Below are 57,671 nucleotides of genomic sequence, written 5' to 3' on the forward strand. Positions count from 1 at the left end.
GTTCGCTTTGATGCTGCCTTCTTGAAAAGTTTCATTTTCACCGCCGATTACGACTACTACAAATACACCGACAAGGCCGAGACCGTAGATAACTCTTGGAGTTTTCTTAAGGCCGATCTTACCTATCAAAAGAAAGATAGCCGTTGGGAGTTTGGCGTAAAAGGTACCAACTTACTCAATACGGGTTCATTGAACCAAAACAGTACCAACGAGCTCTATTTTACCAATCAACGGTATTTTGTACAACCGCGGTATGTTCTGTTTACCGTGAAGTACGATCTGTAAGGTGACAAGGCTATGGAAAATGTTAAACCTGAACTAAAAACCGGAAGGGGTTTTTCAAGAATGGGGAATTGCGTACTTTTGCGACCGTTAACCTCGGAGGAAAAATTTGACTGATTGCAACCTCGGTAAAAAATGCTAAAGCAGTAGTGCTCCTAGCTTTTACCTTTCAGTCTCTTCTAGCTTCGATTTTTAGTAGTATTATGGCATATTTGTTTACCTCGGAATCGGTAAGTGAAGGACATCCGGATAAGATCGCTGATCAAATTTCCGACGCTCTTTTGGATAATTTCTTGGCCTTTGACCCAGATAGCAAGGTAGCTTGTGAAACTTTGGTAACCACCGGACAGGTAGTATTGGCAGGAGAGGTTAAGAGCCACACCTATGTAGATTTGCAGCAGATCGCACGTCAGGTAATCAATGATATTGGGTATACCAAAGGGGCTTACCAGTTCAGTGGCGATTCTTGTGGGGTTATTTCTTTGATACACGAACAGTCGCAAGATATCAATCAAGGGGTAGATCGGGCTTCAAAGGAAGAGCAAGGTGCTGGTGATCAAGGGATGATGTTCGGTTATGCCTCTAAGGAGACCGCCAATTATATGCCTTTGGCCCTCGATATATCGCATAAAATCTTGCAGACTTTGGCTGAGTTGCGTCGCGAAGGCAAAGAAATAGCTTATCTAAGACCCGATGCCAAGGCCCAGGTAACCATCGAATATTCCGATGAAAATGTGCCCCAACGTATAGATACCATTGTGGTTTCTACCCAGCACGATGAATTTTTGGACGATGACGATGCCATGTTGGCCCAGATCAAACAAGATATCATTGCCATTCTAATGCCTAGGGTAATCGCCCAGTTACCTGCCGATATCCAGAAACTTTTCAATGATGCGATTACCTATCATATCAACCCGACTGGAAAATTCGTAATCGGCGGCCCACATGGCGATACCGGACTTACCGGAAGAAAGATTATCGTGGACACCTATGGGGGTAAAGGTGCCCATGGAGGTGGGGCCTTTAGTGGTAAAGATCCAAGTAAGGTAGATCGTTCGGCGGCTTATGCGGCCCGCCATGCGGCCAAAAACCTGGTTGCTGCGGGTGTAGCCGATGAGATTTTGGTGCAGGTGAGCTATGCCATTGGCGTAGTGGAACCGACCTCTATTTTCGTAGATACCTATGGTACGGCCAAGGTAGGGTTAAGTGATGGTGAAATCGCCGAAAAAGTGGCCAGACTGTTCGATATGAAACCTTATGCCATTGAATCGCGCCTAAAACTAAGGAACCCAATTTATAAAGAAACCGCCGCTTACGGCCATATGGGTCGTTCGCCCAGAACCGTGACCAAAGTGTTCGAATCGCCTTATAATGGAAAGGTAGAAAAAGAAGTAGAGTTGTTTACTTGGGAAAAATTGGACCAGGTAGATGCCGTTAAATCGGCTTTCGGACTTTAATTCAAGTCAGCGGCCTCCGAACTATTTAGTTTAGATACGTCAATGATTAAACCGTTATTCTTTTGGGTAACGGCATATACGAATTTTTCGCCCCATTTAATTTCGGGTGCCTTGTAAGACGAACGGGAATACACAGTCTGTGAAGACGATTCCTCAAAGGCCTTCATGCTCACCAAGAATTCCGCTTCTTTCTGCTCTAGTTGGGCTGCCGTTAACCCGTACAACGGACTGTTTTCGGCTATGGGATGTACAATCGTCCACATATAGGGCATATAGGCTACCTTATTGCGTTCGAGTTCTAGGGCGTGGAAATCGCGTAAATCGGAATTATCACGTTTCATAGCCAAGGTCAGTTGCACCTCAAGTTCCAAGAGTTGGTTTTGTTTTGGGTTTACCACCCGGAACATAAATCCGTTAATGTCTTGGTACGGACAGATTACCGCATTTTCACTATACCGGATCATGGTATTGGGTCTAGAAAAACGTCCGTATAATAAACCGGTGGCCAAGGCAAAGCCTAATAGCCCTAACATAGATTCGATGGCGGCAATGGTGTTGGCGAGGTTCCCTAAGGGAGCTACACGGCCATAGCCTAAGGTAGTGATGGTCTGGGCGCTAAAGAAAAAGGCTTCAATAAAGCCTTCCGTAGGCGTGTTGGGGGTTATTCCGGTCAAATTTTCGACCCCGATCAGGGTATATGCGGTGGCAAATAGGATATTGATAATAAAGTATCCCATTAGAATAAACCCTAAAAAGTGCGTCCAGGGCATGGTAATTAGGGCATGGAAAAAATTCAATCGCTCAAAAAAGGGAACCCCGACCTTCTTTACATTGAACGAACCATCTTTGTTTATTGCCCTATACCCACCTATGTCTTCCTTGGTGCCTAAACCGAGGTCATTGAATAAGTTGCGTTTACGTTTTGCCATTTTGTTACATGTGAGTAAGAAAGCTAATTTATAAATCTTGGTTCAAATCACTAGGGTAGTGGTGTTAAGTGTCTGGTAAAGAGTTGGTATTTTGTGGTTTAACAAAAAATACGTAATTTTGATTAATGGTAACCGCAAAATTGAGGTTATGAGAAAAAAGAAACAAAATGGGCCTGCAAATTCGGGCGGCCTTAAAAAGAAGAGTGTAGCAAGGTATTCCCCTAAAAAAGAAGCCGAGGCCCAGGTAAGTGAATCGGCGGTACAATACGAACATCCCCAAGGTCCATTGCATATGGTAGTAGACGATCAAATACAAGAACAAGAATTGGTGCTTAGTACGCCTACCCGTATTAGGCCCATAACCGTTTTGGGCCTTTTAGAAGATCAAAGGTTAGATCATAACTATGTATCTTCTTTAAATACACTATCGCAACGTACTCAAAGCGAATTGGCCCAAATGCTCAATATAACCGAAAATACCTACAGGGGTTACCTTAAAGATCTAAGCAAGGCCAAAACCGATACCAAAGAACAAATTATTATGTTGGTCTCCTTATTTAAGCATGGCATTGCTGTTTTCGATACCATTCAAGCCTTTAACGATTGGTTAGATACCGAAAACCCATTTTTCGATTTTAGAACACCTCTCGGTTTTCTCAATACCAATTCGGGGGTGCATTATATAGATAACCGTTTAACTGCCATGGAGTACGGCGATAATGTGTAATTTATGCACGTTTACAGAATAGCCGAGGAAAAATATGCCTACAAATTAACGGCTTCGGGGGCCCCAAATCGGTGGAACCGGCAAGACCAATTCGTGTTGTATTGTGGGGCGCATCGTTCCCTATCGGCCTTGGAGCTGATTGTGCATAGGGCCAACAAAAGAAAGGATACTTATAAAACCATGGTCATTTCCTTGGCTCAAGACCCTATACTATTTACGACCTTAGAAAGGAAACAGTTGCCTCATAATTGGCGTTCTTTTTTGGCGGAAGAACAGTTAAGGGAATTGGGTAGTGTCTGGTACCGCGATCAAAAGACACCCATTTTGAGGGTTCCCTCCATAATCATTCCTCAGGAGTACAATTATGTTTTGAATACGGCTCACCCATTGTTTCCTGAGGTGGTGGAATTGACCGAGGTGGAAAACTTTTTCTGGTATAAACGGTTGTAGGCGAGAACTTGTTTAGTAACACATACATCGGCAGTCTTTAAACTTTCCTTTTGCCCCGATCCATCGCACCGCCTCAATATTGGCCCAAATTATACGGATTTTTGAATTACCCGACCAAAACACTAGGAAATCGTGAAATTTTTCAAAATCATTAGGTTTTTCCATTTTTCTGCCATTATATTTGTCCCACGAAGTTCAAACACGTATTGAATTGTTATCAAGAAAGGTGGAGGGAATAGACCCTATGAAACCTTAGCAACCCTTGGGCACCCCTGTTTATCAGGGAACCAAGAAGGTGCTACATTCTATCCTGTTTTAGTTGGGAATAGATAACGCAACGAAAACGACCTCGGTCGTTGGGTTCACTTTCTTTATAACTTTTTGATTTTACCTGTCTAGGCAGGGTTTGACTTTTTATCTATTAATCATTTTTAAAAAGCAAAATCATGAGTACTCAAAAATTCGCCACCAACGCCTTACATGCCGGACACGATACCACACAGACCAGTGGTACCCGAGCTGTACCTATTTACCAATCTACCTCCTACGTTTTTAATGATACCGATCATGCCGCGAATCTGTTTTCCTTGGCAGAACTTGGTTTTATCTATACCCGTTTAAACAACCCCACCAATCAAATTCTTCAAGAACGTTTGGCTGCCATTGAAGGCGGTGTTGGTGCCGTGGTATTTGCTTCAGGGACCTCGGCCATTTCCACTGGTTTATTGACCTTGTTAAAGGCAGGTGACCATATCGTGGCCTCTAGTAGTTTGTATGGGGGTACTTATAACCTTTTAAATGTTACCTTGCCTCGTTTGGGTATTACAACCACTTTCGTAGATGCCTCGGATCCCGCTAACTTCGGTAAAGCGGTACAAGACAATACCCGAGCCTTTTTCGTAGAATCTTTGGGTAATCCAAAATTGGATGTCTTGGATCTAAAAGGAATTTCTAAGGAAGCCCAAACGGCCAAAGTGCCTTTTATCGTAGATAATACCGTGGCAACCCCAGGACTGTTGAACCCAATTGAGCATGGGGCCAATTTGGTCATCCATTCTTTGACCAAGTATATCGGAGGTCAGGGGAATTCTTTGGGAGGGGCCATTATCGATGCCGGAACCTTTGATTGGGCCAATGGAAATTTCCCTGAATTTACCGAACCTTCTGCCGGATATCATGGTCTAGTGTATCATGAAGCCTTAGGTGCCGCTGCCTTTACCTTTAAATTGATTTTGGAAGGCCTACGCGATTTCGGGGGCGCCTTAAGCCCGTTCAATGCTTTTCAGATTTTACAAGGATTGGAAACTTTACCGGTTCGTATTAAACAGCATAGTGAAAATGCCTTAGCCCTGGCCCAATGGCTAGAAAGTAGGGATGAGGTAGCTTGGGTAAACTATCCGGGGCTTACCAGCAGTAAATACCATGAACTGGCCCAAGAATATTTGCCAAAAGGGCAAAGTGGTATCGTAACCTTTGGTGCCAAAGGTGGTTTTGAAGCGGCCAAACAATTGACCGATGCTACCAAAGTATTCTCACTACTGGCCAATATCGGCGATACCAAATCTTTGATAATCCATCCGGCCAGTACTACCCACCAACAATTGACCGAAGACGAACAGGCCGGTGCTGGGGTTACCCAAGACCTTATCCGTTTATCGGTAGGTCTCGAAGATGTAAACGATCTTATTGCCGACCTGGAGCAGGCGTTTGCCTCAGTGGGTCAATAAGAGCCTAAATTGTTATCATTCCCGCTAGACAGGATCAATTCCTACTAGCGGGAACTTTAGAATTTATAGAATACAGAATCTCGTTGCTCGAGTAAAACGAATCCATAGTGTTACATAAAATCAATTTACCGAATTTTAAGACTTCAACTGGGCATACCCAAGACATTCAATTGTCGTATGAACTTTTTGGGCAGCCCTTACACGAGGCACCGATTGTTTTGGTGAACCATGCCCTTACAGGAAATTCGAATGTGGCCGGTAAAAATGGCTGGTGGAATTCCCTTATAGGGGATGGAAAATGCATAGATACGGAACGGTATACCGTGCTGTCTTTCAATGTGCCCGGTAATGGGTACGACGGATTCGTTATCGATAATTACAAAGATTTTATCGCACAAGATGTCGCACGTATTTTTTTATGGGGCCTTCAGGAACTAAAGGTAAATCGTTTGTTCGCCATGATCGGGGGTTCTATGGGAGGTGGAATTGCTTGGGAAATGGCCGTTTTGGACCCCAAACTTACCGAGCATTTGATTCCTGTGGCCTCTGATTGGAAATCTACCGATTGGTTGATAGCCAACTGTCAGATCCAAGAGCAGTTTTTGGTGAATTCCAAACAACCGGTGCACGATGCCCGTATGCATGCCATGTTGTGCTATCGTACCCCAGAGTCTTTTTCGGCCCGTTTTCAACGAACCACCAACGAAGAGCAGCAGGTTTTTAACGTAGAGAGCTGGTTGCTGCACCATGGTAAAAAATTACAGGAGCGTTTTCAGCTATCGGCCTATAAACTCATGAACCAGATTTTAAAGACCATCGATGTGAGTAGGGATGGTCTCGATGGGTTTAAGGCTTTGGAAAATAGTGATACCAATATTCATATCATCGGGGTAGATTCCGACCTGTTCTTTACCGCGGCCGAAAACAGGGCTACATTTAAACAATTGGCCCAAGCTAAGGGTAATGTTACCTATGGCGAGGTGCATTCCCCGCATGGACACGATGCCTTTTTGATCGAATACGACCAAATGGAGCAGTTGTTGCGTAAAGTTTTCCAATCTGGCGTGTTGGCGCCCAAGGTGTTGAAATTCGGAGGGAAATCCCTGGGCAACGGAAACGGTCTACCCAGAGTACTTGATATTATTCAAGAACAGTATGGCGCGCATCCCGAATTGGTGGTCGTTTGTTCGGCGCGCGGAAAAGCTACCGACCAATTGGAAAGTCTGTTGGAGACCGCTGCTTCAGGTCGGGATTTTCAATCGGAGCTGGAGGGTTTTATAACCTATCAACAAGAAGGCACCCGTATACAGTTGCAGGAAGAAAAACAAGCCTTGGGAGAATTGTTGAAGGGAATCGCCATATTACGCGATTATTCCGAAAAGAATAAAGATCAGGTATTGGCCTTTGGGGAGTTGATCTCCGTAAAAACCGTGGTGGCCGAACTGGAAAATAGGGGAGTACCGGCCTTTGCCGTAGATTCTAGGGAACTCTTACTTACCGATTCCTCTTTCGGAAATGCCCAATTATTGGAAGAAGAGTCACGGGAAAAAGTACAGGCATTTTTTGCTAGCGCTCCGGTTGGTGTGGCCGTAGTGACCGGATTTATTTCGGCCAATTCGGCCGGGCAGACTACAACATTAGGGCGGAACGGATCGAACTATTCGGCAGCCTTGTTCGCCAACTTTCTTGATGCTTCCGAATTGCGCAATTATACGCACGTCGATGGGATTTTTACGGCCGACCCTTCCTTGGTGCCCGAAGCCCGTAAAATAGAAAAACTCTCTTTTGCCGAGGCGAACGAATTGGCCAATTTTGGAGCGAATATCCTTCATGCCAAAACCATTTTACCGCTCATAGAAAAGAACATTCCGCTGCGAATCCTCAATACCTTTAATTCAGATAATGAGGGTACCTTGATCAGTGCCGAGTCGCCCAAAGGGGGTATTCGATCGCTATCCGTTTTAGAGCATGTGGCCTTGGTAAACCTAGAGGGCCGCGGACTTTTGGGTAAGGTTGGGGTAGATGCCCGGATTTTTAAGGCCTTGGGGCAAGCCGGTATTTCGGTGAGTATTATTTCCCAAGGTTCGTCGGAACGTGGTATTGGATTGGTCGTTGATGCCCAACGGGCCGATGATGCCAAAAAAGCGCTGAACGAAGAGTTTCGTTTCGATTTCCAAACCCAAGATATGAATGCCATAACGGTGTTACGCGATGTATCGGTTATCTCTGTGGTGGGACAAGATTTGAGCACTTTCCATCAGCCGTATAATGCTTTGGTAAAGAACCAAATCGTGCCTTTATTGTTCAATAATACCGTTAGTGGGCGTAATATTAGTTTGGTTATTCGAAAAGGCCAGCTGCATAAAGCCTTGAACGTTATGCACGGGCAAATTTTCGGAATCAGTACCAAAATTAATATCGCGGTATTTGGACATGGTAATGTGGGCGGAACCCTAATTGATCAAATATTGGATTCTTCGGCCAGTATTTTGGAGCGCAAGGGAATACAGCTTCAAGTGTTTGCCGTAGCCAATTCGCGAAAGGTGGTTCTAGATGCCCATGGGGTAAATGCCCAATGGCGTGCCCAACTCGAATCCGATGGGGTGGTCTATACTTTGGATGATATCATCGCTTTTGCCGATACCCATCATTTAGAGAACCTAATTGCTGTAGATAATACCGCCAGCGGGGATTTTGTGGCCCATTATCCTAGATTGGTGGCCCACGGTTTTGACCTGGTATCGTCCAATAAAATAGCCAATACCTTACCGATTTCAGATTATCGTGCATTGCGCGATGTGTTGGCCAAAAATCAAAAAAACTACTTATACGAGACCAATGTGGGGGCCGGCCTCCCCTTGATCGATACCATAAAATTATTGCATTTATCGGGTGAGAACATTACCCGTATACGAGGGGTGTTCTCCGGATCTTTGAGCTATATTTTCAACACCTATTCAGAGCGCAATACCCCGTTTTCCGAAGTACTTAAAACTGCTATGGATTCCGGTTTTACCGAACCCGATCCCCGAGAAGATTTATGTGGCAATGATGTAGGTAGAAAGTTGCTGATCTTGGCCCGCGAATTGGATTTAGAGAACGAGTTTAGTGATGTGGCCATAGAAAATTTGGTGCCAGAGGGATTGCGGGATTTGGATAAAATCGAATTTTTGAACGCTTTAGGGCAATTGGACAGTCATTTTGAATCGGTGAAATCGAAGCAGGAAAGCGGCCATGTACTGCGATATGTGGGTGATTTACATGGCGATTTGCAACAAGACAAGGGTATTTTGGAAGTGAAACTAGTGTCGGTGCCCAAAGAAAGCGCTTTGGGTCAGGTAAAAGGGCCCGACTCTATAATTGAAATTTATACGGAATCTTATGGTGATCAACCCTTGGTGATTCAAGGTGCTGGTGCCGGTGCAGCTGTTACAGCCAGAGGGGTTTTCGGCGATATTCTCAGAATTGCCGAAAAAGGATAATTAAGAATAACTGTGGGTAGTCGTCAACTACCCCGGTAACGGAATTGACATGGAAAAGGATAAAGATTTTGGGTTTGAAACCCGCGCCATACGTACACAGACCGAGCGAAGCCAGTTTTTGGAACACTCGACACCTATGTACATGACCTCTAGTTTTGTTTTTGAGGATGCCGAGGATATGCGCGCCTCTTTTGCCGAGGAAAAAGAACGCAATATTTATTCGCGCTATGCCAATCCGAATAGCTCTGAATTTATCGATAAGGTTTGCCAAATGGAAGGGGCCGAGGCCGGTTTCGCCTTTGCTTCGGGCATGGCAGCCGTGTTCTCTACCTTTGCCGCCTTGTTGGATAGTGGCGACCATATCGTAGCCTCGCGCTCGGTTTTTGGATCTACCTATAGCCTGTTCCAGAACTTTTTCCCGAAATGGAATATAGCTACCAGTTTGTTCGAGGTGGGCGAGGAGGCCCAGGTTGAGGCAATGATTACCGAAAAGACCAAGATCTTGTATGTAGAATCACCTACCAATCCGGGGGTTGATATTGTAGATATGGCGTTTTTGGGTGACTTGGCGAAAAAACACGGACTCATTTTTATCGTAGACAATTGCTTTGCCACACCTTACTTGCAACAACCCATAAAATTTGGGGCGCATTTGGTTATCCATTCCGGCACCAAACTTATGGATGGGCAGGGCCGTGTTTTAGGCGGAATTACCGTGGGTAGTGCCAAACTGATAGATAAGGTATACCGATTCTCCCGGATTACTGGGCCCGCACTATCGCCTTTTAACGCTTGGGTATTGAGCAAAAGCTTGGAAACCTTGGCGCTTCGAGTAGATCGCCATTGTGAAAATGCCTTGCAAGTGGCCAAATATCTAGAAGGACATCCGAAAGTAAACTGGGTAAAATATCCGTTTTTAAAATCACATCCACGTTACGAATTGGCCAAAAAACAAATGAAGGCAGGCGGCTGTGTTGTGGCTTTTGAGGTAAAAGGTGGTTTGGAGGCAGGCCAACGCTTTTTCGATGCCATAAAACTCTTGTCGCTTTCGGCCAATTTGGGCGACTCGCGCTCTATTGTTACCCATCCGGCCAGTACCACCCATAGCAAGGTAAGTGCCGAAGATCGCGCTTCGGTAGGTATAACCGATGGTAGCGTGCGTATTTCGGTTGGCTTGGAACATATAGACGATATTATAACCGACATTGCCCAAGCCTTGGAGGCTATAACATAAAAAAAACGCCCCGAAAAACGGAGCGTTTTAAATATGGTAAATCGCCATGGGCTATTGTACCCGTGTAAACACGAAGTATTGATCGGCCTCTAAGGTGGCACTATATTCTAAAATATCGGCTTCTTCCGAAAATGATTGTTTAAGTCGTAGCTCCGTATCATTTAAAGTAACGATTTCAAAAACCGTTTCTTCCGATTCTTGCGAAACGGTCAGCATATTTCCGTTTTTGCTCCATTTACCTTCCAATTCACTGGCATTAATAGTAGTTTCAACCGGTTCGGCGTCAGGTAAACCATCAACAGATGCTACCGTTACGTAGCTGCCTTCCCCTGTTACCATGTTTGGGTTTTCCCCTATGTCGATTCTAAGATCATAGTCTTTTCCGGTAATACTCATTGGAAAGTTAACCGGTATGTTTAAAATGGTAGTGCTAAAGCTTCCGTCTTCCGAATAGAATTCGGTAAGGTTCCAAGAGCCTGCCAGAGTGGCGCTCCCATCTATAGTGCCATCGTCATTATCGTCACTTGAACAAGAGGTAATGAAAAGGGTGATAATCAAAGTGGGAAGCAAAAAAAATCGTTTCATAATGTTGTTGTTTGTTGTTTTCGGCCCTTGAAAACCAAAGTCGTGCCAAAATCATCAATTTTCAATAAATAGTTAAGCGTCTAACAGTTTCTTAATGCAGATTTCATAAACATAGTACCGCCAAAAAATAACGTAAAACCATTACAATTAGTGCACTTCGCTTGTTTTTAACCTCAATTTCAGATTATATTAGGCCCATGCTTTCCAAAAAAACCAAATACGGACTTAAGGCCTTGACCTTTTTGGCCAAGAGGGATGATAAATCTCCTGTACAGATTTCTGAAATAGCCGAGCAAGAAAATATTTCACAGAAGTTCTTGGAGAGCATTTTACTTACCCTAAGAAAAAATGGTTTCCTAGGCTCTAAAAAGGGTAAAGGCGGTGGCTATTATTTGATCAAAGAGCCGCAAGAGATTTCGATGACCCAAGTAATGCGGGTTCTGGAAGGACCCATTGCCATGGTGCCTTGTGTTAGCCTTAATTTTTATGAGAAATGCGACGATTGCCCCGATGAAAATACCTGTGGGGTTAATAAATTGATGCTGCAGGTGCGCGACAGTGCCTTGGAAATCTACAGGAACAATACCCTGGCCGATTTAATTTAGCTTTTTCTTCTCCCAACAATCAATTTCCGAAATATTTCTACGCCAGTATAGGTAGATTTATCTAGCGGATATTTAGATATTACATATTAGAAGTGCCCGAAAATAAAGGGGTGATCCTGATAGCTATCGGGACATTTTTGCTCTTTCGTTTAAAGCCATCAAGCATCGGATGGCTTTGATTCCATATTTAAAATCGTTACAAATCTTTTTTTAACGTTGCCTTAATAGTGTGGGTTACAAATCTTCGTTTATATTTGCATACTCTATTAAATCTATAGGATAATAGAAATTATGATAATTGACCAGTTTTTCCCAGCTCGGAAACTATCCGAAAAAACCGAACTAAGTCCGGGTGCTTCCGAGACCAAAAGGCGTAGTTTGGTGAAAGCCTTAAGTTGGCGTGTTTTGGGTACTTTGGATACCGTGGTTATCTCGTGGATCATTACCGGAACCTTGGCGGTCGCCTTTTCTATCGGCTTGATAGAATTGTTTACCAAAATGGGTCTCTTTTTTGTGCACGAACGCTTATGGAATCGAATTTCGTGGGGAAAACGCAATGTATAACGTATGGAACCTACCCAGATAAACCAATGGAACCAAGAGTTGGCCGGGGCCACTCCCGAACAGATTATTGCCAAGGCCTTAGGTGTGGCCCAGGCGCCTTTGGTCACTACCAACTTTAGACCGTATGAAGTGGCCATATTGCATGCCGTAAATCGTATGGATCCCAGTATAAAAGTAATTTGGTGCGATACCGGCTATAATACGCCCCAAACGTATAAACATGCACAATATCTAATCGAACAGCTGCGATTACAGGTGCACACCTATGTACCCCAACAGACCGTAGCATACCGAAACGTGGTTTTGGGTATACCCGAAATAGATAGCCCAGCGCATGTGTTGTTTACCGATCAAGTAAAGCTGGAGCCTTTTCGAAGGGCCATGGCTGAGCATACCCCCGATGTATGGTTTACCAATCTGAGAAAAGGACAAACCGCCCTGCGCGATAGTTTGGATATTTTTAGTTTGGGAAAAGATGGGGTGCTCAAAGTGAGTCCGTTTTATCATTGGAGCGATACCGATCTCGATCTGTATTTGGAGCAACATCAATTGCCTAACGAACACAAATATTACGACCCAACAAAAGCCTTGGCGAATAGGGAATGTGGTTTACATACTTAATCAAAGACCTGGTTTATGAATTTAGTTGAAACACCCATAGTGAGCGATACCCAACCTAACCCATTGCACGGAATTTTGGACCGAGTACCTACCAATGCCCTCGAAAGTGAGGCCATCTATATTATTCGTGAGGTAGCTGCCCAGTTCGAAAATCCGGTATTGCTCTTTTCTGGCGGAAAAGATTCCATAACCTTGGTTCGCTTGGCCCAAAAGGCCTTTTATCCGGCCAAGATCCCTTTTCCGCTAATGCATATAGATACCGGTCATAATTTTCCGGAGACCATTGCCTTTCGCGATAAATTGGTAGCCGAGTTAGGAGTGAAGTTGATTGTGCGCTATGTACAAGATTCCATAGATCAAGGTAAAGTACAGGAAGAAAGTGGCAAATATGCCAGTAGAAACAGTCTACAGACCACTACTTTGCTCGATGCCATAGAGGAGTTTAAATTCGATGCCTGTATCGGTGGGGCTAGGCGCGATGAAGAAAAAGCCCGGGCCAAAGAACGTATCTTCTCGGTACGGGACGATTTTGGCCAATGGGACGAGCGTAACCAACGTCCAGAGCTTTTCGATCTCCTAAACGGTGATATCGAGATTGGTCAGAACGTTAGGGTGTTTCCGATTAGTAATTGGACCGAGTTGGATGTCTGGTCCTATATCCATGAAGAACAAATCGAGATCCCATCGATTTATTTTGCCCATAAAAGAAAAACCTTTTTACGCGATGGACTCATTTGGTCTGCCGAAGATGAGGTGGTTTTTCGTGCCGAGGATGAAGAAGTGCAAGAGCGTATGGTACGATTTAGGACCGTTGGCGATATGAGCTGTACCGCAGCAGTAGAATCCGATGCCGATACCTTGGAAAGGGTAGTGGCCGAAATCAGGCAATCGCGCATCTCGGAACGCGGGGCCCGAATCGATGATAAACGCTCGGAGGCCGCCATGGAAAAACGGAAACAACAAGGGTATTTTTAAGTCGAAAGTCAAAAGTCGAGTGTGGGGAATAGAATTGTTCCTAAAATAAAACAGATAGCGACGAATAGTGTAGTAGCATATGGAAGTATTAAAATTAGCAACGGCCGGAAGTGTAGATGATGGAAAAAGCACCCTGATCGGGCGTTTATTGTACGATACACAATCCCTGACCGACGATAAGTTGGAGGCCATTCGTAAAACCAGTGAGCAACGCGGTTACGATTATCTCGATTTTTCTTTGGCAACCGATGGATTGGTGGCCGAACGGGAGCAGGGCATAACCATAGATGTGGCCCATATCTATTTTTCTACCCCAAGTAGATCGTATATTATTGCCGATACCCCTGGTCATGTAGAGTATACCCGTAACATGGTAACCGGGGCCTCGAATGCCAAAGCGGCCATTGTGCTTATAGATGCGCGAAAAGGGGTGGTAGAACAGACCTACCGTCATTTCTTTATCAATGCCTTATTGCGTGTAAAAGATGTGGTTGTGGCTGTGAACAAAATGGATTTGGTCGATTTTGACCAACAGGCCTTTGAAAACATCAAAAGCACTTTTCAAGAACTCGTAAACAAACATGGTTTCGAAGGACAACGAATCACTTTTATTCCCATAAGTGCCCTTCGTGGCGATAATGTGGTGGAAAGAAGTACTGAAATGCCGTGGTACCAAGGGCCAAGTATATTGGATTTGTTGGAAGACATTCCGGTAGTACAGAACGACGATGCGGCCCAATTCCGTTTTCCGGTACAAACCGTTATACGGCCCAAAACCGATGGTTATCACGATTTTAGGGGCTATGCCGGTAAAGTATATGGTAGTGCTATTGCCGTAGGCGATGCCATTAGTGTTTTACCTTGGGGGACCACATCAAAAGTCAAGGCGATCCATTATTACGATTCCCAATATAATGAAGCGGCCGTAGGCAGTTCGGTAACCTTGGAACTGGAAGACGATATCAATATTGCCCGTGGAGATATGTTGGTAAAACTGGGTGAGGCCCCAGCTCAAGAAAAGCGATTGAAAGCAACCGTTTGTTGGATGGACCGTAACCCTTTACGTAGTGGGTCTAAATACTTGGTGCAACATAATACCAGTAAGATTTTGGCAAAAATTGGGTCGGTAGATACCGTTTTGGCAACCGATTTTTCTGAAAACAGCTCGGCCGACGGCTTGAATCTAAACCAAATCGGGGAGGTGTCCTTACAATTGGCCAAGCCTGTCTTTGCCGATAGTTACGCCCAAAACAAACACAATGGGTCCTTCATTTTGATCGATCCACAAACCCATACCACTGCAGGTGTAGGTTTCGTCCAATAAATTTTATGAAGAAGGGATGGTTATCAGGTCTTTTCTTCTGTTTTAAAAGTCTAGTAAAACCATAGGAAATATAGGAAATGAAGAGTTTTAGATCGGAAATAGAAAATCCAGTAGTGGAAAAAGACATACTGGAACTCGAAGCCAAGATCCGTCAGTTCAAAGAGGGAAATGTCGATGAAGAAAAATTCCGTTCCCTACGTTTGGCACGAGGGGTTTACGGTCAGCGTCAGCCGGGGGTTCAGATGATTCGGATCAAATTGCCCTATGGTAAGGTCAGGGCCCATCAGTTGCGGCGTATCTGCGATGTTTCCGAAGAGTATTCCACCGGGAGGCTGCATATCACCACTCGACAAGATATTCAGATCCATTATGTAGATCTCGAGCGTACGCCAGAGCTATGGGCGCAATTGGAACGCGACGAGGTGACCCTGCGCGAAGCTTGTGGGAATACGGTGCGTAACGTTACCGCTAGTGAAACAGCCGGTATTGATCCAGAAGAACCTTTTAATGTGTCACCCTATGCCCAAGGGGTTTTCGAGTATTTTTTGCGTAACCCCGTCGGACAGGAATTGGGAAGAAAATTCAAAGTCTCGTTTTCGGGTACCGATGCCGATACCGGACTCTCCTATATGCACGATTTAGGTTTTATCGCCAAATTAGAAAATGGTATTGAAGGTTTTCGGGTAATGCTGGCCGGAGGTTTGGGCTCGCAACCCCGACACGCCGATCTACTGTACGAATTTTTACCGGCCGATGAGATTGTTCCGTTGATGGAGGCCATTATCCGTGTATTTGATCGTTATGGCGAACGCAAGAGTAGGGCCAAGGCTCGCCTTAAGTTTTTATTGAAGGATATCGGTCTTGAGCGTTTTAAAGAATTGGTGGCCCAAGAAAGGGTAGCCGTGCCCCACAAAACCTATCCTTTTGAAGTAGATCTTTATCCGAGTACCATTCCTACGACCCAAAAGGCACCTTTTGCCGCAATTACCGATAAAGCGGCTTTTGAGCTTTGGAAAAAGACGAATATCGTGCCCCAAAAACAGCCAGATTTTGTGGCCATTGGGGTCAAAGTACATTTGGGGGATTTCCATACCCCGGTAGCCCGTAAGTTGGCCGATTTGGTCGACACCTATGCCGCTGGCGAAATTCGATTGACCTTACGACAGAACATCCTAATTCCTTTTGTTAAGGAAGATGATCTCCCGTATTTCTATAACGAATTGGCACAACTCGGATTCGTAGATCCCGGTTATAATAAAGCCAATGATATTACGGCTTGTCCGGGAACCGATACCTGCAATTTGGGTATTTCGAGTAGTACCGGCATCGCTGTCGAATTGGAGCAAGTGCTACAACAGGAGTATCCGGACTATGTGGCCAATCCCGATTTGGTAATTAAGATTAGTGGATGTATGAACGCCTGTGGCCAGCATACCATGGCCGCCATTGGTTTTCAAGGGATGTCCATTCGAACCAAGGATAAACGCGTGGCCCCTGCCTTGCAGGTGTTGCTAGGAGGTGCCAATCAGGGTAATGGCCAAGGCCGATTTGCCGACAAAGTGGTAAAAATCCCATCAAAACGTGGGCCTCAGGCGTTGCGATTGGTGTTGGACGATTTTAATACCCACGGTGCCGGACACACTTTTCCCGAGTATTACCAAGAAAAGGGGGAACCCTATTTTTACGATTTATTAAAAGAACTCTCCAATGTGGAGAACCTAACCGATGCCGACTTTATCGATTGGGGTTCGGAGAAAAAGTACGAGAAGGCCATTGGTATAGGAGAATGTGCCGGGGTGGTAATCGATTTGGTAGCTACCCTCTTCTTTGAAAGTGACGAAAAACTGGAAACGGCCCAAAATGCCTTGGTCGATGGCAAATGGGCAGCTGCCATATATCATGGGTATTCTGCCATGGTGAACGGAGCCAAAGCTTTATTGATTGCCGAAAACAAAAAAACCAATACCCATGCCGGAATCATTCGCGAATTTCAGGAGCTTTTTGTGGCTACCGGCAAAGTAGATTTGCTGGGCAATTTTTCCGATTTGGTATTGGAAATACACCAAAATGAACCCACAGAGGTTTTTGCCCAAGAATATGTACAGACCGCCCAATCGGTAATTACCCAACTTAAAAATGTTAGAAATGAAGAACTCGCCACTGTATAGAACCCCAAAATTAACCTTGGTCGGTGCCGGCCCGGGAGATGTAGATCTAATAACCGTAAAAGGGGTCAAAGCACTGCAAGAAGCCCAAGTGGTGTTGTACGATGCCTTGGTGCACCCGGCACTCTTGGATTATGCCCCGCAGGCCGAACACATTTTTGTAGGCAAACGAAAAGGCGCTAAAATTATGTCGCAAGATGCCATTAACCAATTGATCGTTAAATCGGCCTTTGAAAAGGGCAGTGTCGTTCGTTTAAAGGGGGGCGATTCCCATGTTTTTGGACGTGGGGGCGAAGAAATGATCTATGCCGCGCAGTTTGGTATACAAGTGGCCAATGTACCCGGGATCAGTTCGGCGATTGGGGTGCCGGCCCAACAAGATATTCCCGTGACCAAAAGAGGGGTTTCCGAAGGGTTTTGGGTGGTGACCGGAACTACGAAGAACGGACAACTGTCATCTGATGTGGCGTTGGCGGCTCAGTCCAATTCTACCGTGGTTATTTTAATGGGTATGTCAAAATTATCGGAAATCGTAGATTGTTTTGCTTTGGAAGGTAAGGAACAGACCCCGGTGGCCGTAATCCAGAATGGTACACGGGGTAATGAGAAAATCGGTTTAGGAACCATAGACTCAATTGAAGAAGTCGTTTTTGAAAAAGGATTGGAAAACCCGGCCATAATTATTATTGGGGAAGTGGTGAACCATCGCCAAGAACTACGGCATTTACAATACGAATACCAGCATTTGCACCGCGACCATGGAGCGTAATACCTTATACCCCATTTTTGTAAAAACGGAGCAGATCAAGATCCTTATAGTCGGGGGTGGGTACGTGGCGGCAGAAAAATTAGGCTTTTTGACCAAATCGAGCCCCAATGCCCAAATAGACATGGTAGCCCCGTTTTTTCGGGAAGAGACCTTGGCCTTGGTCGATACTTTTGGAGTCCACTCAATCCGTCGTCCCTTTTTACCCATCGATCTCGATGGTATACAAATGGTAATCGTAGCGACCGATAACCCAGAATTAAACGAACGGATCTATAGACTCTGTAGGATCAAAGGTATTTTGGTAAATGTGGCCGATAACCCGCCGTTATGTGATTTTTATATGGGCGGAATCGTTACCAAAGGCAATTTAAAAGTGGCTATTAGTACCAACGGTAAATCACCCACGGTGGCCAAACGTTTACGGCAATTGTTCGAAGAGATACTTCCGGAAGAATTGGACGAACTTTTAGATAACCTAAATGCCTATAGGGTTACTTTAAAGGGGGATTTTGAAGATAAGGTGGCCGAATTGAACCGAGTAACACGAGGTTTGGTAACTGAAAAATAAGGGGCTTTGGTATTGCCGGAGGAATTGGGTTATTTTGTTCGACGAAACCCAACTTAACATGAAATATCATCTGTTCGGCCTCTTTTTAGGGCTTTTGTTGCATGTAAATGCCCAAGAGATACGGGAATGGCAATCAGGCCAAGGGTTGACTTTGACCGATTTTGCTTCACCCCAAACCCAAATCGATAGTACATTAACCAATTATTCGGTGTACCATGGGGGTACCATAGAACTGAATTTTCAGATGAATTCGGTGGTATTTATGTTCACCAAGCATTTCAATGATAAGATCAGCGCCAAATTCAATCCCAAAGCTGCCGTAATCGTGGCGCCGGATACGACCATGGCCCAGCAGTTTGTAGCCTATGCCAATTACGAGTTCGATTTGGTCGAACTATATGCCCGAAAATTGCGTAAAAAGGTTTTTGAGGAAAAGAAGACCTTTTCGGATACCCAATTGTTTCAGGCCCACTTTAACCAATTCATGGCCCAAATGCACACCGAAAGTGCGCGGGTAGCCAAGGCCAGTGATATTGGCCGGAAGCCCGATGTACTGCAACAAGAACACGACTTGGTAACCCAGCAAATCGAAGCTTTGGCCGATTTCTGTAAAAGCTGTAAACCTCCCAAAAAGCGGAAAAAGAATAAAACTGAGTAACCACGTCATCCTGAGCGCCATGTCTGCCGACAGGCAGGCAGTCGAAGGGCAATAAGCAACGATATGCTTAAAGGAACTTTTTATCGATAATTTTAGATGACCCGTATGTTGGTCAACACTGTACAAAACCTAATGATTTGTGTTGGTTTGAATGTCAGACTTTGGTGTGGTAACATTCAGGTTTTAAAAAAGGATAAAAGACATTCTGAGTAAACCCTATTTCAAGCTGCCCTGCGGCCCGCCCTAAAATTTTGATGCCATCCTTTAAAATTTGTACCTCTTGTTCTTTTTGGGCCAAACGTCTTTGGTTTAGGGTGTAGCCGTTTATTAAGTGTTCTTTTAGAATACGGTTTGCCCAGATTCTGAATTGGGTACCCCTTTTTGAATTCACCCTGTAGTCAACAGAAATTATGGCATCAAGATTATAAAACAAAATTTTTCGCCTTACATGTCTTGTTCCTTCCTTTTGAACTACCGAGAATTTCTCGGTAGTTAAGTTTTTATCTAATTCCTTGGTCTTAAAGATATTCTTTAAATGTAACCCTATAGTGTCCGAGTCTTTTTCGAATAGTTGGGCCATTTGTCTTTGGTTCAACCAAACCGTATCCCCAGCGAATTGCACCTTGATTTCGTTAGTTCCGTCGCTGTCTTGGTATATTTCGAATTTGTTTTGCGGCATGTTTTCGATATTCTTCTTACAATTTCATCATTTTTTGAACCATATCACAACAAAAATGGGAGAAGGGGCATAAAAAGAGGGGTAAAACTTGGATTTAACCAATGGCCGCTGTTTCTTTGCGGCACTGTTCATTTACAATTTGTTTGTTATCAAGAAAGGTGGAGGGAATAGACCCGATGAAACCTTAGCAACCCTTTGCCCAGCAAAGAAGGTGCTACATTCTACCCCTGCTCTGAACTTGTTTCAGAGCCTTTTCAAAATCTGAAAAGATTTATGTAAACGGGAAGGATAACAGAAGAATATTTTTCCATTTTTCTTGATAGCTATACTAACATCCCATATTTGGGCGTATGACTTTGTTATGTCGAAAATTGAAGAAATATTAAAAGAGCGGATCTTGGTGCTCGATGGAGCCATGGGTACCATGTTACAACGCTATAAGTTTTCCGAAGCCGATTTTAGGGGCACACGTTTTGCCGATTGGCCTTGTCCCTTACAGGGCAATAACGATTTGCTGTCCTTGACCCAACCCGATGCGATTGCTGAGGTGCATAGAAAGTATCTGCTGGCCGGTGCCGATATTGTGGAGACCAATACCTTTTCGGGTACCACCATTGCCATGGCCGATTATCAGATGGAGGAGTTGGTGTATGAGCTAAACTACGAATCGGCCCGGATCGCCAAAGTTGTTTGTGACGAGGTCACGGCAGCAACCCCTGATAAACCCCGCTTTGTAGCCGGAAGTATAGGACCTACCAATCGTACGGCATCAATGTCACCCGATGTGAACGACCCTGGTTTTAGGGCAGTTACTTTCGAGGAATTGAAAACCGCTTATGCCCAACAAGTAGAAGGCTTACTGGATGGCGGAGCCGATATTTTGTTGGTAGAGACCGTTTTCGATACCCTGAATGCCAAAGCAGCATTGTTCGCCATAGAAGAAGTAAAGGATAAAAAGGGAGTGCAAGTTCCCGTAATGGTCAGCGGTACAATTACCGATGCCTCGGGGCGTACCCTGTCGGGACAAACCGCAGAGGCTTTTTTGATTTCCATAGCCCATATTCCGTTGCTAACAGTTGGTTTTAATTGTGCCCTAGGTGCCAGTCAGTTGGTGCCCCATCTAGAGGTGCTGGCTGCCAAATCGAGTTTTGGGGTATCGGCACACCCAAATGCCGGACTGCCTAATGCTTTTGGGGAATATGACGAGAGTCCGACCGAAATGGCCGCCCAGATTAAGGAGTATGTAGAAAAGAACCTGGTCAATATCGTTGGAGGTTGCTGCGGAACAACCCCCGAACATATTCAGGCCATTGCTGAAGTGGTTGCCGGGTGTAAACCCAGATCAGTAACTGTCGGATAAGGGTAGTAACCTAGAACGCAGATACGCTTGGAAATGGAAGCGAGAGAGAATATTTAAAACATGCATAGTGGTTTGCTAAACCACTTCAAGAATACAATGGAAAATGCCTGATACGAATCGAATAGAGACCCATAGCGAGAACACAGTACAGGAAGGGGACAGCAAACCTTTACGGCTTAGTGGTTTGGAGCCCTTGGTTGTTACCGCAGAGAGTAACTTTATCAATGTGGGCGAACGTACCAATGTGGCGGGCTCCCGAAAGTTCCTTCGGTTGATCAAGGAGGAAAATTTCGAAGAAGCCCTTTCCATTGCCCGACATCAGGTAGAAGGCGGGGCCCAGATCATCGATATTAATATGGACGATGGCCTGATCGATGGTAAGGAGGCCATGGTAAAGTTTTTGAACCTAATCGTTTCCGAACCCGATATTGCCCGGGTACCCATAATGATCGATAGCTCTAAATGGGATATCATAGAAGCGGGCCTGCAAGTGGTTCAGGGTAAGTGTGTCGTAAATTCGATCAGCCTTAAAGAAGGCGAGGCCGAGTTTAAACGTCAGGCTAAATTGATCCACAGGTATGGTGCTGCGGTCATTGTAATGGCTTTTGATGAGGTGGGCCAGGCCGATACCTATGAAAGACGTATCGAAATCGCCGAAAGGTCTTATCGCATTCTGGTCGATGAAGTTGGTTTTCCGGCAGAGGATATCATTTTCGACCTCAATATTTTCCCGGTGGCTACGGGGATGGAAGAGCATCGCAAAAATGCCATCGATTTTATTGAGGGCACGCGATGGGTACGCCAAAACCTGCCGCATTGTAGTGTCAGCGGTGGGGTAAGTAATGTGTCTTTTTCGTTCCGGGGGAACAATCCGGTACGGGAGGCTATGCATTCGGTGTTTTTGTACCATGCCATTGAGGCCGGCATGAATATGGGAATCGTTAACCCGGCACTCTTAGAAGTTTACGACGATATTCCGAAAGATCTTTTGGAGCATGTAGAAGATGTGATTTTGGATCGTCGCGACGATGCCACCGAACGTTTGCTGGCTTTTGCCGAAACCGTTGTGGGGACGGCCAAGGAAAGCAAGGTAGACTTAAGCTGGCGCGAAGCCCCGTTGCAAGACCGCATTACCAGAGCCTTGGTCAAAGGATTGGACGAATACATTGAAACCGATGTAGAGGAGGCCCGAAGTGCTGTGGCAAGCCCCATAGAAGTGATCGAAGGTCATTTAATGACCGGTATGAACGTGGTCGGCGATTTGTTTGGCAGTGGTAAAATGTTCTTGCCCCAAGTGGTAAAGTCGGCCCGTGTCATGAAAAAAGCGGTGGCCTATCTATTGCCCTTTATTGAAGAACATAAAAAGGCTTCCCCTTTGGGAACGGGAGGGGCCCCAGCGCATGCGGGAAAAGTTCTCATGGCCACGGTTAAAGGCGATGTACACGATATCGGTAAAAACATAGTCAGTGTGGTATTGGCCTGTAATAATTACGAGATCGTGGATCTTGGTGTTATGGTGCCCCCCGAAAAAATAATTGCGGCCGCTAAAGAGGAGCAGGTAGATATTATCGGACTTAGCGGACTGATTACTCCATCGCTCGACGAGATGGTTTTCTTGGCCAAAGAAATGGAGCGCCAAGGGTTTTCGGTACCTCTGTTAATTGGTGGAGCAACAACTTCAAAAGCGCATACCGCGGTTAAAATAGATCCTATGTATTCCCATGCCGTGGTGCATGTTAACGATGCTTCTAGGGCCGTAACGGTGGTAGGAGACCTGTTGAACCACGATAAGAGGGACGGTTATAAAAAAGAGATCAAGCTCGATTATGAATCGTTCCGGGAGCGTTTCTTAAGCAGGAGCAAGCATAAAGAATATGTAACGATAGCACAGGCGCGTGCTAATAAGTTCCAACTGGATTGGTCGGATTATGTGCCCAAAAAGCCTAAGAACACTGGGGTAGGCGTTATCGAAGATCAAGATTTGTCGGAACTGTTACCTTATATCGATTGGACACCTTTTTTCAGAAGTTGGGATTTGCATGGTAAATTCCCGGAAATTTTGACGGATAAGGTGGTGGGTACGCAGGCCACGGAACTTTATGAAGATGCCCAAAAAATGCTTCAGGAAATCGTTTCGGGAAAAAAACTAAAGGCCAAAGCGGTTTTTGGCCTGTTCCCGGCCCAAACGGTTGATGACGATGATATTGAAATTCAAGGACCTGAAAACCAAAAATACCATTTCCGGACTTTGAGGCAGCAACTGAAAAAGCATGGGGGTAAACCCAATTTTGCGCTGGCCGATTTCGTGGCCCCAAGAGAGAGTGGCATACAAGACTATATGGGGGCATTTTGTGTTACCGCAGGTTTCGGGACCCGAGAACTGGCCGAAGCTTACGAGGCTCAACACGACGATTATAACAGTATTATGGTAAAAGCCTTGGCTGATCGTTTGGCAGAGGCCTATGCCGAATTTTTGCATAAAGAAGTGCGCACACGATATTGGGGCTATGCCGCTGACGAACACTTGGATAATACTGCCCTTATCGCTGAGCAATACAAAGGTATTCGTCCGGCACCGGGCTATCCGGCTTGTCCCGATCATTTGGAAAAAGAGACCCTATGGGAGTTATTGCGGGTAAAAGAAACTATTGGGGTAGAACTGACCGATAGTTTGGCCATGTGGCCGGCCGCCTCGGTCAGTGGGTATTATTTTGGGCATCCGGAGTCACGCTATTTTGGTGTCGGTAAAATAAAACCTGATCAAGTGGCCGATTTTGCCGAGCGTAAAGGCATCCCCTTGGAAAAAGCAGAAAAATGGTTGGCGCCAAATATCGTAGGCTCCTCTTAAATGGAGTTTTAAAATAAGAATGATGATTAATCTTGAAAGGTAGAAAATGGGAATGGGATTTATAGAATTGCATTTGGGTAGTTTTATTATTTCGCACGGTTATAATGAAAAAAACGAAGAAATTGAAGAATCGGTTACCGTATCAGGTTTTGCTAAAAAAACCATAGCCATAGATCGTATAAAATCGTTGAGCGAGCAATACCTATTGACCGATTATGGTCATGGTCGATGGATTTATTGGGAGTATGCCGAAGATTATGAAACCATATGTAAAATGCTACAGGAGAAGTAAAAATTCCGCATTAAGGATTGAGGCCTTGTGGAGCTCGCCGCCTTAGCGGAAGCGACGGCCGAAAGCCTGACCCGTAGGGGAATGCCCAAAATTATTTCATTGAACCTATGAATATGTTCGATGAATCTGATATAAGTTGAACGCTGTACAAAGGAATTTTGACAAAAGAGTAATACAATAAAGAACCATAAAATAAAGCCCATTTGGGGCTAGCGGGCCTATGAAAGTAACCGAACATATACAAAAGGCTAAAGGGGAAACCTTATTCTCATTTGAATTAATCCCGCCTGTAAAAGGCAAGAACATACAAGAGTTATACGATAATGTAGACCCATTAATGGAGTTCAAGCCTCCGTTTATAGATGTTACTACTTCACGGGAAGAGTTTATCTATGTAGAAAAAAACGGCCTGCTCGATAAGCGCATTACCCGTATGCGACCGGGAACCGTGGGTATTTGTGCGTCTTTGAAACATAAGTATGATGTAGATACCGTACCCCATGTACTCTGTGGTGGTTTTACCAAGGAAGAGACCGAATATCTTTTGGTAGACTGCCATTATTTGGGTATCGAAAACGTGATGGCGCTACGCGGTGATGCTATGAAAGAGCAGCGTTATTTTGAAGCGACCCAGGGTGGGCACCTTTATGCCGTAGATTTGGTAAAACAAATCAAGGAAATGAACCAAGGGGCCTACTTGCACGATGTGGTGGAAACCAGTAATTGCTCAAATTTTTGTGTGGGTGTTGCAGGCTATCCGGAGAAACATTTAGAGGCTCCCTCTCTAAAATCGGATTTGAAGCGACTAAAGGAAAAGGTAGATCAAGGGGCCGACTATGTGGTGACCCAAATGTTCTTCGATAATCAAAAATATTTTGAATTCGTAGCTGCCGCCCGTGAGATCGGTATCGATATCCCGATTATTCCGGGAATTAAACCCATAGCCGTAAAACGCCATTTACAGTTGTTGCCCCAGGTATTTAAAGTAGACCTGCCCGAACCTTTGATCGAGGCCGTTGAGGCCTGTGCCGATAACAAGGCCGTACGCCAGGTTGGGGTAGAATGGTGCATTGAGCAATCAAAAGAACTCAAAGCGGCCGGGGTACCTGTATTACATTACTATTCCATGGGGAAATCGGATAATATCTATCAGGTGGCTCAGGCGTTGTTTTGATTGGAAATGTTATATCGTTTGCCGAATAGGGCACGGAATGTTAGGCTTTCGACGTTATACTGAAAAAGAGTACTTTTGAACTCCATGAGATTACCCCTAACCGTCTTACTCTTGTCCTGTGCCTTTTTGGGCTGGGGGCAAAAGCCTTACCAAAATAAATACAGTGTGGATGCCGCTTACTTCCAAGGTTCCATACTATTACATAATACCGATATATCCCATTTGATTACCAAGCACCCTAGCGGGTTTATCGGTAGTTTTAATTGGAAGACCGAAGGTCAAAAAGAATGGCAACGGGTGTATAATTATCCCGATTACGGACTCACTGTTGCCTATCACAGGTCGCATAACGCCACCTTGGGTGATGTATATGGGCTCTATGGCCATTATAACTTTTACTTTTTCAATAGAAACCTACAGTTTAAGGTAGCGCAAGGTATAGGGTATGCCACCAACCCTTTCGATAAGGTGGAAAATTTTAGGAATGTGGCCTATGGTTCCGATATCACCGCTTCTACCTTGTTACAGTTACAATACCATAAACCGAGACTTTGGGGGCGCTTAGGTGTCAAGGCGGGGATGTCTGTACTGCACTTTTCCAATGCCAGTTTCAAAGCGCCGAACACCTCTACCAATACCTTGGGGTGGAGTATTGGCTTGGAGTATGACCTTCAAGGTGATGAATTGGAATACATTCCGCGAGGCGAACGGCTTCCTTATAGCGAACCGATAGCTTTTAACCTAAGCTTACGTTTTGGGGTGAACGAATCGGATGTGGTAGGCTCTGGCCAATATGGCTTTTGGGAAATATCGGCCAATGCCGACAAACGGGTTAGCCGGGTAAGCGCCTTGCAGTTCGGGGCCGATGTGTTTTTCTCCCATTTCCTAAAAGAACTGATTTATTACCAAAGTGTTTCATTTCCTGAAAAGGATGTCACTGGTGACGAGGATTATAAAAGGGTAGGCTTGTACGTTGGTCACGAATTGTTTATCAACCGCCTATCGGTTTTGGCCCAAATTGGGTACTATGTATATTATCCTTTCGATTTTGAAGGAAGGGTGTATAATCGTATTGGTCTAAAATACTATTGGAACGATCGGTTTTTTAATGCTTTGACCCTTAAATCACATTCGGCCAATGCCGAATCGGTAGCCTTGGGTATAGGGGTACGACTTTGATTTCTTGCTATGAAAAGGATTATATTTTTATTGGGATTATCACTGCTTTTAGGGCTGGGTGCCTGTGATTCCGAAAATGCCCCGAATTGCTTGCAGACCACTGGCGATATAGTACAACGTTCTTTAGAACTTCCTGTTTTTAATAGGGTGACCATTTTCGATGGGGTAAGTGCGGTGATCAAACAAGGCGATCGCGTCTCGGTAGTTTTGGAAGCGGGCGAAAATCTAATCGACGATATTGCTGCCGTAGTTACCGATGGTCGTTTAGAGGTGACCGATACTAATGGTTGCAATCTGTTGCGCTCCTATGGTACCACTAAAATTTATATTACCCATCCGAACCTGGCCGAAATTCGTAGTAGTACGGGTTGGCCCATAATTTCCGATGGGCCGTTGAATTACCCTTTCCTGGCCTTGTTTTCCGAATCGTTTACGGTACCCAAGGCCGACAATACCTCGGGTTCCTTTGATCTGGAGTTGGATAATGACCGGGTGTCCATTACCTCCAATGGGGTGGCTTCTTTTAAATTGAGGGGAAAAACGGGTCGTTTGGGCGTAAGCATTGCTGCGGGCGATGCCCGGATAGATGCCCAACAGTTGGAGGCCGATATCGTTAATTTCGATCATAGGGGTACCAATGATCTTTTGGTTTTTCCGTTGTTGTTGCTCGAAGGGCGTTTACGGGGTACAGGTGATGTACAGGTGTTTAATAGACCCACCCAAGAAAACGTAACCCAATTGTATAAAGGGAAATTGGTTTATATGGATTGATATGGGTTGGGCAAATGGCTTTTGGCGGTTTTTATTCGGAAACAACGATTCCGAATTTCCTGAAAATGGTCTAGAAGGCCTGACTACATTGGTCCGGGAAGCCAAAGTACCCGGTTTGGCCGTCACCGTGCTCCATAGAGGAGAGGTCGTACTTAACCAAGGTTTGGGGTATGCCCATTTGGGTGATAAAATACTGATTGATACCCAAAACACCTTATTTCGAATCGCAAGTGTATCCAAGCCCATAACCGGATTGGCTTTGGCGCAAATGGTCCGCGAAGGACTATTGGATTGGGACGATTCCGTTTATGAATATGTACCTGATTTCCCTCGTAAAGCTCACGATATTTCCTTACGGCAATTGGCTTCGCATACCGCAGGAATTAGAGGGTACAAAGGCATAGAGTATGGTCTGAACAGACCCATGACCCTAGCCGAAGGAATAAACTTGTTCCAAGACGACCCCTTGCTTTTCGAGCCCGGTACCGATTATTTGTATAATAGTTTCGATTTCTGTTTGTTGTCGTTGGCCATGCAAAATGCATCTGGTATGCCCTTTCCCGAATATGTAAGCCAAAAGGTGTTGTTGCCATTGGGTTTGGAAAAGACCCAAGCAGAAATAAAAAACGAGCTGCCGGAAAGTACGGCACATTTTTATACCCGCTTTAAAAACGGATTTAAGTCGGCTATTCCCGTAGATAATGGCTATAAACTGGCTGGCGGTGGGTATTTGTCCACTTCGTGGGAGGTGGCCCAATTGGGGCAGGCCCTTTTGGATGGACATATCCCGCAAGATTCCATCACAGAGGAAATGTTAAGGTCCCAAACGGTACAAGGTCGTTCGGTCTATTACGGAATGGGTTGGCAGGTGAGTAGCGACACCCAGGGTAGACCCTTTGTGGGGCATGTAGGCAATGGGGTAGGCGGTTATTCGGTTTTTTATGTATACCCGGAACAGCAAATGGTATTTTCCATTTTGATCAATTGTACCAATCCGAGGGTAGAGGTGGCGTTGAATGATTTCGTCGATACTACTATTCGAGAGCTATTTCCGTCAGTCTAATCTGGCCCAGATTGTCATGGTAAATTCTATTGGTTGATGAGTAATGTGAATCAAGGGTTAATGTTATCTATTGAAAAGCTATCGCAATTTCTCAGTGTAATTCTGCGTACCTCTGTGTAACTTGAGCCTAATGTAATGTTGCACGGAGTTTCACGGAGTAGCACAGAAGATCACAGCGTGTTCAAAACTTGATTCACCTTTGTAATGTTTTACTTGTTTTGACTACTCGAACTTTGGTTTAAAGCTTCTGGGGATTTTTTGTCGGATCGTGTAATTACCCGGTAAATACTACTGGTCGAATCGATTTGCATAGTCATACTGGTCATATCTGGAATGCCAAGATAACTGAACTGGTTCATGTTGATATCCATATGCTTAAAACTGGTTCCGGGCAAAAAACCGGCCGTGGTGTTTAGATCAAACGTACCGGTGGCTACGGTAAAATTGGCAAAATTGAATTTACTTCCTTTAGATTCCACCTCAATATGTGCATAGGCCTGGGGCGTTCTACTCGACCATAGTTGGCCTTCCTCCAAAACAATCCTTAAGGTGTCCAGACTTTCGTTGCGGTTTAAGGTAAGCGCGGCATTGTCGCGTACGATGATCTTAGGGCTTTGATCGGTGCTTAGGGTTATGGTCATGCCTTCCATGCGTTCCCGATAAAAAAGGGTATCGTTTTCAATCCGGAATTGAGAAAGGGTTAGGTTCGGTTTCTCAGATTTGGGTGCCGAGGCCGTAAGGGTGTTTTTAGAGGCAAAATCTATATAGCCTACCGCACCGCCTTCCATAACGATTACTGAGAACGGAGGTAATTCAACTTCCGACACGGTCATTTCTACCGTTTTATTCGCACTTTTTTCATGGGTTTTTGCCAGAATGTACATGGTTAGGACCGAACCGAAAAAGAATATGAGATAGGCAATAAAGATATATTTAGAGGTTTTCATTTTAATCGTTTTGTTGGATTTGTTGAATTAAGTCGGCCAGTTGGTTACTGTTTAATTGTAAGAGTTTTACTTTTTTAATGAGTCCGGGTAATTCATCTTGTATAAAGCTTTCCTTTTCCCGTTTTTGAATCTGGTTCACGGCATCTTCGGCAATAAAAAAACCTACCCCTCTTTTGTTTAGGAATACCCCAATTTCCTGTAAATAGGTGTAGGTGCGCATTACCGTATTCCGATTTACCTGTAAGGATACGGCCATATCCCTAACCGAGGGTACCCGATCCATGGCACCTAGCTCCCCGGCCAGTATCTGTTGGCAGAGGTTGTCGGCAATTTGGAGGTAAATTCCTTTTTTGGCTTTGAACTCCATGGCTAAATTTCTTTTTCTTTTAATAAATAATAGGCCAAGGGTAAAAAGAACAAACTCGAAAGGATGGTTATAGTTAGGAAGGTCAATACTCCACTGGATATGTCGAACAGGCTGTTGTACATGAAAAAATCTATTTCGAGTACATTGTTCAACATATAAGGGAAAAAAATGTGGGAAAGGGTGACCATAAAAACGAAAAGTCCAAAAAGTAACAGACTAAAGGACAATAAGGTTTTTAAATGGGCGTATTTTTTAAAGAAGGCGGCCCCGGAGAACAATAAGGCCCCAAGGGAAAGGGTGCCCAAATAGGCAAATAGCTCTGCCTCTGGATTAAGGTTGACATATATTTCCAGGAATTTGAATTCTTCAATTACCAGGCGGTCTTGTGGCCTAGTGATAAAATAGATGGCTTTGGCCGAATGAAAAGCCAGCCAAAAAACGCCCATGAACAAGAAAAAGAAAAATGGGATTCTCAAGAAGAGTTCCCAAAGATATTTTTCCAAACGGGAAACAGGTAGACAAAGAAAATTAATCGTTTTTTGTTTATTTCTAAAAGCAGGGAAAGCACCGCCGACCGCAAAGATTCCGGCCATAATCAGACCCACGGCCATAATGGGCTCAAATTGGTTTCGGCCAAAGCGTACCCTTCTATCCAGTAATAAAATATAATCGATTATAACCAAGGCCGCGAATAGGGCGAGCAATGATAGCAAATAGGTTTTTCCGTTAATTCTAAGGTCGTACTTTATGTAATTGGTAAATCGTTTAAATTGGAACATAATCGATAGTTAGATGGTTAGGGTAGGTTGGTGGCACAAGGCATTAAAGAGCAATTCGATATCCATTTCGGTATAGTCGTCGGTTTCGGCATATTGTAAAATATGGTATCCTTCCAGACATTTTTCATAGTATAATACCGAACCGTCTTCGGGTAGTACCGGGGTTTTAACAAACTGAAGACGCTGCGAGATCTGGTCAACACTTTGGTTGAGTACGATCTCCCCTCTTTCCAAAATCAAAATCCCATCTAAAATGTTTTCTACATCTTTTACCAAATGGGTAGAGAGAATAACGGTCTGTGCATCGGTTATCGATTCCACTAAAATCTTCCGGAAGATACTTTTCGACGGAATGTCCAAGCCGTTGGTGGGCTCGTCGAGTAACAACAAAGAACAACCCGTGGCCAGGGCAAAAGCCATCATGGCCTTTTTTTGTTGGCCCAAAGAAAGTTTGTCCAAACGGAGTTTGGGCTCCAATTCAAAATCTTTCAAGATACCTTGCATTTTTTCCGCATCGAAATCCGGATAGAGTGGCGCGTAGGCCTTGGTATAGGCAGCAATGCTTAATTGAGGTACGAACGGAACGTCGGGCAAGAAGAAGAGTTTAGATAGATACTCGGGTCTTCTTTGCATCGGAAATTGGTCACCTACTTTTAATTCGCCCGCTTTCGGAAAAATGAGTCCGGCCAAAAGATGTAGCAAGGTGGTTTTGCCAATGCCGTTCTTGCCCAAAAGCCCGATAATTCCTTTGTGTTCGATTTCAAAGGATAAGCCGGTAAATACGTCTTGGTTTTTTTTGTAGTGAAAGTGAAGGTTGTTGGTTTTTATCATGCCTAGTGAATTAGTGTACTAGTAAAGTATGACACAAATGTAAACAAAATTCCGATCTTGCCAAATGTTTATAAGATTGATTGAGTTAGGGATAGCTTGATTTCCATGGAATATATCAAGCCGATTCCTTATTTTTCAAGTAAAAGTATTGGTTATGCGCTACCTGATATTCATTTTGTTTTGTACATATTTTAATGGGATCCAGGCCCAAACAGGGGTTTCGGGTCAAGTAGATTTGGATGACACAATAGATGGAGTGCAGATTAAAGTCTTTACATATGGCTCGCAGGCCAAACTAAAAGACAGCTTACGATTAGTGGCCACGACACAGCCTGATGCAAAAGGATTTTTTGAATTCGATAGCCATTTGTTTTCAAAGAAAAACAGCCTGTATAAGATTCAATACATGGAAAAAGGAGGGAAAATTGCCGAAAAATCTTTTATCCACTCCCAGTCCGATGTTCTGCGATTTTCACTGGTAGATGGTGTTTTTGCCCATTATGAGTCGACCAATATGGCCGATAAAGAATGGCAAGGTTTTCAGCAATTAAAACTAAAATTGCTCGATTCTTTGGTCGCCCCAACAGCCCAAGTGGATTTGGATAAACGATTGGCCGGTTATACCAAAGACTCCGTTAAGGTATTGTATGTAAAATTATTGGCCCTGAACCAACTAGATCAACGGAATCTGTTGCAGTCCGATATCTCGGCCAACCCGTCGGCATATACTGTTTTACTAAAGGAATTACAAGCCAGTGATATTCCGGCTTTGGAGTATGCTTTTTTGGCAGATAGAATAGCCTTGGACTATGCCAAGGATTATCAGAAAAAATATAGCTGGAGTATGGCCTTGAACCTCTTTTTGCTTCTAGGGTTTGTTGTAAGCGGGGCGTATCTGTTCTATCGTAAACGGAAGCCAAACGGAACGGCCCATCTGTTAAGTAGCCAAGAAACCAAGGTGGAGGCGCTTATCTTACAGGGTTGTACCAATAAAGAGATCGCCCAAGAATTATTTATCAGTGTCAATACGGTAAAAACGCATATCCAAAACATTTACAGAAAGTTGGAGGTGGCCAACCGAAAGGAATTGATAGGGCGTTTTTCAAAAAAATAGGGGGACTAGTACCAAAATCACCCCGGTCTCGTACGGAAGTTGGGTTTCATTAAGCTTCCTTTGGTTCCATTCTAGTATGGTAACCTTATGTTCTCGAAAACCTTCGAAAAGTGGAACGTTTATTTAGGCTGGTCCGCTTTTTTGATTTCCCTGATCACCTACTTTATCACCGTGGAGCCCACGGGCAGCTTTTGGGACGCCGGTGAATACATAGCCACTTCGGCCAAATTGCAGGTGGGCCACCCCCCGGGGGCACCGCTCTTGCAAATGATCGGGGCCTTTTTCGCCATGTTCGCCCTCGAGGCCGACCAGGTGGCCCGTATGATCAACTATGTCTCGGGCGTATCATCGGCCTTTACCATTCTGTTCATGTTCTGGACCCTGACCAACCTATTGCGCCATTTGGTGGGCAAGGGTAAGGAAATGGGGCCATCGAAATCTTGGGCCGTATTGGGCGCCGCCATGGTAGGGGCCTTGGCCTTTACCTATTCCGATAGCTTTTGGTTCAATGCCGTGGAGACCGAGGTGTATGCCATGGCCAGTTTGATCATGGCCTTGCAATTGTACCTGGGCCTACGTTGGGTTGACGATATGCACAGCCCTAGGGGCAACCGCTGGTTGGTATTGATCTGTTTCGTGATCGGGCTTACCTTCGGGATACAGTTCATGGGCTTTTTGGCCATACCCTCGATCGGGCTGCTCTACTATTTTAAGAACTATAAAAAGGTGACCCCGCTCAACTTCATTTTGGCCAATGTGGCCGTGGTGGCCGTATTGATGCTGGTCTATAAGTTCTCGCTCACCTATGTGCTCAAGATCTTTGGTTGGGGCGAGGTGTTCTTCGTGAACAGTGTGGGGCTACCCTTTAATTCGGGCACCCTTATCGTGGGGCTGGGCTTTGCGGCGGCCTTTTATTTTGGGCTGCGCTATACCCGCCAGAACGGCTATAGGACCGCAAACACCCTGGTACTCTCGGCCCTGTTCCTGTTCTTGGGCTTTTCGTCTTGGCTTATGCTGCCCATCAGGGCCAACGCCAAGGTGGTGATCAACGAAAACGACCCTTCCGACGCCCGTTCGCTCTTGGCCTATTATAACCGGGAACAATACCCCGGGGTAGATTCGCCCGTCTATGGCGCCTATTATTCCGATATGTTCGCCCCTTCGGGGGATGACCGTGACGACAAGCCTAAATACGAAAAGAACCACAAGACCGGTAAATACGATATCGTGAACCGCTACGAGGGTGCCATACCCGGGCCCAACGAAAAACATGTGGGCCTTATGCCCCGTATGTGGAGCGAACAGCATGCCGAGAACTATATGCGTTATTTCGGGCCGATCGACTTTAAGATCAAGACCGAGTACCTGAGCAATGAGGAATTGCGGCAAGCCGTGGCCCAGCTCAAGGCAGGGCTGGCCAATGGCGATGTGGAGGTCTCGGAGTACATCCGTTTCCTTCGGGAGTTCCAAGATTTCGTGGAGGTGAAGCCCCCGAGCCTAATGGACAATATCGATTACCTGATCCGTTTTCAGTTCGGCTTTATGTACTGGCGCTATTTTATGTGGAACTTCACCGGCAAACAAGACGATGTACAGGGCCGTTACGACGAGCATGGCAACTGGCTCAGCGGTATCAACGCCTTGGACGAGATACGTTTGGGCAGTCAGGACAACCTACCCTCGGACATTGCCAACAACAAAGGCCGGAATACCTATTTCTTTCTGCCCCTGCTATTGGGTATCATAGGCATACTCTTCCAGATCAAAAAAGACCCCAAGCAGTTTTGGGTGCTCTTGGTGTTCTTTTTGTTCACCGGTCTGGCCATACAGTTTTACACCAACCCCTATATCTTCCAGCCTAGGGAAAGGGACTATTCGTTGGTGGGTTCGTTTTATGTTTTCGCGCTATGGATCGGGATCGGGGCCTATGGCCTGTACGATGGGTTCAAAAAATTCCTTTCGCCCAAGCTGGCCGCACCGGTTATCACCTTGGCCTGTCTGTTGGCCGTGCCTGGGCTTATGGCCTACCAGAACTGGGACGACCACGATAGATCGGGGCGTTATACCGCCAACTCTACCGCAAAGGCCTATCTCGATAGCTGCGCAAAAGACGTGGGGGCCATTTTGTTTACCACCGCCGATAATGAGATCTTTCCTATCTGGAGCGTTCAAGAGGCCGAGGGGTATCGGACCGATGTGCGGGCCTTGATCAGTGGCTATCTCAATTTTGATTGGTATATAGACCAGGTTAAAAGTAAGGCCTATAATAATGAGGCCATACCTTCGCAGCTGACCCATGAACAGTATCGGTATGGCACCCGCGATTATGTGGTCTATCGTAAAATGACGGAAAAGCGCTGGCATATCAAAGACTTTATGAATTGGATCGCAAGTGATGCCCCCCAGACCAAATTCAAATATGTGTTGGAAAAACAGGGCGCCGATCTTAGGGCTTATTCCGAAAATACTTTGGACTTGGTGTACTACCCCACGAACAAAATCCGAATTCCGGTAGATAAGAAGAAGGTCTTGGAAAAAGGATTGGTTCCCAAAACCGACGCCCATTTGATTGAAGATTATGTGGATATCGAAGTTTCGGAAAACGCCATTTCCAAAAGTAAACTGTTGATGTTGGATCTGTTGGCCAATAACGAATGGGAACGTCCCATTTATTTTTCCGGAGGGGTATATGACGATGCCGAATATATCTGGCTCAAAGATTATTTACAATTAGATGGGTTGTGCTATAAATTCGTGCCCATTAAAACCCCAAGAATCAATAAATTCGAGTTTGGAAGGGTAGATGCCCAAACGGGCTACGATATTGTAAAAAAATGGGAATGGGGCAATAGCGGCGATCCGGATGTGTATCTCGATCCCAAAAGCCGGCGCCAGGCCATTTCTTTCCGGATGTCTTTAAGTAAGCTTACGGAGGCCTTGATTACCGATGGGCAGTTGGATAAGGCGACGGACACCATAGATTTAGCCATGGAACATATGCCCGTGGACCGGTTTGGTTACTATTCCTTTGTTGAGCCGTTTCTAGAGGGGTATTATAAAGTGGGTGAAACTGAAAAAGCCCAGACCTTGTTTACACAATTGAAACAAGTCTATCAAGAATACCTCGATTATTTTGCCAGCCTTACCCTAGACGAGCAATATGAAAAGATCGAGGACATTATTGCCAATATGGAAGGCTACCGCCGCAACCTCGATATTTTGATCGAGAACCGAGACGAATCCTTGGTAGAAAAAGAGACCCAAGAATTCAATGGGTATATCGACAAGTTCAGATATTTTTTAGAATCGAGTCCTATTGGGTCAACTGATTGAACAGTGCTTCCAGGTTTTGGTTCTTGCGGTTCAGTTGCAGGGTTTTGAGTCCGTTTTCCTGGGCGAAATCGTATACGGCCGAGCGCATATCTTCTTGGGTATTGAACTTGATCTCGTATAGGAACCCACCTTGGTTTATGGCTTCTACCGCATGGGGTAATCGCTTTAGCAAGCCTTCTTCCACCCGATAATCGAATTCAACCTGTATCAACTGTTCTTGGTCTTGTTGCAGGGCCTTTAGACTTTTATCGGCCACCAACTTGCCTTTATTGATAATGATCACCCGATCGCAAACCGCCTCTACTTCCTTCATAATATGGGTAGAGAGTAAAATGGTTTTGTCCTTACCGATCTCTTTGATCAATTTTCTGATTTCCAAGAGTTGGTTGGGATCCAGTCCGGTGGTAGGCTCATCTAGGATCAATACTTCCGGATCATGCAAAAGTGCCGCGGCTAGGCCTACCCGTTGGCGATAACCTTTAGACAGGCTTCCGATTTTCTTATGGGCTTCCGGCTGTAATCCGGTTAATTCGATAACCGTATCAATTTTCGACTTTTCCGTTTGGTAGGCATCGGCACAAAATCCAAGATATTCCTTTACATACATATCCAAATACAACGGATTGTGTTCCGGCAGGTAGCCTATAGAGGCCTTTACCTGAGCTTTGTCCGCGACCACATCGTATCCGTTAACGGAGGCTTTTCCGGCAGTGGCGGTCAAATAGGTGGTCAAAATTTTCATCAGGGTAGATTTACCTGCCCCGTTCGGGCCCAGGAAACCGACGATTTCCCCTTTTTCCAAAGCAAAGGAAACTTGGTCCAAAGCGCGCTGACTACCATAATCTTTTACAATTTCCGAAACCGTAATCGACATAATCCTAAGATTTTTTAAACGTATTCCAAAAGTAGGCCTTTATGGTTTGTATTCGATGTGATTGTTGTAAAAAGCATCTAATATTGTATTAAAACCCAACCGGTTTGGGGTTTGGGCATCCCAATTTAATGCCAATGGGGTTTTAGCCGATTTTAATGGATAACCAATGAAGGCGTAATGAAAGTGCGAATATTCATTCAAAATCCTGAATTCGTGATAAAATCATAAAAAAAGGGTCGTCGGATTTGATTTTTGGATTTAATGGTTACCTTAGCCCTCGTTAATCGAAAGAAATGCAACGCAACTATTTTTGGAACGGATTTTACTTTTACTTCTTTTTTAAGAGAGGTACGGGACCGTTATAGCCAATAGTTGATTGGAAATATAAAGAAGAGTCCCGGAGAAAACCGGGACTTTTTTTGTTTAAAAGAGTTTGTAAATGAGTTTACGCATTGCGATACAAGGGGTAAGGGGATCTAACCACCATCAGGTGGCCAACGATTTCTATGGCAAGGACATTTCTTTGGTAGAATGTCTCTCTTTCGATGCCTTGGTAGATTCACTTTTAGAGAAAAGGGCCGATAAAGGTATTATGGCCATTGAGAATTCGATCGCCGGCTCTATTATACCAAATTATAATCTGGTGTACCATAATAACCTTCATATTATCGGGGAGTCTTATCTCAGTATCCATCATAACCTAATGGCTCTGAATGGGCAATCTATCGAAGATCTTGAAGAGGTACGTACCCATCCTATGGCGCTGTTGCAGTGTAAGACTTTTTTAAAGCAGCACCGTCATATTAAGTTGGTCGAAGATGTAGATACTGCCGAAACTGCACGTAGGATCCAGGCTGAGCAGTTGACCAAAGTAGGGGCCATTGCCCCCAAAATGGCCGCCAAGCTCTACGACCTATCGATTTTGGCACCGGAAATTCAGACCATTAAAAACAATGCGACACGGTTTATTATCGTGAAAACGCAGAACAAGGAATTGCCGAAAGAGGAAATCAATAAAGCTTCGGTACGCTTTGTTCTAGATCACAAACGGGGCAGTTTGGCTACCGTATTGAACGTGATGAGCGACTGTAATTTGAATTTAACGAAAATACAATCCCTACCTATTATCGAACATCCTTGGAAATATGCCTTCTTTGTCGATGTGACCTTCAATGGCTACGAACGTTTCCATAAGGCCAAGTCGCTTTTAGAGATCATGGCCGAGGAGTTCAGGGTATTGGGTGAATATAAAAACGCACGTCTATGAATATAGCGGCCAAACGGTTAGCTACCGTAAAAGAATACTACTTCTCCAAAAAATTGAGGGAAGTACGGGAATTGATGCAGGCCGGTAGGCCCATTATCAATATGGGTATCGGTAGTCCTGATCTGGCACCTTCCGAGCCTATTTTAAAAGCGCTTAAAGAAGCGGTAACCTTCGATGGGGCCCATCAATATCAGAGTTATCAAGGACTTCCTGCATTGCGCGAGGCCATTGCCGAGTTTTACCACGCCAAGTTTGGGGTAGATCTGAACAGTGCCCATGAGGTTTTACCCTTAATGGGGTCTAAAGAAGGCATTATGCACATTAGTATGGCCTTTTTAAACTCGGGCGATGGGGTGTTGATCCCCAATCCGGGCTACCCAACCTATGCTTCGGTAACCCGATTGGTGGGGGGCGAACCTATTTTCTACGACCTTAATGAAGAAGGCAATTGGTTCCCGGATTTAGAGGCCTTGGAAAAAAGTGATTTATCTAGGGTTAAGCTAATGTGGTTGGGTTACCCGCATATGCCAACGGGTGCCAAGGCCACGACCGAGCAGTTGGAGCGCTTGGTCGTCTTTGCCAAAAAACATGAAATACTTTTGGTGAACGATAACCCTTACAGTTTTGTGCTGAACCACGAACCTATGAGTATTCTTAGTATTCCAGGGGCCAAAGATGTGGCCTTGGAATTGAACTCCTTGTCCAAGACCTTTAATATGGCCGGTTGGCGGGTGGGAATGGTCATGGGGGCCGAAAAATATATTACCGACGTACTTAAGGTAAAGAGTAATATGGATTCCGGTATGTTCTACGGTATTCAAAAAGGAGCCATTGCGGCCCTAAACAGCTCCGAAAGCTGGTTTCAGGAACTCAATGAGATTTATGACCGAAGAAAGGAACTGATCCTGCAATTGGCAGACACCCTGGGCTGTACCTATGATGCCAGTGCGGCCGGAATGTTCGTTTGGGCCAAATTACCTGAAGGTATTACCGATGCCGAAGCCTTTATTAACGATATCCTATACGATAAAAGCATTTTTATTACCCCGGGTACCGTTTTTGGCTCCAATGGGGAAGGCTATATCAGGTTTTCGCTCTGCGTGTCCGAAGAAAAGATTAAAGAAGCCATAGCACGTTTTTAAGATGGAGGTATTTATCATAGGAATCGGATTAATAGGGGGGTCGTTGGCCAAGGATATTAAAAAACAACATCCGGAGGCTACCATTCACGGTATAGATATAAATGAAGGGCATTTAGATGAAGCTTTGGAAATAGGTCTTATCGATGCCAAAGCCACTAGGGCCGATCTTGTAAAGGCCGATTGGGTCATTATTGGGATACCGGTAGATGCCCTTACCCAAGAACTTGGCGGCATTTTAGATGCGGTTCCAGACGATGCCTTGGTACTCGATATGGGGTCTACCAAAGAACAGATATGTGCCTTGGTGGCCGACCATCCGAAGCGACGTAACTTTTTGGCCTGCCACCCTATAGCGGGTACCGAGTTTTCGGGCCCTTCGGCTGCCCTTGAAGGTTTATATGCCGGAAAGACCATGATCATTTGTGAGGTCGAGAAAACGGCATTTAAGTTGCAGGAAAAGGCCTTGGAACTTTTTCGGGAAATCGGGATGCGGGTACGCTATATGAATCCGGTGGCACATGACAAGCACATTGCCTATGTTTCGCATCTGTCGCATATCTCCTCCTTTATGTTGGGGAAAACGGTTATGGAGAAAGAAAAGAACGAACGCGATATTTTCGATATGGCCGGTTCCGGTTTCGAAAGCACCGTACGCTTGGCCAAAAGTTCGCCTGCTATGTGGGCGCCTATTTTTAGGCAGAACAAAACCAATGTGGTAGAAACCTTGAACGAATACATCCAAAACCTACAAGCCTTTAAAAACTTGGTTGAACAAGGCGATTTTGAAGGCATGTACAACGAAATGGAAGCGACCAATAGAATTAAAGATATATTAAACGGAATACCAATACTTAACAAATAGCTTTAGAAAATGGAAAACAAGAAAGAAATGCGCAAATGGCTCGATGACCTAGGGTTGGACCACCCATTGGTAATCGCCGGACCCTGTAGTGCCGAGACCGAGGAACAGGTGTTGAAAATTGCCCATTCCCTTAAAGATACCGATGTAAACTACTTCCGTTCCGGAATCTGGAAACCACGTACCCGTCCCGGAAACTTTGAAGGTGTTGGTGCCTTGGGGCTTAAATGGTTGCAAAAAGTAAAGGAAGAAACCGGAATGAAAACCGCTACCGAGGTGGCTAACCGCAATCATGTAGAGTTGGCCTTGGAGCACGATATAGATTTATTATGGATCGGGGCGCGTTCTACGGTTAGTCCTTTTATAGTTCAAGAAATAGCCGATGCCCTTCAAGGTACCGATAAGATCGTATTGGTGAAAAACCCGGTAAACCCAGATCTTTCGTTATGGTTGGGTGGTATTGAGCGTTTGTATACGGCCGATATCAAGAACTTGGGTGTAATCCACCGTGGGTTCTCTACTTACGAGAAAACCAAATACCGTAACAACCCCAACTGGCAATTGGCCATCGAGCTTCAAAGTAAGTTCCCCGATTTACCGATTATAAACGATCCATCGCATATTGCCGGAAAACGAGACCTCGTTTTCGATATTTCGCAAGAGGCCTTAGATCTTAATTTTGACGGGCTAATGATCGAAACCCACCACGATCCAGACAATGCCTGGAGTGATGCCGCCCAGCAGGTTACCCCAGAGCGTTTGGTGCAGATCATGAAAGATCTTACCATTCGTAAAGAAACCGATCCCGAGGCAGAATACAACAAAAAATTGGGCAACCTTAGGGCACAAATCGATATGATCGACAACGATCTGATCGAAATGTTGGGGAAACGTATGAAGGTATCCGATGGTATCGGGGAGTTGAAAAAACAAAAGAACGTTGCCGTATTACAAACCAACCGTTGGAACGCCATTTTGGGTAAAATGATCTTGGAAGGTGAAGGACACGGTTTAAGTGAGGAATTCGTTTTGAAAATGTTCAAGGCCATCCACCAAGAATCGATCAACCACCAAGAGAAGATCATCAACGGATAAGCTAGTATAGCTTGTGAATTCTGAGCTCCCCATCTTGTTTCTAGAGGGGGGGATGGGAGTGAGGGAACTCAAGTTATACCATCTCAATATTGAAATGGTATTAGGCATTTGTAGCTATAAAAAAAGCGGCTTTTCGGCCGCTTTTTTTGTGTGAGATCTACAGATTAGTTGTTTCGCTTAAAGATGTAACGGGTAATGAAAATACCTTGCCCATCACCTTTACCGCTATCACTTTCTACGGCACTGGTTACAAAAGCCAGTTCCCAACCCTCGGCGATCATGGTGTTGATCTTAGAGGTAATCAAAGCATCATTGGCGGCAATGTTCTGAAAACGGATGCCCCCGATATTAAAGAAGTTCAAAAGCTTCGTTTCCTCAAAGTCCTTCACTCGAATATCCTTACGGCTCGATTTGTTACGCGAATTGTCCTCAGAAGTTTGACTACTGGTGTATTGCGTGTAATCTTTGTCTTCATTGGCAGAGATCAATCGAGAACGGCCCAAACCGTTCGGAACTATAGATTCTACCGAAGTGATTACTTTATACTCCAACTGTGCATTAACTTCAACAAGACCAACAACCAATAAGGCTAGGGCCAAAACGTAGTTTTTCATATTGTATAGGATTTAAATTGAATTGAGTTATGGGTTTAACAAATCTAATGCCAAAATAGTATGTGTGGTGTCGAATAATTTCAACATCTTTTTATGTTCGGTTGAAAAGTATGTACTTTGCCCCAGTTTTCAGATTTACCCGCCTATGGCCAAGGCTGTGGTTAAGATACGATACATTCGTTTATGACAGGAACCGTTTATAAAAGTACAGGAAGCTGGTACACCGTGAAAACCGATGGTGGCGACTTTGTAGACTGTCGTATAAAGGGAAAGTTCCGTACCAAGGGTATTAAAAGTACCAATCCGGTGGCTGTTGGTGATCGAGTTAAACTACGTTTGGAAACCACGGGTGATGAAGAAATCGGGGTAATCCACGAGATCTTGGACCGAACGAACTATATCGTACGAAAATCGGTCAACCTATCGAAACAGACCCATGTGATCGCGGCCAACCTCGATGTGGTGTTTTTATTGGTTACCCTTCGCGATCCTTTGACCCATACCGTTTTTATCGACCGTTTTTTGGCCACTTGTGAAGCTTATGATGTGAAAGCGGTGTTGTTGTTCAATAAATCGGATATGTACGACGAGGAAGAGTTACTCGATGTAAAGTTCTTGGCCAATATGTACCGCGAGATCGGCTACGACTGTCTGGGGGTCTCGGCCAAAACCGGAAAAAATGTAGACCGTTTGCAAGAAATGATGCAAGATAAGCTCTGTATGTTCGCCGGTCATTCGGGTGTGGGCAAATCGACCTTGGTCAATGCCATTGCCCCTGAACTGGATCTGCGTACTTCCGAAATTTCGCAACAACATGCCCAAGGACAACATACCACTACCTTTGCCGAAATGTTCGACCTCGATTTTGGGGCACGAATTATCGATACCCCGGGTATCAAGGGATTTGGGGTGGTGAATATGGAAAAAGAGGAAATCGGCGATTACTTTCCGGAGTTTTTCGAATTGAAGTCGGCATGTAAGTTCAATAATTGCCTGCATCTCGAAGAACCCAAATGTGCCGTAAAGGCAGCATTGGAAAACGATGAACTTTCTTGGAGTAGGTATCGTTCGTATGTACAAATGCTTACTGAAGATGCCGATACCTACCGAACCGATATTTATGGTCAAAATCAATAAGTAATGAGGGCATTGGTACAAAGGGTTTCCCATGCGAGTGTAACGGTAGAGCAGGAGCTGGTATCGAAAATCGGAACCGGATTTTTAGTGCTTTTGGGGATAGAAAATGCCGATGGTCAAGAAGATATCGATTGGTTGCTCAAAAAAATCGTAAACCTCAGGGTGTTCGATGATGGCAATGGGGTCATGAACCTTTCTTTACAAGATGTAAGTGGCGATTTGTTGGTGGTGAGCCAGTTTACCCTTCAGGCCTCCACTAAAAAAGGGAACCGCCCATCCTACATTAAAGCTGCGAAACCTGAAGTGGCGAACCCACTTTATAAACGTTTTCTAAACGATGCCGAACAACTGCTGGGCCGACCAGTAGGGAAAGGGGTTTTTGGTGCATATATGCAGGTGGAGCTCTGTAACGATGGCCCTGTGACCATCTGGTTGGATTCCAAGGATAAGCAATAGTGCATTTGGTCTAATTTATTTCCGGGATTTGGTTTTTTTATCGAAATTTGATAGAAACCTAATCCAACTAACTCCATGCGTTCCCCAACCATGTTATTGCTGCTTATATGCAGTATACTACCCTATTTTATTGTTGCCCAAGATCAAATAAACTTTCAGGCCTTACTCATTCCCGAAGATCTTAAGGAGAATGCCGATGCCATAGTGCGTCTCGATCAGATGGAAGTCGAAATACGATCACTTCAAGATTTGGTCTTACGCTCTAAACGTATTGTTACCGTGCTCAATAGAAATGGTAATCGATTTATTCAAGCGTATGGAGGGTATGATAATTCGAGAAAGTTAAAAAAGATTGAAGCCGTTATCTATGATGCTTTCGGGAAGGAAGTGAAGAAAGTAAAAATGCGTGACTTCAAAGATGTTAGTGCGGTCCAAGGCGGCACCTTGTATTCCGATTCTCGAGTAAAATTTTTAGACTATACACCAACGGCATACCCTTACACCGTGGTCATCGAAAAAGAGACCCAAACCAAGAACACGGTCTTTGTTCCCAATTGGTACTTTATGGATGGCTATGGGGTAAGTACCCAAAAAAGCAGCTATAAGATAAGCTGTTCCGACCCAAGTATGCAGCCGGTTATAAAAAAACTGAATTGGGTAGATCACGATATATCAGAAACGACTTTATCGAATGGCGTCTCTTTTGAAGCCAAGGACCTTAAAGCTTTTAGGCATGAGGAAATGAGCCCTGATTTTAGCAAATTAGTCCCTAAAATCTTGGTTCGCATACCAAAATTCAACTATGAAGGCTATACGGGCCAGGTAGATACTTGGTCGGATCTCGGTACTTGGATGCATTCCAATATATTAAATGGGCGAGATGAAATTCCGGAAGCCTTAAAGGATAAATTGCAACATTTGGTAAAAGATGCCGATTCCGATCTAGAAAAAGCGCGGATCGTATATGAATATATGCAAAACAATACCCGCTATATCAGTGTCCAAGTTGGTATTGGGGGAATTCAACCCATCGCCGCCGATGAGGTCGACCGGGTTAAATATGGCGATTGTAAGGGCCTTTCGAATTATACCCATGCCATGCTCGATGCCGTTGGGGTAACCAGTTACTATGTGCATGTAGAGGCCGGCAGGGATAAAGTGGACTTTGAATCCGATTTTCCCAGTTTGGAACAGGGAAACCATGCCATATTGGCCATACCTACAGATGAAGGTTACACTTGGATCGACTGCACCAGCCAAGTACATCCCTTTGGTTTTGTTGGCGATTTTACCGACGACAGAAAGGTGTTCGTAATTACCCCTGAAGGCGGTGAGATCGTAAAAACCCCTGCTTACCTTGAAAGTGATAATAAACAATTTACCGAGGCCAAAGTACAGTTTAAGGCCGATGGTAGCCTAAAAGCCCAGGGTACGATCGAAACCCAAGGAGTGCAATACGACAATAGGTTCCATTTAGAAGAAACCGATGCAGACGAGGTTTTGGAACATTATCAAGACTATTGGTCGTATATCAACAACTTAAAATTGGTGGCCAATTCCTTTGAGAATAATAAAAGTGGGGTGGCCTTTACCGAAAAAATCGATATAGAAGCGGCAGGTTTCGGTACCATTTCCGGTGACCGATTACTATTTCCGGTCAGTGTACTGAGTCGCAATACCCATGTACCCAAAAGATATAGAAATCGAAAATTGCCATTCGAGCTGCAACGCGGGTATCTAGATACCGATTCTTATACGATCTCCCTTCCCGAAGGCTATACCATTGAATCACTACCCGAAAACAAGACTTTGGAAAGCGAATTCGGCACCTACGAATTAACCCTTGAAAAACAAGATAATGGCCAAGTTAGGTTTCAAAGATCTATACTGATCAGGGCCGGTTCGTACCCCAAAGAAAAATATAAAGACTACCGAAGTTTCCGGCGCGCCGTGGCCAAGCTGGAGAAATCGAAACTGGTCTTGATCAAATCCTAAGTAATAATTTTCCAAAACCAACAACTATGCGTTTTTTGACCCTACTGCTTTTTTGCAGTCTAACAACCATGGGGCTTAGGGCCCAAGAAGTAAAATTCGGAAAGGTTTCCAAAGAAGAACTGGAACAAAAGTTTTACCCCCAAGATTCAACCGCAGATGCCGCGGTACTTTATCGTAGGGTGCGGGTGTCCTATAAAACATCCCCTGGAGGTGGTTTTATACAAGAGACTTTTATTCATGAAAAAATCAAATTATATAACAAAGACGGCTTTGATTTTGCCACGATAACCGAAGGGCTTTTCGAAATATCGGGCGAGGAAGAAACCGCCTATGGTTTTAAGGCGTATACCTATAATTTGGTAGATGGTAAGGTAGAGAAGACCAAGCTAAAGAATAGTGAGTTAATCAGTGAAAAGAAAAACAAGAATTGGCAGGTAAAGAAGTTTACCATGCCCAATTTGCAGGAGGGAAGCATTATTGAGTATCAATATACTATTGGTTCGCCGTTTACTTGGCTTATTGACGAAATAGATTTACAATACAATATACCAATACAAAAGGAAGAGGTCCAATTGGCCATACCTGAATATTATGTCTTTAAACCTCTTATGAAAGGGTACTTACCTATTAACCCGAAAGCTTCGCGAGATTCTAAACAGATGCAGCTGAGTTATAGAAGAAATGCTGATGCCGGTGGGGTTAAAACCGAACGGGTGGTTACCAATATTACCGTGAATATGAACGTGGTCGATATAAAGATGCAGGATGTTCCGGCCCTTAAGGAAGAACCTTTTGTGAACAGTATGGATAACTATCGTTCTGCGATCAACTACGAGTTGCAATACACAAAATTTCCTAATAGTGCCATTGAAAACTATACCACGACCTGGAAAGATATTGTAAAGGATATATATGACGCCTCTTCTTTCGGGGATCAATTGGATCGAAAACGATACTTTAAAGACGATTTGGCCACCATTTTGGGCGGATTGAATACGGAAACCGAAAAAACCTTGGCCGTTTTTAATCATGTTCAAAAGAATATGACCTGGAATGGGACCTACGGCTATTATACCGATGAAGGGGTCAAAAAGGCTTATGAGACTAAATCTGGAAATGTGGCCGATATTAACCTTACCATGGTGGCTATGCTACGGGCGGCAGGCTTAAACTCTGATCCCGTATTGGTCAGTACCCGAAACAATGGAATTCCCCTGTTTCCTACAAAAGAAGGATTCGATTATGTGGTGGCCACCGTAGAGGCAGATGGTAAACAATTGTTGTTGGATGCCACCAGCAAGTATACCAAACCGAATATGCTTCCGGTACGAACCATTAACTGGGCCGGTAGAATCGTAAAGGAAGGGGGTGTTTCCGAGCCAATTTCCATGATTCCGTCTTATGTGTCAAGAGAGATAATTATGATGAATGGTACTTTGGATGGAGAGGGTGTCATCGAAGGTAAAATACGTCGTATTTGTAAAGATTATGTAGGTTACGGCTTTAGGGTGAACAATAACGAGCTTGATGAGGAAACCTATTTAGGGAATTTGGAAGAGAAGTATAAAGGCGTGGAAATTGAAAACTATGAGGTGCGTGACAAAACCGATAAGAATAAACCGGTTACTGAGGTTTTCGAAGTTTTGGCCGAAGAATCGGTAGAACTTATTGGGGACAAAATGTATTTTTCGCCCTTACTTTGGTTTGCCAATGAGGAAAATGTATTTAAACGCGATCAAAGGGAATATCCTATTGATTTTGGATACCCATGGCAAGATAAACACGTAATGTCAATAACGATTCCGGAAGGTTATCAAATAGAAAGCATCCCTGAAGCGATAAATATTTCTTTACCTGAGAATATGGGTAAGTTTACGATGCGGGTGGTTCCTAAAGGTAATAAGTCTATTCAGGTGCTTTCGGAGCTCGGATTCAACGAGGCGGTAATTCCGGCGATGGAGTACCCGCATATCAAAGAATTCTATAAAAAAGTAGTCGAAAAACAGACCGAAAAGGTAGTTTTGTCCAAAATCTAGCGATATGGATATCAAAAACGCCCAAGTAGCGGTAGATAATTGGATCAAAGCACATGGGGTGCGTTATTTTAACGAACTTACCAATATGGCACAGCTTACCGAAGAGGTGGGCGAAGTGGCCCGGATCATTGCCCGTAGGTATGGCGAACAAAGTGAAAAAGAGTCTGACAAAGGCAAAGATCTAGGCGAAGAACTGGCCGATGTACTTTTCGTGGTACTTTGCCTAGCCAACCAAACTGGGGTAGATCTACAGGCCTCCTTTGATAAAAAGATGGATTTTAAAGCCAAAAGGGACCATGATAGGCATCACAATAATGAAAAATTGAAATAATGCCCTAAACTCTGAATTTCCTTAACAAAAATAAGGACAATTGTGCCGGTTTATAGGCATTTTAAGACCCAAGGATGTTAGTTTGTACAACTTCAATATCTTTGGGTCTTTATTTTGTGAACCCTTCAAAAGCCCATTTTTTGAAAGCTACCCTTACCCCATCGGAAAATCTGCGTTTTAATAGCGATATCGTAATTACTGGATCTAAAAGCGAGACCAACCGATTGTTGTTGTTACAAGCCTTGTTTCCCAATGTTGCCCTGAACAATGTATCCAATTCAGACGATGCCCAGGTTATGCAGGCCGGATTGGGTAAAACGGAAGGTGAAGTGGATATACACCATGCCGGAACGGCCATGCGCTTTCTCACGGCCTTTTTTGCTACCCAAGCGGGTAGGGAAGTGCTGTTAACAGGTTCACCCCGTATGAAGGAACGCCCCATAAAAGTATTGGTAGAGGCGCTTCAAGATCTAGGTGCCGATATCTCATATGCGGCTAATGAAGGCTATCCGCCCCTGAAGATCAAAGGGAACAAGATGACTAAAGAGTGGGTAAGTTTACCGGCCAACATCAGTAGCCAATATATTTCGGCCCTATTGCTGAACGCCCCTCATTTCGAAAATGGACTGACCTTGGAATTAATAGGGGAAATCACCTCAGTGCCTTATATAAAAATGACCTTGCGTCTGTTGGATAAAATAGGGGTAAAAACACATTTCGAGGGCAATACCATTCAGGTATGGCCCAAACAAGGGGTAAATACCACGAACATGACGGTAGAGTCCGATTGGAGTTCGGCTTCTTATTTTTATAGCATTATGGCCCTGGCTGAAGCAGGAAGCCGTATTTCCCTAACGGCGTATACCCAAGATAGTCTACAGGGCGATAGTGTACTACAGGAGATTTACCGGTTTTTCGGAGTAGAAACTACCTTTGCCGACGATACCTTAACACTGACAAAAAAGGAAAGGCCGGAGGCCAACACCCATCTCGAACTCGACTTGGTCAATGCCCCGGATATAGCCCAAACCATAGCGGTGAGTTGTTTTGCCTTAGGGATTAGTTGTGATTTGGTGGGCCTACATACCCTAAAAATCAAAGAAACCGATCGCCTGGAGGCCTTACAAACCGAATTAAGTAAGTTAGGTGCCCAAATCGAAGTCACCGATAAGAGCCTGCACTTAAAACCATCGACAAAAATCAATGAAGGGGTTAGTATCGCTACCTACCACGACCACCGTATGGCCATGGCCTTTGCGCCTTTGGCGTTTAAAGTGCCCTTGTACGTAGAAGATGCCATGGTGGTTTCTAAATCCTATCCCGATTTTTGGACCGATATGGAAAAATTAGGGCTAGGGGTGGTAATGGTGTAGTTGTGTCAAATGTAATTGCGACCACTCTATCTATGAAGAATGAGTGGCTCTCCCTAGATTTTTTATGCCCACTAAGATATATTTCATTCTTCGAAAACAACCTTATTGGTTAGTTAATTTATTCCGTGATTGTAGGGCAACTTAAATCGATTTATTTCTGCTATTTAGCTTTCTTTAATGAAAGATAAATACTACAAAATAGTTTTGTCTTATCTTGATGTCACAAATTGTGATATCAAGATTTATTAAAGCGTATTTAATGTGTTATGGCAGAAAAACAGATAATACCTGACGAAGTAGTTGCCAATAAAATCTATTACATACGCGATTGTAAGGTAATGCTAGATAGCCATCTGGCAGAATTGTATGGCGTTGAAACCAGGGTGCTGAACCAACAAGTTAAACGGAATATGGATAGGTTCCCTGAAGATTTTATGTTTCAATTAACCGAATTTGAGTGGGAAACCTTGAAAGCTCACAAAACAGCATCTAGTTGGGGTGGTAGAAGAAAACTTCCTAACGTATTTACGGAGCATGGGGTACTCATGTTATCCAGTGTTCTGAAAAGTAAAAGGGCAATTGCGGTTAACATTCAAATTATGCGGGTATTTACAAGGCTTCGTGAAATGTTGACCGATAATCTAAGTATCAAACTGGAAATAGAGTCCATCAAAAAGAAGCTGGCTAATCAAAGTAGTAATATTGAGTTGGTTTTTAATTATTTAGATGAACTAAACACTAAACTTGAAAAGCCTTCAAAACCAAGAAATAAGATTGGTTACAAAAAATGAGTCCTTTCAGGGCCAATTCCCTTTAAATAATAGGCGAAACTACTATTTAAAAAATCGATAAGTACTTTCACAATGGCTAGATAATTTAAATTTCTTCCCTTTTACTTGACAACCCCTATATCGGAAATGTATATTTGCAGCTGCCGAAATCCGAAGGTTTTATTATGAACCTCATAATAACTCGGATTATAGCGATAAAACATAGGTCTTGAACCCTTTGGTGTAGACCGTAAAACCTAAAAGGAAAACATGAAGCTCTCCAATTTTAATTTTGAATTGCCCGAGAACCTATTGGCCGAGTACCCTGCCGAGAACCGCGACGAGTCTAAGCTAATGGTAATACATCGCGAAACCGGTAAGATCGAACATAAATTGTTCAAGGATCTTATCGATTATTTTGATGAGGGCGATGTTATGGTCTTGAACAATACCAAGGTGTTTCCGGCCCGTTTATACGGTAACAAAGAAAAAACCGGAGCCAAGATTGAGGTATTCTTACTTCGTGAGCTTAACCAAGAACAACGCCTTTGGGACGTTTTGGTAGATCCAGCCCGTAAAATCAGAATCGGTAACAAATTATACTTTGGGGAAGACGAAAGTTTAGTAGCCGAGGTTATCGACAATACTACTTCAAGAGGGCGTACCTTACGCTTCTTATACGATGGGTCGTATACCGATTTTAGAAGAAAACTACGTGAACTGGGGCAAACCCCGCTTCCAAAATATATCAAAAGGGATGTAGAGCCCGAAGACGAAGAGCGTTACCAAACCATTTATGCCAAGCATGAAGGTGCCGTAGCGGCCCCAACTGCCGGTCTACACTTTTCCAAGCATTTGTTAAAGCGTTTAGAGATCAAAGGCATCGACTTTGCCGAACTTACCCTACATGTTGGTTTGGGTACTTTTAACCCAGTTGAGGTAGAAGATCTGAGCAAGCATAAAATGGATAGCGAAGAATTGGTGATCGACGAAAGGGCCACCGATGTGGTGAACAATGCCAAAAAAGAGAAAAGAAGGGTGTGTGCCGTTGGCACCACGGTTATGCGCGGACTGGAGAGCGCCGTTTCATCTGAGCGTACCTTGAATACCCACGAAGGTTGGACGAATAAATTTATTTTCCCGCCTTACGATTTTAGTATCGCGAACTGTATGGTTACCAACTTCCACTTACCAAAATCGACTTTATTGATGATGATTTCTGCCTTTATGGGCCACGATCTTATGAAACGTGCCTATAAAGAAGCGGTATTGGAGCAATATAAATTCTATTCGTATGGCGATGCCATGTTGATTATCTAATCGCTCAAGAGAAACAACGAACCCCTTCAAAATCCTATCTTTGAAGGGGTTTTGTATTTATTATGGGAGGGAAGCAAGATATACGGGCATTGACCAAAGCCGATTTACGTGACTTTTTCGTAGTTCGGGGCGATAAGGCATTCCGGGGCAACCAAGTGTATGAGTGGCTCTGGAAAAAAGGGGCACGCTCTTTTGCCGATATGACCAATCTTTCTAAAACCACCCGTGAACAGCTCGATACGCATTTTACCATCAATCATATAGAGGTAGACCAAATGCAGCGCAGTACCGACGGTACTATAAAAAATGCAGTTCGTCTGCATGACGGTTTAATCGTAGAATCGGTCATGATTCCTACAGAAAACCGTACCACGGCCTGTGTTTCTAGCCAGGTAGGTTGTAGTCTCGACTGTAAATTCTGTGCTACGGCGCGCTTAAAACGTATGCGTAACCTAAATCCGGATGAGATTTTCGATCAGGTGGTTACTATAGACCAGCAAAGCAGGTTATATAATGATCGGCCTTTGTCTAATATCGTTTTTATGGGTATGGGCGAACCCTTGATGAACTATAACAATGTACTCAAGGCCATAGAGAAAATTACGTCTCAAGACGCTGGTTTGGGTATGTCGCCCCGCCGAATTACGGTATCAACCTCGGGTGTTCCGAAGATAATAAAACGTATGGCCGACGAGGCCGTTAAATTCAAATTGGCGGTTTCACTGCATTCGGCGCGCGATGAGGTACGTACGCGTATTATGCCTTTCAATGCCAAAATGGACCTGACCCAATTACGCGAGGCCTTGCAGTATTGGTATGCCAAGACCAAAAGCCGTATTACCTACGAATATGTGGTTTGGAAAGGGGTAAACGATACCCAGGCCGATATCAATGCTTTGATCAAATTTTGCCGCTTTGCGCCGGCCAAAGTCAATATTATCCAATACAATCCCATTGACGACGGGGAGTTCCAGCAAGCCCCGGTACAGGTTTTGGAACAATATACGCAAGCCCTGGAAAAAGCGGGGATTACCGTAACCATCCGTCGTTCCCGTGGACAAGATATAGATGCCGCCTGCGGCCAGTTGGCCAATAAGACATAGAGGTGTCCATAGTCTAATGTCTAATGTCGAAAGTTGAAATTAAACTGGGCTTTGGATAGCGGGTTTTGGTTTACCTCAAAAAAATCGATTCCACGATTCCACAAACTAGTTATGAGTTATGGGTTAAGAGTTAAGCATATGTACGCCCCTCCAACCACGTACCTCGAACATCCTGTCCCATTTTCAAATCGACACATTTTCAAATTGGTACTTTATCACATGCTGACACGAATTTCACCAATTTCACGAATGCTTGCGTTGATTTTAAACGGTACTATTTCACAGCGTTCCACAGAGAAGAGCCTAGTTTCACAGAGAATTCTTTCTTAAATTAAACAATAAACCATCCAGCAATAAACCATAAATACTTTTACAACCAAATGAGTTAAGAGAAATGGGACCGCAAATTTCCCACCTCATTTTCAAATTTTCAAATTGGTACATTTTCAAATTACTCCATTGCTCCATTGTCACATCAGTACATTGTTAAATTGGTACATCGTTACATCGGCACATTGATACATCGGTACATTGATCCATTGGTACCACCACATTTTTACCTACTTTTACGGCTCCTAAGACTAATGGCTATCCTTACGTGAAGATCGTTGATCAGATAAAAGCGCCCATAGAAGGGGAAATGGAGGTTTTTGAACAGAAGTTCTTCGAATCCATGTCCTCCAAGGTGGCCCTTTTTAACCGCATTACCTTTTATATCGTTAACCGAAAAGGGAAGCAAATGCGCCCTATGTTCGTGTTCCTAACCGCCAAAATGCTCAATAATGGCGAGGTGGGCGAGCGTACCTATAGGGGTGCCTCAATCATCGAACTGATCCATACGGCCTCTTTGGTGCATGACGATGTAGTGGACGATAGCCATAAACGCCGGGGCTTCTTTTCGATAAACGCCCTCTGGAAAAACAAGATCGCTGTTTTGGTAGGCGATTATTTCTTTGCCAAAGGTTTGTTGCTGTCCTTGGATAATGACGATTACGATCTGCTGAAAATTATCTCTACGGCCGTAAAGGAAATGTCGGAGGGCGAACTATTACAGATTGAAAAAGCCCGTCGCTTAGATATTACCGAAGCGGTCTATTACGAGATCATTCGTCAAAAAACAGCCACCCTTATCGCGGCCTGTTGCAGTATGGGTGCCGCCTCGGTAAAACCCGATTCCGATGCCGTGGAAAAATTCCGTCGCTTTGGGGAGTTGATCGGTATGGCCTTTCAGATCAAAGACGACTTGTTCGATTATGGCGAGGCCACTATTGGTAAACCTATCGGTATCGATATAAAGGAGCAAAAAATGACATTGCCCTTAATTTATGTGTTGAACAACTGTTCTGAAAAAGACCGAAAATGGTTGATCAATTCGGTAAAAAACCACAACAAAAATAAAAAACGGGTAAAAGAGGTAATCCAATTCGTGAAGGACAACGGTGGTTTAGAATATGCCGAGGGCAAAATGTTGGCCTTTAAAGAAGAGGCACTGGAACTGCTAAGCGATTACCCCGATTCTCCGTATAAAGCTTCCTTGATACTTATGGTAGACTATGTGGTCGATCGTAAAAAGTAACTAGTTTCCTGCCAAGGGCGTTAACTCGATTTTACTGAATTCTACCTCGGCCCCTTCGGCCTGTATGGCTATATTTCCCTTTTGGGCCGTAGCCTTAAAACCATGGTTTACCAAATCACCATTTACCCAAACGGTAATCTCGTCGCCTTTACAGATAATGGTCATCTCGTTCCATTGCCCCAAAGGTTTTTCAGAGCCATCGGTTAGGTTTTTGATACGCCGGTTCTTCCCTTCGGTAATACCCCACTTTTCCTTGGGACCGCGCCGGGCTTCCATATCATCTGTGGTAATATCTTCTACGATACACCAAAAATCGCCCGCATTTTTATGTTTCATTTGCACTTCTATAGATTTCGGGAACATACCGTATAAAGCCCTCGGGGTAGAGGCGTGTACCAAAACACCGCAATTTCCGGGTTTGTCTACAAAACGATACCGTACTTCTAAGCGGTAATTTTCAAATTCAGCATCGGTAATCAAATGCCCTCTAGGTTCGCCCATACTCACCAAATTCCCGTTCCTGACCACAAAAGAAGGAGGTAGGTCGGCCTTTTTATCCTGATTGGGAATATCGGTGTGCCAGCCGGACAAGTCTTTTCCGTTGAATAAGTTTACTGACTTTTGTGCCATGCCGTTCAAGGCCATAAACACTAGTAGAAGAAAGGTTATTTTTGTTTTCATGGGTGCTGGAATTACTTCTGAAAAAGAGTCCGAATTCGATTTTTTCTAAAAATCCGCATTTTTTTTCAACCTTAGGCAACCTTTTTGATAAATGATTGCTCTATACCTATAGAACACCGTGAGACTCGTGAAACTGATTTCTTTTTACAAGGATGAAAAACATCTGATAACCAAAGCGGCCCAAGGGAGCCGTGAGGCGCAGCATAGGTTGTACCAGCAATATGCCCCTAAAATGTTGGGGGTTTGCCGGCGCTATATCCAAGACCTACAGTTTGCCGAAGATGTTATGGTGCAAGGGTTTTTAAAGGTGTTTACGCACTTGGGTAGTTTTAAGCACCAAGGCAGTTTTGAAGGGTGGATAAGAAAGATCATGGTACGCGAGTGTATCGCCTATCATAACAAAAAGAAGAAAATGATCTTTTCGCCTGATGCCGACACGCTGGAACAAACGACCCCTGTACATATGGAGACCGATTTAGATGTGGCCCATATACAACGCATGATAGATGCCTTGCCAGAAGGCTATAGGACCGTTTTTGTGTTGTATGCCGTAGAAGGATACAAACATATTGAGATTGCCGAGTTGCTCGGTATTTCGGAGAGCACCTCCAAAAGCCAGCTTTTTAAGGCACGTAGGCTTTTGCAAGATTGGATGAAGGATTTTCAAGGACAAAGGGCCCAACGGGTCAATGCCTCGGGAAGGAAATGAAGGAATTAGTACGGAAATAAATTATGGCACCGATAGATTTTGAAGATAATATACGCAAGCGCCTAGAGGATCGCGAGATAAAACCCAGCAATGAAGCTTGGGATAAAATTGCGTCCGAATTAAATACGGATAGGGACCAAACATCAAACAACCGTTGGCTGTTTTATTTGGCAGCCGCTATGTTGGCCGGGGTATTGGTTTGGTACGGTAGTCGTGGTTCGGAAGAAATGCCCAAGGGCACCGAGCAAATCGTAAACCAAGCTGTAAAGGATATTAACTCAAAAAATGAAATTAAATCAGAACCGCTAAATGAGGAACAGGTGAAGACTGAAGAAGCTTTGGTGGGATCTTCCCCAGAAGCTGCGGTAAAAAAAGAATTGAAATTGGCCGTTGATCAGCAGGCACCCGAGACGAAAAAACTTCCGACGACTGAGACCCAGCCCCAATTGGCCGATAATGGGCCAGAAAATGAAAAGTTGCCAGAGGCATTGCGACCCCAAGTGGATCAAAAAGTGCAAGAAGTACTTTTGGCGGTACAAGATTGGGAAGTACAGCATAAAACCGAAGTGACCGATACCGAACTCGATTCCCTCTTAAAAAAGGCCCGAAACGAAATCTTGGCCGATCGTATTCTCGATGCTTCCAATAAAGTAGATGCCATGGCACTGCTTCAGGAAGCCGAATACGAAATGGATCGTTCGTTCCGCGATAAAGTTTTTGAAGCATTAAAAGACGGCTATACCAAGGTAAAGACCGCCGTAGCCGACCGAGATTAAATAATCAGCCATATTCATCAATCATTAAGGCCAAACCTCCCCAAAACGGGGAGGGATAGGCTTATTAAAATCAAAAATCAATGACAATCAAAAAAGTATTTACCGTAACCCTACTCTTTTTGGTCTTCGGGGGTGTTTTTGCCCAAACGACCGTCAACAAAGAGGTGTACGAGCAAAAGAAGGAAGCTATCATCCAAGAGGAAAAGGAAGCCTTAAAAAAAATGCTCGAAGACATCAATGCCCGTTTCGACCGTGGCGAGATCACTCAAGAAGAGGTAACCCAACTCAAAGAGGAGGCCGCAAAAAAACATGCCCTCAACATTGAAGATCGCATATTGATCCTTGATAGTCAAATCGCCATCCATACCCGAAATGAAGAAGAAAAAGAGGAAAAAGAAGATTTTAACGAATGGGTGTACGAAGAAGACGACAACCTCTATATCCGTATTTCCAATATAGGTTGCTGCGATAAGGTGGTCTATGACCGTCGTACCTATCTAGATGTGGTTATGGCCGCTGGTTTTAACAATACTATCATCGATGGGGAGTCTTTTAACGATACCCCATACAAGATCGGGGGTAGCCGCTTCTTCGATATTGGTCTGGCCTGGCGTACCCGGGTTTTTAAACACTCCAACTGGTTACGGCTTAACTATGGTTTCTCCTTTCAATTCAACGGATTGAAACCCGACGATAACAAATATTTTGTGGATAACGATGGACAGATCGAATTGGAAGAATTCGAATACGATCTCGATAAGGCCAAACTGCGTATGGACAACCTTGTATTCCCGGTGTATTTCGAAATTGGTCCGTCTAAATATCGGGAATACGACAATCGAATTCGCTACAGCACCTATCGCAGGTTTAGGTTGGGCCTTGGTGGTTATGCCGGGTTTAACCTAAGTACCATGCAAAAGTTGAAGTACAACAAAGATGGCGATAACGTAAAAGACAAACGGGAGAACAGTTATCAGGTAAACAGTTTTGTGTATGGCCTGTCAGGCTATATGGGCTGGGGCGATGTACAGTTATATGTAAAGTACGACCTTAACCCGCTTTTCAAAAATCAAACGGTGGAACAACGTAATATTGGCGTTGGTTTAAGGTGGAGCCTTTAATGTAAAGAGAAACATCGTCTAATGATATTTTTACTCAGAGGCGTTAAACAATTGTAAACTTCTATAGGCAGGGGTTAAATATACATTATCAAGACTTTAGTGGTATGGATTTTGGGTTCGTTCTGGCAAACAATCTAAATCCATATCACTATGAAAAAAATGATTTTACCTGGCTTTTTAAGCTATTTTCTTTGCGTATTTATGGCCTATGCCCAAAGTGAACCCAATTCATTCTATGTTAACAAAGGTACTTGGGAATTAAGCGGAAATATGGCCCTATCCTTTGCCGATTCGTATACCGATTCCGGGCAATCTGATAATGACTTAAATAGTTTTGGTCTTTCACTAATGCCCGAGTTAGGTTATGCCATAGCAGATCAACTTACCCTGGGAGCAGGGATAGGGTTTGTCTACAATACATCTAAGAATAATAATGGAATTTCGAAACAAGAAGATAATTATCGCAGTTTACGTTTTGCACCCTTCGTTAAAAAATATATCCGCGTGGCGAAACCTTTGTATTTTACCTTAAAAGGGTCTGCTTCTTATGAAACCGGAAAGCAAGAACACTTTG

General features: G+C 44.2%; 53 protein-coding genes and 2 riboswitches (2 of these 55 only partly in view). Of the genes, 43 read left to right on the forward strand and 10 right to left on the reverse strand.

Features of this window, described 5'->3' with window-relative positions:
* Together B7P33_RS16225 and metK are read left to right on the forward strand one after the other, a co-directional pair.
* Nucleotides 1–285, forward strand: the final stretch of a protein-coding gene (locus B7P33_RS16225; protein ID WP_097443273.1) for a TonB-dependent receptor. Its footprint begins 2,394 nt before the window's first position; the window shows 285 of its 2,679 coding nt (coding positions 2,395–2,679); the start codon falls outside the window, past its left edge; it ends in the stop codon at nt 283–285.
* Nucleotides 286–485: 200 nt separating this feature from the next.
* Nucleotides 486–1,742: a methionine adenosyltransferase gene (metK, locus tag B7P33_RS16230; RefSeq protein ID WP_097443274.1), complete on the forward strand. Its 1,257-nt coding sequence runs from the start codon at nt 486–488 to the stop codon at nt 1,740–1,742.
* Here metK and B7P33_RS16235 read toward each other — a convergent pair.
* Nucleotides 1,739–2,671 (reverse strand): ion channel, encoded by a 933-nt coding sequence (locus B7P33_RS16235; protein WP_097443275.1) that lies wholly within the window; start codon nt 2,669–2,671, stop codon nt 1,739–1,741. The two genes, metK and B7P33_RS16235, sit on opposite strands and share 4 nt — an antisense overlap.
* A 148-nt stretch (nt 2,672–2,819) precedes the next feature.
* Between B7P33_RS16235 and B7P33_RS16240 the strand changes: the two genes are divergently transcribed.
* The 5 genes from B7P33_RS16240 (at nt 2,820) to B7P33_RS16260 (ending at nt 10,291) form a co-directional block, all read left to right on the forward strand.
* Nucleotides 2,820–3,398: an antitoxin Xre/MbcA/ParS toxin-binding domain-containing protein gene (locus B7P33_RS16240; protein ID WP_141402502.1), complete on the forward strand. Its 579-nt coding sequence runs from the start codon at nt 2,820–2,822 to the stop codon at nt 3,396–3,398.
* A gap of 3 nt (nt 3,399–3,401) precedes the next feature.
* Nucleotides 3,402–3,848, forward strand: coding sequence for an RES family NAD+ phosphorylase (locus B7P33_RS16245; protein ID WP_097443277.1), 447 nt, complete (start codon nt 3,402–3,404; stop codon nt 3,846–3,848).
* A 211-nt stretch (nt 3,849–4,059) separates the two neighbouring features.
* Nucleotides 4,060–4,184, forward strand: a riboswitch (SAM riboswitch).
* 110 nt (nt 4,185–4,294) lie between these two features.
* Nucleotides 4,295–5,575 carry an O-acetylhomoserine aminocarboxypropyltransferase/cysteine synthase family protein gene (locus B7P33_RS16250; protein WP_097443278.1) on the forward strand — a complete coding sequence of 427 codons (1,281 nt, stop codon included), beginning with the start codon at nt 4,295–4,297 and terminating at the stop codon, nt 5,573–5,575.
* Nucleotides 5,576–5,682: 107 nt separating this feature from the next.
* The gene (gene thrA / locus B7P33_RS16255) at nt 5,683–9,057 is read left to right on the forward strand and encodes a bifunctional aspartate kinase/homoserine dehydrogenase I (RefSeq protein WP_097443279.1); all 3,375 of its coding nucleotides are present in this window, start codon (nt 5,683–5,685) and stop codon (nt 9,055–9,057) included.
* A 49-nt stretch (nt 9,058–9,106) separates the two neighbouring features.
* A complete protein-coding gene (locus B7P33_RS16260) occupies nt 9,107–10,291 on the forward strand; it encodes a trans-sulfuration enzyme family protein (protein WP_097443280.1) in 1,185 nt (394 codons plus the stop codon).
* A 51-nt stretch (nt 10,292–10,342) separates the two neighbouring features.
* Here B7P33_RS16260 and B7P33_RS16265 read toward each other — a convergent pair whose 3' ends face one another.
* Entirely contained in the window at nt 10,343–10,876 is a 534-nt protein-coding gene (locus B7P33_RS16265; RefSeq protein ID WP_097443281.1) for a lipocalin family protein, read from the reverse strand.
* 197 nt (nt 10,877–11,073) lie between these two features.
* On the opposite strand from B7P33_RS16265, the gene B7P33_RS16270 reads away from it, so the two are divergent.
* The 9 genes from B7P33_RS16270 (at nt 11,074) to B7P33_RS16310 (ending at nt 19,125) form a co-directional block, all read left to right on the forward strand.
* Entirely contained in the window at nt 11,074–11,481 is a 408-nt protein-coding gene (locus tag B7P33_RS16270) for an RrF2 family transcriptional regulator (protein WP_097443282.1), read from the forward strand.
* Between the two features lie 291 nt (nt 11,482–11,772).
* Nucleotides 11,773–12,045, forward strand: a complete 273-nt coding sequence (locus B7P33_RS16275) for a DUF2061 domain-containing protein (protein WP_097443283.1) — start codon at nt 11,773–11,775, stop codon at nt 12,043–12,045.
* 3 nt (nt 12,046–12,048) lie between these two features.
* A complete protein-coding gene (locus B7P33_RS16280; RefSeq protein WP_097443284.1) occupies nt 12,049–12,666 on the forward strand; it encodes a phosphoadenosine phosphosulfate reductase domain-containing protein in 618 nt (205 codons plus the stop codon).
* 15 nt (nt 12,667–12,681) lie between these two features.
* A complete protein-coding gene (gene cysD, locus B7P33_RS16285) occupies nt 12,682–13,641 on the forward strand; it encodes a sulfate adenylyltransferase subunit CysD (RefSeq protein ID WP_097443285.1) in 960 nt (319 codons plus the stop codon).
* Between the two features lie 79 nt (nt 13,642–13,720).
* Nucleotides 13,721–14,965, forward strand: coding sequence for a sulfate adenylyltransferase subunit 1 (locus B7P33_RS16290; protein WP_097443286.1), 1,245 nt, complete (start codon nt 13,721–13,723; stop codon nt 14,963–14,965).
* 77 nt (nt 14,966–15,042) lie between these two features.
* Entirely contained in the window at nt 15,043–17,133 is a 2,091-nt protein-coding gene (locus B7P33_RS16295) for a HEPN domain-containing protein (protein ID WP_097443287.1), read from the forward strand.
* Nucleotides 17,111–17,899 (forward strand): uroporphyrinogen-III C-methyltransferase, encoded by a 789-nt coding sequence (gene cobA, locus B7P33_RS16300; protein WP_172435976.1) that lies wholly within the window; start codon nt 17,111–17,113, stop codon nt 17,897–17,899. The genes B7P33_RS16295 and cobA overlap by 23 nt, the downstream gene beginning before the upstream one ends.
* On the forward strand, nt 17,889–18,467 hold the full coding sequence (locus B7P33_RS16305; protein ID WP_097443289.1) for a precorrin-2 dehydrogenase/sirohydrochlorin ferrochelatase family protein: 579 nt from the start codon (nt 17,889–17,891) through the stop codon (nt 18,465–18,467). The genes cobA and B7P33_RS16305 overlap by 11 nt, the downstream gene beginning before the upstream one ends.
* A 58-nt stretch (nt 18,468–18,525) precedes the next feature.
* Complete coding sequence (locus B7P33_RS16310) at nt 18,526–19,125, forward strand: hypothetical protein (RefSeq protein WP_141402503.1); 600 nt, start codon at nt 18,526–18,528, stop codon at nt 19,123–19,125.
* Between the two features lie 154 nt (nt 19,126–19,279).
* Here B7P33_RS16310 and B7P33_RS16315 read toward each other — a convergent pair whose 3' ends face one another.
* Complete coding sequence (locus B7P33_RS16315; protein ID WP_097443291.1) at nt 19,280–19,804, reverse strand: virulence RhuM family protein; 525 nt, start codon at nt 19,802–19,804, stop codon at nt 19,280–19,282.
* Between the two features lie 143 nt (nt 19,805–19,947).
* A riboswitch (SAM riboswitch) is annotated at nt 19,948–20,080 on the forward strand.
* Between the two features lie 85 nt (nt 20,081–20,165).
* On the opposite strand from B7P33_RS16315, the gene B7P33_RS16320 reads away from it, so the two are divergent.
* The 7 genes from B7P33_RS16320 to B7P33_RS16350 all read left to right on the forward strand — a co-directional run bounded on the left by B7P33_RS16320 (nt 20,166) and on the right by B7P33_RS16350 (nt 28,491).
* Nucleotides 20,166–21,164 carry a homocysteine S-methyltransferase family protein gene (locus B7P33_RS16320; protein ID WP_097443292.1) on the forward strand — a complete coding sequence of 333 codons (999 nt, stop codon included), beginning with the start codon at nt 20,166–20,168 and terminating at the stop codon, nt 21,162–21,164.
* Between the two features lie 103 nt (nt 21,165–21,267).
* Nucleotides 21,268–24,012: a methionine synthase gene (metH, locus tag B7P33_RS16325; RefSeq protein ID WP_097443293.1), complete on the forward strand. Its 2,745-nt coding sequence runs from the start codon at nt 21,268–21,270 to the stop codon at nt 24,010–24,012.
* 52 nt (nt 24,013–24,064) lie between these two features.
* Entirely contained in the window at nt 24,065–24,304 is a 240-nt protein-coding gene (locus B7P33_RS16330; protein ID WP_097443554.1) for a hypothetical protein, read from the forward strand.
* Nucleotides 24,305–24,524: 220 nt separating this feature from the next.
* On the forward strand, nt 24,525–25,478 hold the full coding sequence (gene metF, locus B7P33_RS16335) for a methylenetetrahydrofolate reductase [NAD(P)H] (RefSeq protein WP_097443294.1): 954 nt from the start codon (nt 24,525–24,527) through the stop codon (nt 25,476–25,478).
* A gap of 84 nt (nt 25,479–25,562) precedes the next feature.
* Nucleotides 25,563–26,657, forward strand: a complete 1,095-nt coding sequence (locus B7P33_RS16340; RefSeq protein WP_097443295.1) for an acyloxyacyl hydrolase — start codon at nt 25,563–25,565, stop codon at nt 26,655–26,657.
* A 9-nt stretch (nt 26,658–26,666) separates the two neighbouring features.
* On the forward strand, nt 26,667–27,428 hold the full coding sequence (locus B7P33_RS16345) for a head GIN domain-containing protein (RefSeq protein WP_097443296.1): 762 nt from the start codon (nt 26,667–26,669) through the stop codon (nt 27,426–27,428).
* A 1-nt stretch (nt 27,429) separates the two neighbouring features.
* A complete protein-coding gene (locus tag B7P33_RS16350) occupies nt 27,430–28,491 on the forward strand; it encodes a serine hydrolase domain-containing protein (protein ID WP_097443297.1) in 1,062 nt (353 codons plus the stop codon).
* A 209-nt stretch (nt 28,492–28,700) separates the two neighbouring features.
* On the opposite strand, the gene B7P33_RS16355 is transcribed toward B7P33_RS16350, so the two are convergent.
* Genes B7P33_RS16355 through B7P33_RS16370 form a run of 4 tightly spaced genes read right to left on the reverse strand, consistent with a single transcriptional unit; the run spans nt 28,701 to nt 31,415 of the window.
* Complete coding sequence (locus B7P33_RS16355; protein ID WP_097443298.1) at nt 28,701–29,438, reverse strand: hypothetical protein; 738 nt, start codon at nt 29,436–29,438, stop codon at nt 28,701–28,703.
* Nucleotide 29,439: 1 nt separating this feature from the next.
* Entirely contained in the window at nt 29,440–29,805 is a 366-nt protein-coding gene (locus B7P33_RS16360) for a GntR family transcriptional regulator (RefSeq protein ID WP_097443299.1), read from the reverse strand.
* Nucleotides 29,806–29,807: 2 nt separating this feature from the next.
* The gene (locus tag B7P33_RS16365; protein ID WP_097443300.1) at nt 29,808–30,584 is read right to left on the reverse strand and encodes a hypothetical protein; all 777 of its coding nucleotides are present in this window, start codon (nt 30,582–30,584) and stop codon (nt 29,808–29,810) included.
* Nucleotides 30,585–30,593: 9 nt separating this feature from the next.
* On the reverse strand, nt 30,594–31,415 hold the full coding sequence (locus tag B7P33_RS16370) for an ABC transporter ATP-binding protein (protein WP_097443301.1): 822 nt from the start codon (nt 31,413–31,415) through the stop codon (nt 30,594–30,596).
* Between the two features lie 154 nt (nt 31,416–31,569).
* On the opposite strand from B7P33_RS16370, the gene B7P33_RS19775 reads away from it, so the two are divergent.
* Nucleotides 31,570–32,529, forward strand: coding sequence for a helix-turn-helix transcriptional regulator (locus B7P33_RS19775; RefSeq protein WP_097443302.1), 960 nt, complete (start codon nt 31,570–31,572; stop codon nt 32,527–32,529).
* Nucleotides 32,530–32,616: 87 nt separating this feature from the next.
* Nucleotides 32,617–35,862 (forward strand): glycosyltransferase family 117 protein, encoded by a 3,246-nt coding sequence (locus B7P33_RS16380; RefSeq protein ID WP_097443303.1) that lies wholly within the window; start codon nt 32,617–32,619, stop codon nt 35,860–35,862.
* Here B7P33_RS16380 and gldA read toward each other — a convergent pair.
* Nucleotides 35,843–36,736 carry a gliding motility-associated ABC transporter ATP-binding subunit GldA gene (gene gldA / locus B7P33_RS16385; RefSeq protein WP_097443304.1) on the reverse strand — a complete coding sequence of 298 codons (894 nt, stop codon included), beginning with the start codon at nt 36,734–36,736 and terminating at the stop codon, nt 35,843–35,845. The genes B7P33_RS16380 and gldA overlap by 20 nt on opposite strands.
* A 439-nt stretch (nt 36,737–37,175) precedes the next feature.
* Between gldA and B7P33_RS16390 the strand changes: the two genes are divergently transcribed.
* The 4 genes from B7P33_RS16390 to B7P33_RS16405 are packed head-to-tail and all read left to right on the forward strand — an operon-like array spanning nt 37,176 to nt 41,099.
* On the forward strand, nt 37,176–38,003 hold the full coding sequence (locus B7P33_RS16390) for a prephenate dehydratase (protein WP_097443305.1): 828 nt from the start codon (nt 37,176–37,178) through the stop codon (nt 38,001–38,003).
* Complete coding sequence (locus tag B7P33_RS16395; protein ID WP_097443306.1) at nt 38,000–39,145, forward strand: pyridoxal phosphate-dependent aminotransferase; 1,146 nt, start codon at nt 38,000–38,002, stop codon at nt 39,143–39,145. Before B7P33_RS16390 ends, B7P33_RS16395 begins: the two co-directional genes overlap by 4 nt.
* 1 nt (nt 39,146) lies before the next feature.
* Nucleotides 39,147–40,007, forward strand: coding sequence for a prephenate dehydrogenase (locus B7P33_RS16400; RefSeq protein WP_097443307.1), 861 nt, complete (start codon nt 39,147–39,149; stop codon nt 40,005–40,007).
* A gap of 9 nt (nt 40,008–40,016) precedes the next feature.
* Complete coding sequence (locus tag B7P33_RS16405; RefSeq protein WP_097443308.1) at nt 40,017–41,099, forward strand: bifunctional 3-deoxy-7-phosphoheptulonate synthase/chorismate mutase type II; 1,083 nt, start codon at nt 40,017–40,019, stop codon at nt 41,097–41,099.
* A 164-nt stretch (nt 41,100–41,263) separates the two neighbouring features.
* Here B7P33_RS16405 and B7P33_RS16410 read toward each other — a convergent pair whose 3' ends face one another.
* A complete protein-coding gene (locus B7P33_RS16410) occupies nt 41,264–41,713 on the reverse strand; it encodes a hypothetical protein (protein WP_097443309.1) in 450 nt (149 codons plus the stop codon).
* 183 nt (nt 41,714–41,896) lie between these two features.
* Here B7P33_RS16410 and rsgA point away from each other — a divergent pair, with 183 nt between their 5' ends.
* The 10 genes from rsgA (at nt 41,897) to B7P33_RS16460 (ending at nt 53,810) form a co-directional block, all read left to right on the forward strand.
* Nucleotides 41,897–42,850, forward strand: coding sequence for a ribosome small subunit-dependent GTPase A (gene rsgA, locus B7P33_RS16415; protein ID WP_097443310.1), 954 nt, complete (start codon nt 41,897–41,899; stop codon nt 42,848–42,850).
* Nucleotides 42,851–42,853: 3 nt separating this feature from the next.
* A complete protein-coding gene (gene dtd / locus B7P33_RS16420; RefSeq protein WP_097443311.1) occupies nt 42,854–43,306 on the forward strand; it encodes a D-aminoacyl-tRNA deacylase in 453 nt (150 codons plus the stop codon).
* Between the two features lie 75 nt (nt 43,307–43,381).
* Nucleotides 43,382–45,301 carry a DUF3857 domain-containing protein gene (locus tag B7P33_RS16425; RefSeq protein ID WP_097443312.1) on the forward strand — a complete coding sequence of 640 codons (1,920 nt, stop codon included), beginning with the start codon at nt 43,382–43,384 and terminating at the stop codon, nt 45,299–45,301.
* 26 nt (nt 45,302–45,327) lie between these two features.
* Complete coding sequence (locus B7P33_RS16430; protein WP_097443313.1) at nt 45,328–47,337, forward strand: DUF3857 domain-containing protein; 2,010 nt, start codon at nt 45,328–45,330, stop codon at nt 47,335–47,337.
* A 4-nt stretch (nt 47,338–47,341) separates the two neighbouring features.
* Nucleotides 47,342–47,668, forward strand: a complete 327-nt coding sequence (locus tag B7P33_RS16435) for a nucleotide pyrophosphohydrolase (protein ID WP_097443314.1) — start codon at nt 47,342–47,344, stop codon at nt 47,666–47,668.
* Nucleotides 47,669–47,808: 140 nt separating this feature from the next.
* Nucleotides 47,809–49,041, forward strand: coding sequence for a 3-phosphoshikimate 1-carboxyvinyltransferase (locus B7P33_RS16440; RefSeq protein WP_245871817.1), 1,233 nt, complete (start codon nt 47,809–47,811; stop codon nt 49,039–49,041).
* Between the two features lie 266 nt (nt 49,042–49,307).
* Complete coding sequence (locus B7P33_RS16445) at nt 49,308–49,832, forward strand: ORF6N domain-containing protein (RefSeq protein ID WP_097443316.1); 525 nt, start codon at nt 49,308–49,310, stop codon at nt 49,830–49,832.
* Between the two features lie 249 nt (nt 49,833–50,081).
* Nucleotides 50,082–51,131 (forward strand): tRNA preQ1(34) S-adenosylmethionine ribosyltransferase-isomerase QueA, encoded by a 1,050-nt coding sequence (queA, locus tag B7P33_RS16450; RefSeq protein WP_097443317.1) that lies wholly within the window; start codon nt 50,082–50,084, stop codon nt 51,129–51,131.
* 62 nt (nt 51,132–51,193) lie between these two features.
* Nucleotides 51,194–52,234 (forward strand): dual-specificity RNA methyltransferase RlmN, encoded by a 1,041-nt coding sequence (rlmN, locus tag B7P33_RS16455; RefSeq protein ID WP_172435978.1) that lies wholly within the window; start codon nt 51,194–51,196, stop codon nt 52,232–52,234.
* A 598-nt stretch (nt 52,235–52,832) separates the two neighbouring features.
* Nucleotides 52,833–53,810 (forward strand): polyprenyl synthetase family protein, encoded by a 978-nt coding sequence (locus B7P33_RS16460; protein ID WP_097443319.1) that lies wholly within the window; start codon nt 52,833–52,835, stop codon nt 53,808–53,810.
* Here the strand turns inward: B7P33_RS16460 and B7P33_RS16465 are convergent, their stop codons facing one another.
* Entirely contained in the window at nt 53,811–54,491 is a 681-nt protein-coding gene (locus B7P33_RS16465) for a 3-keto-disaccharide hydrolase (protein ID WP_097443320.1), read from the reverse strand.
* Nucleotides 54,492–54,618: 127 nt separating this feature from the next.
* Here B7P33_RS16465 and B7P33_RS16470 point away from each other — a divergent pair, with 127 nt between their 5' ends.
* From B7P33_RS16470 to B7P33_RS16485, 4 genes are all read left to right on the forward strand, one after another.
* Nucleotides 54,619–55,200 (forward strand): RNA polymerase sigma factor, encoded by a 582-nt coding sequence (locus B7P33_RS16470; protein WP_097443555.1) that lies wholly within the window; start codon nt 54,619–54,621, stop codon nt 55,198–55,200.
* A gap of 23 nt (nt 55,201–55,223) precedes the next feature.
* Entirely contained in the window at nt 55,224–55,976 is a 753-nt protein-coding gene (locus B7P33_RS16475) for a hypothetical protein (protein ID WP_097443321.1), read from the forward strand.
* An 80-nt stretch (nt 55,977–56,056) separates the two neighbouring features.
* The gene (locus B7P33_RS16480; protein ID WP_097443322.1) at nt 56,057–57,097 is read left to right on the forward strand and encodes a porin family protein; all 1,041 of its coding nucleotides are present in this window, start codon (nt 56,057–56,059) and stop codon (nt 57,095–57,097) included.
* Between the two features lie 150 nt (nt 57,098–57,247).
* Nucleotides 57,248–57,671, forward strand: the 5' portion of a protein-coding gene (locus B7P33_RS16485) for a porin family protein (protein WP_097443323.1). 230 nt of this gene lie beyond the right edge of the window; 424 of the gene's 654 nt are visible here — the first part of the coding sequence; it begins with the start codon at nt 57,248–57,250; its stop codon lies beyond the right edge, outside the window.

Source organism: Sediminicola luteus (genome assembly GCF_002514735.1).
GTDB lineage: Bacteria > Bacteroidota > Bacteroidia > Flavobacteriales > Flavobacteriaceae > HQA918.

Bases quoted from the DNA above. Each gene is read 5' to 3' on its own strand.
- metK (WP_097443274.1), top strand. From the start codon at position 486: ATGGCATATTTGTTTACCTCGGAATCGGTAAGTGAAGGACATCCGGAT.
- B7P33_RS16235 (WP_097443275.1), bottom strand. From the start codon at position 2,671: ATGGCAAAACGTAAACGCAACTTATTCAATGACCTCGGTTTAGGCACC.
- B7P33_RS16240 (WP_141402502.1), top strand. From the start codon at position 2,820: ATGAGAAAAAAGAAACAAAATGGGCCTGCAAATTCGGGCGGCCTTAAA.
- B7P33_RS16245 (WP_097443277.1), top strand. From the start codon at position 3,402: ATGCACGTTTACAGAATAGCCGAGGAAAAATATGCCTACAAATTAACG.
- B7P33_RS16250 (WP_097443278.1), top strand. From the start codon at position 4,295: ATGAGTACTCAAAAATTCGCCACCAACGCCTTACATGCCGGACACGAT.
- B7P33_RS16260 (WP_097443280.1), top strand. From the start codon at position 9,107: ATGGAAAAGGATAAAGATTTTGGGTTTGAAACCCGCGCCATACGTACA.
- B7P33_RS16265 (WP_097443281.1), bottom strand. From the start codon at position 10,876: ATGAAACGATTTTTTTTGCTTCCCACTTTGATTATCACCCTTTTCATT.
- B7P33_RS16270 (WP_097443282.1), top strand. From the start codon at position 11,074: ATGCTTTCCAAAAAAACCAAATACGGACTTAAGGCCTTGACCTTTTTG.
- B7P33_RS16275 (WP_097443283.1), top strand. From the start codon at position 11,773: ATGATAATTGACCAGTTTTTCCCAGCTCGGAAACTATCCGAAAAAACC.
- B7P33_RS16280 (WP_097443284.1), top strand. From the start codon at position 12,049: ATGGAACCTACCCAGATAAACCAATGGAACCAAGAGTTGGCCGGGGCC.
- cysD (WP_097443285.1), top strand. From the start codon at position 12,682: ATGAATTTAGTTGAAACACCCATAGTGAGCGATACCCAACCTAACCCA.
- B7P33_RS16290 (WP_097443286.1), top strand. From the start codon at position 13,721: ATGGAAGTATTAAAATTAGCAACGGCCGGAAGTGTAGATGATGGAAAA.
- B7P33_RS16295 (WP_097443287.1), top strand. From the start codon at position 15,043: ATGAAGAGTTTTAGATCGGAAATAGAAAATCCAGTAGTGGAAAAAGAC.
- cobA (WP_172435976.1), top strand. From the start codon at position 17,111: ATGAAGAACTCGCCACTGTATAGAACCCCAAAATTAACCTTGGTCGGT.
- B7P33_RS16305 (WP_097443289.1), top strand. From the start codon at position 17,889: ATGGAGCGTAATACCTTATACCCCATTTTTGTAAAAACGGAGCAGATC.
- B7P33_RS16310 (WP_141402503.1), top strand. From the start codon at position 18,526: ATGAAATATCATCTGTTCGGCCTCTTTTTAGGGCTTTTGTTGCATGTA.
- B7P33_RS16315 (WP_097443291.1), bottom strand. From the start codon at position 19,804: ATGCCGCAAAACAAATTCGAAATATACCAAGACAGCGACGGAACTAAC.
- B7P33_RS16320 (WP_097443292.1), top strand. From the start codon at position 20,166: ATGTCGAAAATTGAAGAAATATTAAAAGAGCGGATCTTGGTGCTCGAT.
- metH (WP_097443293.1), top strand. From the start codon at position 21,268: ATGCCTGATACGAATCGAATAGAGACCCATAGCGAGAACACAGTACAG.
- B7P33_RS16330 (WP_097443554.1), top strand. From the start codon at position 24,065: ATGGGATTTATAGAATTGCATTTGGGTAGTTTTATTATTTCGCACGGT.
- metF (WP_097443294.1), top strand. From the start codon at position 24,525: ATGAAAGTAACCGAACATATACAAAAGGCTAAAGGGGAAACCTTATTC.
- B7P33_RS16340 (WP_097443295.1), top strand. From the start codon at position 25,563: ATGAGATTACCCCTAACCGTCTTACTCTTGTCCTGTGCCTTTTTGGGC.
- B7P33_RS16345 (WP_097443296.1), top strand. From the start codon at position 26,667: ATGAAAAGGATTATATTTTTATTGGGATTATCACTGCTTTTAGGGCTG.
- B7P33_RS16350 (WP_097443297.1), top strand. From the start codon at position 27,430: ATGGGTTGGGCAAATGGCTTTTGGCGGTTTTTATTCGGAAACAACGAT.
- B7P33_RS16355 (WP_097443298.1), bottom strand. From the start codon at position 29,438: ATGAAAACCTCTAAATATATCTTTATTGCCTATCTCATATTCTTTTTC.
- B7P33_RS16360 (WP_097443299.1), bottom strand. From the start codon at position 29,805: ATGGAGTTCAAAGCCAAAAAAGGAATTTACCTCCAAATTGCCGACAAC.
- B7P33_RS16365 (WP_097443300.1), bottom strand. From the start codon at position 30,584: ATGTTCCAATTTAAACGATTTACCAATTACATAAAGTACGACCTTAGA.
- B7P33_RS16370 (WP_097443301.1), bottom strand. From the start codon at position 31,415: ATGATAAAAACCAACAACCTTCACTTTCACTACAAAAAAAACCAAGAC.
- B7P33_RS19775 (WP_097443302.1), top strand. From the start codon at position 31,570: ATGCGCTACCTGATATTCATTTTGTTTTGTACATATTTTAATGGGATC.
- B7P33_RS16380 (WP_097443303.1), top strand. From the start codon at position 32,617: ATGTTCTCGAAAACCTTCGAAAAGTGGAACGTTTATTTAGGCTGGTCC.
- gldA (WP_097443304.1), bottom strand. From the start codon at position 36,736: ATGTCGATTACGGTTTCGGAAATTGTAAAAGATTATGGTAGTCAGCGC.
- B7P33_RS16390 (WP_097443305.1), top strand. From the start codon at position 37,176: ATGAGTTTACGCATTGCGATACAAGGGGTAAGGGGATCTAACCACCAT.
- B7P33_RS16395 (WP_097443306.1), top strand. From the start codon at position 38,000: ATGAATATAGCGGCCAAACGGTTAGCTACCGTAAAAGAATACTACTTC.
- B7P33_RS16400 (WP_097443307.1), top strand. From the start codon at position 39,147: ATGGAGGTATTTATCATAGGAATCGGATTAATAGGGGGGTCGTTGGCC.
- B7P33_RS16405 (WP_097443308.1), top strand. From the start codon at position 40,017: ATGGAAAACAAGAAAGAAATGCGCAAATGGCTCGATGACCTAGGGTTG.
- B7P33_RS16410 (WP_097443309.1), bottom strand. From the start codon at position 41,713: ATGAAAAACTACGTTTTGGCCCTAGCCTTATTGGTTGTTGGTCTTGTT.
- rsgA (WP_097443310.1), top strand. From the start codon at position 41,897: ATGACAGGAACCGTTTATAAAAGTACAGGAAGCTGGTACACCGTGAAA.
- dtd (WP_097443311.1), top strand. From the start codon at position 42,854: ATGAGGGCATTGGTACAAAGGGTTTCCCATGCGAGTGTAACGGTAGAG.
- B7P33_RS16425 (WP_097443312.1), top strand. From the start codon at position 43,382: ATGCGTTCCCCAACCATGTTATTGCTGCTTATATGCAGTATACTACCC.
- B7P33_RS16430 (WP_097443313.1), top strand. From the start codon at position 45,328: ATGCGTTTTTTGACCCTACTGCTTTTTTGCAGTCTAACAACCATGGGG.
- B7P33_RS16435 (WP_097443314.1), top strand. From the start codon at position 47,342: ATGGATATCAAAAACGCCCAAGTAGCGGTAGATAATTGGATCAAAGCA.
- B7P33_RS16445 (WP_097443316.1), top strand. From the start codon at position 49,308: ATGGCAGAAAAACAGATAATACCTGACGAAGTAGTTGCCAATAAAATC.
- queA (WP_097443317.1), top strand. From the start codon at position 50,082: ATGAAGCTCTCCAATTTTAATTTTGAATTGCCCGAGAACCTATTGGCC.
- rlmN (WP_172435978.1), top strand. From the start codon at position 51,194: ATGGGAGGGAAGCAAGATATACGGGCATTGACCAAAGCCGATTTACGT.
- B7P33_RS16465 (WP_097443320.1), bottom strand. From the start codon at position 54,491: ATGAAAACAAAAATAACCTTTCTTCTACTAGTGTTTATGGCCTTGAAC.
- B7P33_RS16475 (WP_097443321.1), top strand. From the start codon at position 55,224: ATGGCACCGATAGATTTTGAAGATAATATACGCAAGCGCCTAGAGGAT.
- B7P33_RS16480 (WP_097443322.1), top strand. From the start codon at position 56,057: ATGACAATCAAAAAAGTATTTACCGTAACCCTACTCTTTTTGGTCTTC.